This is a genomic window from Acinetobacter sp. 766875 (genome assembly GCF_000582055.1).
Taxonomy (GTDB): Bacteria; Pseudomonadota; Gammaproteobacteria; order Pseudomonadales; family Moraxellaceae; genus Acinetobacter; species Acinetobacter nosocomialis.
Window position 1 is genome coordinate 115,343 of record NZ_JEXX01000003.1, and the last position, 57,671, is coordinate 173,013.

52 protein-coding genes, 6 tRNA genes and 1 pseudogene (2 of these 59 running past the window's edge) are annotated in these 57,671 nt (G+C 38.5%); 37 read left to right on the forward strand and 22 right to left on the reverse strand.

Features of this window, described 5'->3' with window-relative positions; genetic code table 11:
• The 4 genes from J576_RS04630 to J576_RS04645 all read left to right on the forward strand — a co-directional run.
• Positions 1-53: the final stretch of an SRPBCC family protein gene (locus J576_RS04630; protein ID WP_081400977.1), read on the forward strand. Its footprint begins 400 nt before the window's first position; 53 of the gene's 453 nt are visible here — the last part of the coding sequence; its start codon lies off the left edge, out of view; it ends in the stop codon at positions 51-53.
• Between the two features lie 145 nt (positions 54-198).
• Positions 199-555, forward strand: coding sequence for a DUF488 domain-containing protein (locus J576_RS04635; protein WP_002051094.1), 357 nt, complete (start codon positions 199-201; stop codon positions 553-555).
• A 90-nt stretch (positions 556-645) separates the two neighbouring features.
• Entirely contained in the window at positions 646-990 is a 345-nt protein-coding gene (locus tag J576_RS04640; RefSeq protein ID WP_002051406.1) for a zinc ribbon domain-containing protein YjdM, read from the forward strand.
• Between the two features lie 211 nt (positions 991-1,201).
• On the forward strand, positions 1,202-1,543 hold the full coding sequence (locus J576_RS04645) for a YegP family protein (RefSeq protein WP_002051302.1): 342 nt from the start codon (positions 1,202-1,204) through the stop codon (positions 1,541-1,543).
• A gap of 54 nt (positions 1,544-1,597) precedes the next feature.
• On the opposite strand, the gene J576_RS04650 is transcribed toward J576_RS04645, so the two are convergent.
• From J576_RS04650 to J576_RS04665, 4 genes are read right to left on the reverse strand one after another with little or no spacing between them, the layout of a single operon-like run.
• Complete coding sequence (locus J576_RS04650) at positions 1,598-3,313, reverse strand: proline--tRNA ligase (protein WP_002051344.1); 1,716 nt, start codon at positions 3,311-3,313, stop codon at positions 1,598-1,600.
• A 59-nt stretch (positions 3,314-3,372) separates the two neighbouring features.
• Positions 3,373-6,471 carry an efflux RND transporter permease subunit gene (locus J576_RS04655; protein ID WP_025467917.1) on the reverse strand — a complete coding sequence of 1,033 codons (3,099 nt, stop codon included), beginning with the start codon at positions 6,469-6,471 and terminating at the stop codon, positions 3,373-3,375.
• A 15-nt stretch (positions 6,472-6,486) separates the two neighbouring features.
• The gene (locus J576_RS04660) at positions 6,487-7,605 is read right to left on the reverse strand and encodes an efflux RND transporter periplasmic adaptor subunit (protein WP_002051508.1); all 1,119 of its coding nucleotides are present in this window, start codon (positions 7,603-7,605) and stop codon (positions 6,487-6,489) included.
• Between the two features lie 59 nt (positions 7,606-7,664).
• A complete protein-coding gene (locus J576_RS04665; protein ID WP_002051486.1) occupies positions 7,665-8,303 on the reverse strand; it encodes a hypothetical protein in 639 nt (212 codons plus the stop codon).
• Positions 8,304-8,585: 282 nt separating this feature from the next.
• Between J576_RS04665 and pilG the strand changes: the two genes are divergently transcribed.
• The 6 genes from pilG (at position 8,586) to J576_RS04695 (ending at position 17,215) form a co-directional block, all read left to right on the forward strand.
• A complete protein-coding gene (pilG, locus tag J576_RS04670) occupies positions 8,586-8,969 on the forward strand; it encodes a twitching motility response regulator PilG (protein ID WP_000389061.1) in 384 nt (127 codons plus the stop codon).
• Between the two features lie 26 nt (positions 8,970-8,995).
• Positions 8,996-9,358: a response regulator gene (locus tag J576_RS04675; RefSeq protein ID WP_002051151.1), complete on the forward strand. Its 363-nt coding sequence runs from the start codon at positions 8,996-8,998 to the stop codon at positions 9,356-9,358.
• Positions 9,359-9,415: 57 nt separating this feature from the next.
• A complete protein-coding gene (locus J576_RS04680; protein ID WP_002051357.1) occupies positions 9,416-9,952 on the forward strand; it encodes a chemotaxis protein CheW in 537 nt (178 codons plus the stop codon).
• A gap of 46 nt (positions 9,953-9,998) precedes the next feature.
• Positions 9,999-12,080, forward strand: coding sequence for a methyl-accepting chemotaxis protein (locus J576_RS04685; RefSeq protein WP_002051535.1), 2,082 nt, complete (start codon positions 9,999-10,001; stop codon positions 12,078-12,080).
• Between the two features lie 147 nt (positions 12,081-12,227).
• The gene (locus J576_RS04690; protein ID WP_002051181.1) at positions 12,228-16,751 is read left to right on the forward strand and encodes a hybrid sensor histidine kinase/response regulator; all 4,524 of its coding nucleotides are present in this window, start codon (positions 12,228-12,230) and stop codon (positions 16,749-16,751) included.
• Positions 16,748-17,215, forward strand: coding sequence for a hypothetical protein (locus tag J576_RS04695; RefSeq protein WP_002051358.1), 468 nt, complete (start codon positions 16,748-16,750; stop codon positions 17,213-17,215). Before J576_RS04690 ends, J576_RS04695 begins: the two co-directional genes overlap by 4 nt.
• A 249-nt stretch (positions 17,216-17,464) precedes the next feature.
• Here J576_RS04695 and dapE read toward each other — a convergent pair whose 3' ends face one another.
• The 3 genes from dapE to J576_RS04710 form a co-directional block, all read right to left on the reverse strand.
• A complete protein-coding gene (gene dapE / locus J576_RS04700) occupies positions 17,465-18,598 on the reverse strand; it encodes a succinyl-diaminopimelate desuccinylase (protein WP_002051523.1) in 1,134 nt (377 codons plus the stop codon).
• A gap of 125 nt (positions 18,599-18,723) precedes the next feature.
• Positions 18,724-18,867, reverse strand: a complete 144-nt coding sequence (locus tag J576_RS04705; RefSeq protein WP_002051109.1) for an entericidin A/B family lipoprotein — start codon at positions 18,865-18,867, stop codon at positions 18,724-18,726.
• A 112-nt stretch (positions 18,868-18,979) separates the two neighbouring features.
• Entirely contained in the window at positions 18,980-19,873 is an 894-nt protein-coding gene (locus tag J576_RS04710; protein WP_002051249.1) for a DUF1853 family protein, read from the reverse strand.
• 104 nt (positions 19,874-19,977) lie between these two features.
• Here J576_RS04710 and J576_RS04715 point away from each other — a divergent pair, with 104 nt between their 5' ends.
• The 8 genes from J576_RS04715 to J576_RS04750 all read left to right on the forward strand — a co-directional run bounded on the left by J576_RS04715 (position 19,978) and on the right by J576_RS04750 (position 21,861).
• Positions 19,978-20,346 (forward strand): YbaN family protein, encoded by a 369-nt coding sequence (locus J576_RS04715; protein WP_002051275.1) that lies wholly within the window; start codon positions 19,978-19,980, stop codon positions 20,344-20,346.
• 149 nt (positions 20,347-20,495) lie between these two features.
• Complete coding sequence (elsL, locus tag J576_RS04720; RefSeq protein WP_002051179.1) at positions 20,496-20,999, forward strand: cell wall-recycling L,D-carboxypeptidase ElsL; 504 nt, start codon at positions 20,496-20,498, stop codon at positions 20,997-20,999.
• Between the two features lie 206 nt (positions 21,000-21,205).
• Positions 21,206-21,281: transfer RNA gene (locus tag J576_RS04725), tRNA-Val, on the forward strand.
• 24 nt (positions 21,282-21,305) lie between these two features.
• Positions 21,306-21,382 (forward strand) — tRNA-Asp (locus J576_RS04730).
• Positions 21,383-21,429: 47 nt separating this feature from the next.
• Positions 21,430-21,506, forward strand: a tRNA-Asp gene (locus J576_RS04735).
• Positions 21,507-21,527: 21 nt separating this feature from the next.
• A tRNA-Val gene (locus J576_RS04740) sits at positions 21,528-21,603 on the forward strand.
• A gap of 39 nt (positions 21,604-21,642) precedes the next feature.
• Positions 21,643-21,719 (forward strand) — tRNA-Asp (locus J576_RS04745).
• A gap of 66 nt (positions 21,720-21,785) precedes the next feature.
• Positions 21,786-21,861 (forward strand) — tRNA-Val (locus J576_RS04750).
• Between the two features lie 248 nt (positions 21,862-22,109).
• Here the strand turns inward: J576_RS04750 and J576_RS04755 are convergent.
• The 4 genes from J576_RS04755 to yccS form a co-directional block, all read right to left on the reverse strand.
• Positions 22,110-22,895: a YdcF family protein gene (locus J576_RS04755; RefSeq protein ID WP_002051425.1), complete on the reverse strand. Its 786-nt coding sequence runs from the start codon at positions 22,893-22,895 to the stop codon at positions 22,110-22,112.
• Between the two features lie 126 nt (positions 22,896-23,021).
• Positions 23,022-25,568 carry a PepSY domain-containing protein gene (locus tag J576_RS04760; RefSeq protein WP_033855518.1) on the reverse strand — a complete coding sequence of 849 codons (2,547 nt, stop codon included), beginning with the start codon at positions 25,566-25,568 and terminating at the stop codon, positions 23,022-23,024.
• A 156-nt stretch (positions 25,569-25,724) separates the two neighbouring features.
• Complete coding sequence (locus J576_RS04765; protein WP_002051565.1) at positions 25,725-26,300, reverse strand: SdpI family protein; 576 nt, start codon at positions 26,298-26,300, stop codon at positions 25,725-25,727.
• 100 nt (positions 26,301-26,400) lie between these two features.
• A complete protein-coding gene (gene yccS, locus J576_RS04770; RefSeq protein ID WP_025467919.1) occupies positions 26,401-28,575 on the reverse strand; it encodes a YccS family putative transporter in 2,175 nt (724 codons plus the stop codon).
• A 127-nt stretch (positions 28,576-28,702) separates the two neighbouring features.
• On the opposite strand from yccS, the gene J576_RS04775 reads away from it, so the two are divergent.
• On the forward strand, positions 28,703-29,917 hold the full coding sequence (locus tag J576_RS04775) for a multidrug effflux MFS transporter (RefSeq protein WP_002051324.1): 1,215 nt from the start codon (positions 28,703-28,705) through the stop codon (positions 29,915-29,917).
• 27 nt (positions 29,918-29,944) lie between these two features.
• On the opposite strand, the gene J576_RS04780 is transcribed toward J576_RS04775, so the two are convergent.
• Positions 29,945-30,649, reverse strand: coding sequence for a nitroreductase (locus J576_RS04780; protein WP_002051485.1), 705 nt, complete (start codon positions 30,647-30,649; stop codon positions 29,945-29,947).
• 508 nt (positions 30,650-31,157) lie between these two features.
• Here J576_RS04780 and J576_RS04785 point away from each other — a divergent pair.
• The 6 genes from J576_RS04785 (at position 31,158) to sbmA (ending at position 37,259) form a co-directional block, all read left to right on the forward strand.
• A complete protein-coding gene (locus J576_RS04785) occupies positions 31,158-31,361 on the forward strand; it encodes a hypothetical protein (RefSeq protein WP_002051146.1) in 204 nt (67 codons plus the stop codon).
• A 182-nt stretch (positions 31,362-31,543) separates the two neighbouring features.
• Complete coding sequence (locus J576_RS19525) at positions 31,544-31,684, forward strand: hypothetical protein (protein WP_079377098.1); 141 nt, start codon at positions 31,544-31,546, stop codon at positions 31,682-31,684.
• 98 nt (positions 31,685-31,782) lie between these two features.
• Positions 31,783-33,258 (forward strand): alanine/glycine:cation symporter family protein, encoded by a 1,476-nt coding sequence (locus tag J576_RS04790; protein WP_002051404.1) that lies wholly within the window; start codon positions 31,783-31,785, stop codon positions 33,256-33,258.
• 166 nt (positions 33,259-33,424) lie between these two features.
• A complete protein-coding gene (locus J576_RS04795; protein WP_002051248.1) occupies positions 33,425-34,396 on the forward strand; it encodes a patatin-like phospholipase family protein in 972 nt (323 codons plus the stop codon).
• Positions 34,397-34,591: 195 nt separating this feature from the next.
• Positions 34,592-35,827, forward strand: a complete 1,236-nt coding sequence (locus J576_RS04800) for a threonine ammonia-lyase (protein WP_002051393.1) — start codon at positions 34,592-34,594, stop codon at positions 35,825-35,827.
• Between the two features lie 235 nt (positions 35,828-36,062).
• Positions 36,063-37,259 (forward strand): peptide antibiotic transporter SbmA, encoded by a 1,197-nt coding sequence (sbmA, locus tag J576_RS04805; RefSeq protein WP_033855519.1) that lies wholly within the window; start codon positions 36,063-36,065, stop codon positions 37,257-37,259.
• A gap of 40 nt (positions 37,260-37,299) precedes the next feature.
• Here the strand turns inward: sbmA and J576_RS04810 are convergent, their stop codons facing one another.
• Entirely contained in the window at positions 37,300-38,049 is a 750-nt protein-coding gene (locus tag J576_RS04810; protein ID WP_002051422.1) for a DUF4850 domain-containing protein, read from the reverse strand.
• A 125-nt stretch (positions 38,050-38,174) separates the two neighbouring features.
• Between J576_RS04810 and J576_RS04815 the strand changes: the two genes are divergently transcribed.
• Both J576_RS04815 and J576_RS04820 read left to right on the forward strand, forming a co-directional pair.
• Entirely contained in the window at positions 38,175-39,242 is a 1,068-nt protein-coding gene (locus tag J576_RS04815; RefSeq protein ID WP_002051185.1) for a DUF1176 domain-containing protein, read from the forward strand.
• Between the two features lie 83 nt (positions 39,243-39,325).
• Entirely contained in the window at positions 39,326-39,844 is a 519-nt protein-coding gene (locus tag J576_RS04820) for a hypothetical protein (RefSeq protein WP_002051323.1), read from the forward strand.
• Between the two features lie 78 nt (positions 39,845-39,922).
• Here J576_RS04820 and J576_RS04825 read toward each other — a convergent pair whose 3' ends face one another.
• Positions 39,923-40,501, reverse strand: a complete 579-nt coding sequence (locus J576_RS04825; RefSeq protein ID WP_002051541.1) for a DJ-1/PfpI family protein — start codon at positions 40,499-40,501, stop codon at positions 39,923-39,925.
• A gap of 191 nt (positions 40,502-40,692) precedes the next feature.
• On the opposite strand from J576_RS04825, the pseudogene J576_RS19530 reads away from it, so the two are divergent.
• A pseudogene (locus tag J576_RS19530) lies at positions 40,693-40,877 on the forward strand (hypothetical protein); the annotation flags it as partial.
• Between the two features lie 180 nt (positions 40,878-41,057).
• Positions 41,058-41,894 (forward strand): GIY-YIG nuclease family protein, encoded by an 837-nt coding sequence (locus J576_RS04830; RefSeq protein ID WP_002051521.1) that lies wholly within the window; start codon positions 41,058-41,060, stop codon positions 41,892-41,894.
• A gap of 249 nt (positions 41,895-42,143) precedes the next feature.
• Here the strand turns inward: J576_RS04830 and J576_RS04835 are convergent, their stop codons facing one another.
• The 4 genes from J576_RS04835 to gatC all read right to left on the reverse strand — a co-directional run bounded on the left by J576_RS04835 (position 42,144) and on the right by gatC (position 46,034).
• Entirely contained in the window at positions 42,144-42,608 is a 465-nt protein-coding gene (locus J576_RS04835; protein ID WP_033855520.1) for a hypothetical protein, read from the reverse strand.
• A gap of 110 nt (positions 42,609-42,718) precedes the next feature.
• A complete protein-coding gene (gatB, locus tag J576_RS04840) occupies positions 42,719-44,188 on the reverse strand; it encodes an Asp-tRNA(Asn)/Glu-tRNA(Gln) amidotransferase subunit GatB (RefSeq protein ID WP_002051469.1) in 1,470 nt (489 codons plus the stop codon).
• Positions 44,188-45,666 carry an Asp-tRNA(Asn)/Glu-tRNA(Gln) amidotransferase subunit GatA gene (gene gatA, locus J576_RS04845; protein ID WP_002051269.1) on the reverse strand — a complete coding sequence of 493 codons (1,479 nt, stop codon included), beginning with the start codon at positions 45,664-45,666 and terminating at the stop codon, positions 44,188-44,190. The genes gatB and gatA overlap by 1 nt, the downstream gene beginning before the upstream one ends.
• 53 nt (positions 45,667-45,719) lie before the next feature.
• Positions 45,720-46,034 carry an Asp-tRNA(Asn)/Glu-tRNA(Gln) amidotransferase subunit GatC gene (gene gatC, locus J576_RS04850; protein WP_000107699.1) on the reverse strand — a complete coding sequence of 105 codons (315 nt, stop codon included), beginning with the start codon at positions 46,032-46,034 and terminating at the stop codon, positions 45,720-45,722.
• Between the two features lie 133 nt (positions 46,035-46,167).
• On the opposite strand from gatC, the gene J576_RS04855 reads away from it, so the two are divergent.
• The 6 genes from J576_RS04855 (at position 46,168) to J576_RS19535 (ending at position 50,991) form a co-directional block, all read left to right on the forward strand.
• Positions 46,168-47,208, forward strand: coding sequence for a rod shape-determining protein (locus tag J576_RS04855; RefSeq protein ID WP_000601379.1), 1,041 nt, complete (start codon positions 46,168-46,170; stop codon positions 47,206-47,208).
• Between the two features lie 16 nt (positions 47,209-47,224).
• A complete protein-coding gene (mreC, locus tag J576_RS04860) occupies positions 47,225-48,082 on the forward strand; it encodes a rod shape-determining protein MreC (protein WP_002051136.1) in 858 nt (285 codons plus the stop codon).
• Positions 48,069-48,560, forward strand: coding sequence for a rod shape-determining protein MreD (gene mreD, locus J576_RS04865; protein ID WP_002051447.1), 492 nt, complete (start codon positions 48,069-48,071; stop codon positions 48,558-48,560). Before mreC ends, mreD begins: the two co-directional genes overlap by 14 nt.
• Complete coding sequence (locus tag J576_RS04870; RefSeq protein WP_004885414.1) at positions 48,548-49,108, forward strand: Maf-like protein; 561 nt, start codon at positions 48,548-48,550, stop codon at positions 49,106-49,108. Before mreD ends, J576_RS04870 begins: the two co-directional genes overlap by 13 nt.
• A 113-nt stretch (positions 49,109-49,221) precedes the next feature.
• Entirely contained in the window at positions 49,222-50,676 is a 1,455-nt protein-coding gene (gene rng, locus J576_RS04875) for a ribonuclease G (RefSeq protein WP_004712131.1), read from the forward strand.
• 141 nt (positions 50,677-50,817) lie between these two features.
• On the forward strand, positions 50,818-50,991 hold the full coding sequence (locus J576_RS19535; RefSeq protein WP_001103036.1) for a PA1571 family protein: 174 nt from the start codon (positions 50,818-50,820) through the stop codon (positions 50,989-50,991).
• Positions 50,992-51,020: 29 nt separating this feature from the next.
• Here the strand turns inward: J576_RS19535 and J576_RS04885 are convergent, their stop codons facing one another.
• Both J576_RS04885 and J576_RS04890 read right to left on the reverse strand, forming a co-directional pair.
• Entirely contained in the window at positions 51,021-52,406 is a 1,386-nt protein-coding gene (locus J576_RS04885; RefSeq protein WP_002051325.1) for a WS/DGAT/MGAT family O-acyltransferase, read from the reverse strand.
• Positions 52,407-52,578: 172 nt separating this feature from the next.
• On the reverse strand, positions 52,579-53,313 hold the full coding sequence (locus tag J576_RS04890; RefSeq protein ID WP_002051388.1) for a phosphoadenylyl-sulfate reductase: 735 nt from the start codon (positions 53,311-53,313) through the stop codon (positions 52,579-52,581).
• A gap of 184 nt (positions 53,314-53,497) precedes the next feature.
• On the opposite strand from J576_RS04890, the gene thrH reads away from it, so the two are divergent.
• Positions 53,498-54,115 carry a bifunctional phosphoserine phosphatase/homoserine phosphotransferase ThrH gene (gene thrH, locus J576_RS04895; protein WP_002051289.1) on the forward strand — a complete coding sequence of 206 codons (618 nt, stop codon included), beginning with the start codon at positions 53,498-53,500 and terminating at the stop codon, positions 54,113-54,115.
• 58 nt (positions 54,116-54,173) lie between these two features.
• Here thrH and J576_RS04900 read toward each other — a convergent pair whose 3' ends face one another.
• Positions 54,174-55,679 (reverse strand): outer membrane protein transport protein, encoded by a 1,506-nt coding sequence (locus J576_RS04900; protein ID WP_002051542.1) that lies wholly within the window; start codon positions 55,677-55,679, stop codon positions 54,174-54,176.
• 598 nt (positions 55,680-56,277) lie between these two features.
• Positions 56,278-56,976, reverse strand: coding sequence for an NAD(P)H-dependent oxidoreductase (locus J576_RS04905; RefSeq protein WP_002051318.1), 699 nt, complete (start codon positions 56,974-56,976; stop codon positions 56,278-56,280).
• A 157-nt stretch (positions 56,977-57,133) separates the two neighbouring features.
• On the opposite strand from J576_RS04905, the gene J576_RS04910 reads away from it, so the two are divergent.
• Positions 57,134-57,671, forward strand: partial view of a helix-turn-helix domain-containing protein gene (locus tag J576_RS04910; RefSeq protein WP_025467921.1) — the 5' portion only. It continues 518 nt past the right edge of the window; 538 of the gene's 1,056 nt are visible here — the first part of the coding sequence; its start codon is at positions 57,134-57,136; its stop codon lies beyond the right edge, outside the window.

Below are 57,671 nucleotides of genomic sequence, written 5' to 3' on the forward strand. Positions count from 1 at the left end.
AGTCTTTGTCCTTATTAACACTGTTAGTAGAAGCCGAGATCCCAGATCAGTAATCGCCTTTTAAAATTTGGGCACCGTAAAGAAAAAAGTGAGTAGAGAACTACTCACTTTTTTCTTTTTAATTATGACCAAAAGAGAACAAAATATTTAATATGTTGATGAGGTCTAAACAATAAGGCTGTCTAGTGAGAAAAAGACATGGAAATACACATTAAAAGAATTTATGAACATGTAAGTGTCAATGATGGAAAGCGAATATTAGTTGATCGGCTATGGAGCCGAGGGATAAGTAAAGAAAATGCCCATTTAGATTTATGGTTAAAAGAAATAGCCCCCTCAACTGAACTGCGTAAGTGGTTTCATGCAGAGTCCGCAGAACACTGGGATGAGTTTAAACAGCGCTATTTAAAAGAACTAGAAACAAACCCAGCAGTTAAAGAGTTACAAGACATTGTGTCACATCATAAAGTCACGCTTTTATATTCGGCAAAAGATGTGGAACATAACCATGCAATTATTTTAAAAAAATACTTATTAGAAAAGAGCAAAAGTTAAATATATAAATTTTTTTTTGGTAAAAGTCTTTTATTTAAAACTTTAAAAAATGAATCATATCTCGCATAATATACTTTTTGAGATTTTTTTATGTCTTTACCAAATTGCCCAAAATGCCAATCAGAATATACCTATCAAGACGGCGACTTATTAATTTGCCCTGAATGCTCACATGAGTGGAAGGAAGGGGAAGCTTCAATTGCTGATGAACAAGAAGTGATTAAAGACGCAAATGGTAATGCCTTGGCAGATGGCGATAGTGTCACTGTGATTAAAGACTTAAAAATTAAAGGTTCATCGTCAGTTGTTAAAGTGGGAACAAAAGTAAAAACAATTCGTTTAGTACCAGATGCAAGTGATAGTCATAATATCGATTGCAAAATTGATGGTATTGGTCAGATGAAATTAAAATCTGAATTTGTAAAAAAAGCTTAATTTGTTAATTTTAATTACATTTCGGTAGAGGTACCTATCAGACCTCTACCTTTTTAAACTTTCAACATCCTTATAATTTTATTACGATAATGTATAAAAAGTAGACTATCCAAAGTTACATTGCTCATTTATATTGTCATTAATAACAAATAACTTTCGTCCAGAATAATAACGAAAGTCATACCCACACCAACAAAAAAACGAGGTTCTTATGGCAGGATGGTACGAGATTTCACAAGCGAGTGATGGACAATATCGCTTTGTACTTAAGGCTGGTAATGGCGAAATTATTTTAAATAGTGAGCTATATAAAGCGAAAGCATCGGCAGTCAATGGTATTGAGTCAGTTCAAAAAAATAGTGGTGACGATGGACGATATGATCGTTTAACTGCAAAAAATGGAAAACCTTACTTCAATTTAAAAGCTGCAAATCATCAAATTATTGGTACAAGTCAATTCTATGCGAGCGAAGCATCGCGCGATAAAGGGATTGAATCGGTGAAAACCAATGGATCTTCAGCAACCATTAAAGACTTAACGGTTCAGGCGTAAAATTAAATGTAAAAAAAGCAGCTTCTAAAAGCTGCTTTTTTATTTATGTCTTTATTAACGCGCTAACTTAGCTAAAAGTTCTTCTTTAGTTAAATTGCTCGCTTCAGCATCGCGGCGACCTTTATATTCAAACGTACCAGCATCAAGGCCTTTCTCACCAATTACGATACGGTGTGGAATGCCCATTAACTCAAGGTCAGAGAATTTAACACCTGGACGTTCATTACGGTCATCAAGTAATACATCAAAACCTTGAGCTTGTAATTCAGCATAAAGTGCTTCAGCTGCTTCAAGAGTGCGAGGTGATTTGTGTGCATTCATTGGAACAATTGCGATTTCAAAAGGAGCAATTGCTTGTGGCCAAATAATCCCTTTGTCATCGTAGTTTTGCTCAATTGCAGCTGCAACTACGCGCGTTACACCAATACCGTAACAACCCATTGTTACTGTAAATGGTTTGCCATCTTCACCTAAAACTTTACAGCCTAATGCTTCAGAGTATTTAGTACCAAGTTGGAAAATATGACCCACTTCAATACCGCGTTTAATTTGTAGTGTGCCTTTACCATCTGGAGATGGATCGCCTTCAACCACATTACGCAAATCAAAGATTTCAGTAATTTGTGCATCACGTTCCCAGTTTACGCCTACAGCGTGTTTATCAGCTTCATTTGCACCAGCAACAAAGTCAGAAAGAACAGATGCAGCACGGTCAACAATTACATTGATACCTTTTTCAACCAAACCTTGTGGACCTGTAAAGCCAGCAGTTAAGCCAAATGCTTGAAGTTGCTCTTCTGTTGCAAACGTAAGAGGAGCGGCAACTAAAGGATGTTTCTCAGCTTTAATTTCATTGAGTTCGTGATCGCCACGTAAGAATAGGGCAACCACAGGTACATTACCTTTTTCGTCTGCAATACCTTGAACCAATAACGCTTTTACTGATTGTTTAGGATCAGCATTTAAGAACTGGCATACATCAGCAATTGTTTTTTGGTTTGGTGTTTCAACCAACTTAAATTCTTGTGCAGGCGCTGCGCGTTCACCTACTAAAACAGCCTCAGCCATTTCAACGTTCGCTGCATAATCAGATTCAGTTGAAAATGCGATGTCATCTTCACCACTTGAAGCCAATACATGGAATTCATGTGAAGCTGAACCACCAATTGAACCTGTGTCAGCTTGAACTGGGCGGAAGTCTAAACCTAAGCGAGTAAAAATACGGCTATAAGTGTCGTACATTACATCATAGGTTTCTTGTAATGATTCTTGAGTTGCATGGAAAGAATATGCATCTTTCATAATGAACTCGCGTGAACGCATTACACCAAAACGTGGACGAATTTCATCACGGAATTTGGTTTGAATTTGATAGAAATTTACAGGAAGTTGTTTATAACTTTTTAGCTCGTTACGTGCTAAATCGGTAATTACTTCTTCATGTGTAGGACCAAGCACAAACGGGTTGTCGTGACGATCTTTGAAGCGTAATAATTCAGGGCCGTATTGTTCATAACGACCGGATTCTTCCCACAAGCTTGCGGGTTGAGTCACGGGCATGAACACTTCCATAGCACCTGAACGATTCATTTCTTCACGAACAATCGCATCAACTTTTTTAAGCACACGTGTTCCCATCGGCAGCCATGTATATAAACCAGATGCCAATTTACGAATCATCCCCGCACGTAACATGAGCTGATGTGAAATCACTTCAGCATCGTTTGGGGTTTCTCTCAACGTTGCAAATAAAAAGCGGCTTGCGCGCATGGAAAAAGTCCTAAAAAGTTAAGCGTTATAAAAACGCAGATTATACGATAGTTGCTGCATTATGACATGAATCGTCGAGTTTGACGCAGCATAAAGTTTTTCAAGTCATCCAGATAAGTGAAAATGACGGGTACTACTACAAGAGTCAATAAGGTAGAGGTGATTACACCACCAATAACAGCATGGGCCATCGGCGCACTTTGCTCTCCGCCTTCGCCCAAGCCTAAAGCTAATGGAACCATACCCATGACCATAGCACTAGTAGTCATTAAAATAGGGCGTAAACGGGTTTCACCCGCTTGTAAAATAGCATCATAACGACTTTCCCCATGTTCCATGGCCTTTTTAATAAAGTCGATAAGTAAAATCGCGTTTTTGGTTACTAGCCCCATGAGCATAATAATGCCAATAATTGAAAATAGGTTTAGGGTACTTCTGAACAAGAACAGTGCAAGGAACACCCCAATCAATGACAGGGGCAAAGATGCCATAATCGCAGCTGGGTGAATAAAACTATTAAACTGAGAACCCAAAACAATATAAATAAATACAATGGAAAGCGTAATAGCAGTTAATGCATAACCCGCAGACTCGGCCATGTCGGCATTAGCACCTTGAGTATTGAAGGTATAACCGGCAGGCAACTTAAATGCTTTTTGCATTTTATCGATGTCTTTACCGATATCCCCACTTGGGCGTCCTGACGTATTGGCTTGGATGAGTACTTCGCGCTCAAGATCGCGTCGATTAATTTGTGACGCACCGAATTTTTGCTCGGTTGTTGCTACTGCACTCAATGGAACTAATATCGGTTGTCCATTTGCACCAGTTTTGTTTGAGTTGAGATATAGGTTTTGCACGTCTTGCGGAAGCATACGTTTGTTTTCATTTAAACGGATATTTACATCATAAGTTTCGCCGTCACGGTCTTCCCACGTTGTGACATTATCGCCCGCAATGAGTGGTCGAATCGCATTGGCAACTTGGGAAACAGACAACCCTAAGTCACTTGCCAGTACACGATTAATATGAACACCTAAAGTTGGTTTCGGTTCTTTTAACGAGCTTTCTAAATCGACCACACCTTTAATTTTACCCATTTCAGTCATAAATCGATTTGAAATTTTTTGAAGTTCATTCAGGTCAGTTCCTTTAATCGAAATCATGATTGGCTTTTGACCACCAGAAACTGAATCTTGAGCCGCAGCAACGGAGGTAACACGAATACCCGCTACGGTTTGCAAACGATCACGGAATTCATTATTAAGCGTTGTTAAATCTGAACTACGTTGTTGTTTTGGTTTTAAAGTCACTCCTAAACCAGCGTGGTTTTTACCAGAGTCTATTGTGCTATTTACAACTCCGTAGGTAGAAACCACATCGGGAAATTGCCTAATAATTTGATCGACTTGATGTAACTTGGCTTGAGTATATTCTAAAGAAGCATCGACAGGCGTCTCGAACTGAATACGGATTTCACCTTTATCTGGAACTGGTACAAATTCGGTTCCAATCAATTTAGATAAACCTAAGGCCGCAACCAGTGAAGCAATCGCAATAATGACTGTAATAAAACGAAAGCGTAGAGCAAGTTTCAACAGCTTTTCATAAATATGGGTAAGGCCATCTAATAATCTAGAAATGTGATTAAAGAAACGTTGTAGTCGACTTTCTTTTTTCTTTACAGGGTCTTTCCAATGTGCTGAAAGCATTGGGTCGAGTGTAAAACTAATAAACATGGAAATAAGAACAGCTGTACTTACAGTTACCCCAAACTGGTAGAAGAAACGCCCAATTAACCCCCCCATGAAAGCAACAGGTAAAAATACCGCCACAATGGTAAGGGTAGTTGCGAGTACTGCTAACCCAATTTCTTTGGTGCCATCTAAAGCGGCGGTGACATGGTCTTTGCCAAGCTCTGTATGCCTAACAATGTTTTCTCGAACTACAATCGCGTCATCAATTAATAGGCCAATACTGAGTGATAGAGCTAACAGGGTCATCATGTTAATACTAAAACCAAAAGCCCAGATGAACGTTAAAGTTCCAAGCAGGGTAATGGGTAAAGTTAAACCTGTAATGACGGTAGATCGGAAAGAACCTAAAAAGAGTAAAACAATTAAAACTGCTAAACCTGCTCCTTCAAGAATGGTATGTACTACATCTTTAATTGAAGCGCGAATCCCTTTGGAGCTGTCTGCGACGACTTTATAGTTTAATCCCGCAGGCATTTGAGCTTTTAGCTTCTCTAAAGTTTGGTAAGTTTTATCGACGACTTGAATTACATTAGCATCAGAACTTTTTAAAATGTCGATAGAGACAGCCGTTCTTCCATTATAAAAAGCACTGGATTGCAGTTCAGCTTGAGTATCTTCAACAGTTGCTACTTGTTTTAGGAAAATAGGCGAGCCATTTTTATTGGCAATGACCAAATCACCAAAACCAAAAGGATGAATAACTTTTGATTGAATCTGTACCACTAGTTCAGAATTCTTTTGCTGTAAAGTTCCTGCAGGTACTTCTATATTTTCATTTTTTAGTGTGTTAATGACCTGATCAATGCCAATACCATAGCTTTGTAATTGTTCAGGATGAACTTTTATACGAATTTGGCGTTTCGCATCACCTAATAAATTGACATTACCTACACCAGAAACGGTTTTAAGCTGCGGCACAATTTTTTTGTCTACATAAGAACTTAATTGAGCCAAGCTCATCGTATTCGACTCAAACACCACCGACATAATCGGGCTAGATGAAGGATCGTAGCGTTGCACAATCGGCGTATCAATTTCATCACGAAATTGAGCGACAACAGGAGCAATTTTGTCGCGCACATCTTGTGCTGCAATTGCTGAAGAGGTATCAAGATTAAACTCGGCAATCACCATCGATGATCCTTCACTTGAACGTGAAGTAATTTGTTTAATGCCTGAAATTGTATTGATTTGATCTTCGAGTTTTTTTGTAATATCAGACTCAACCGCTTCAGGTGAAGCACCAGCATATTGCGTGGTAACCACTACAAATGGGAAATCTACATTAGGAAACTCTTCAACGGTCATGCGCTTCCAAGAGGCTAACCCGAGTACCATTAAGCACAGCATCATCATAATCGTAAAAACGGGATACTTCACACTGATTCGGGTAAACCACATAAGCTATTTGCTACCTTATTTATTTTTTTCGGCTGTAAGCGTCACTTTTTTATTGATATCGGAATCGTCAAACTGGATACGACTTACCTGATCTGTGCTTTGTAGACCTTGTACCAAAGCAATATTTTCGTTGTAACGCTGCTCAACTACCCGAATTTTGACCTTTTGAATGGTTTGATTGCGTATCACCCATACGAAAGGATCTTGTTGCAGGTTTTGAATACTATCTAAAGGAATAGTTTGTCCTTGATTGTGATCACTTTGCAAAATAATGCCATTAATAAAAGCGCCGATACTGAGTGAATCAATTGCTTCTTTAGGACTCGCAAAGAATTCAATTTGTCGACTATCTTGGTCTGCTACAGGTGAGACCCGAGTCAGTATGGCATGTAATTGTTTTGAATTACCCTGAATCTGATATTGAATAGAGCTGCCGACTTTTAGTGCAGATTGTTGCTCAATAGGCAACTTTGCCTGTATTTCTAATTGATCAGGATTAACGATTTCAAAGAGCGTTTGTCCAACCGATACAGTTTGTCCCGGTTCAACTTGTCGTTTAGTAATGACACCTGAAATCGGGCTAGTAATAATACCATCTCGATCAGCCTTTTTAGCAATATCAACATTGGCTTGCTGAGCTCTAACACTTTCAAGTTGACCCTTATAATCTACCTGACTCTGTTCAAACTCTACACGGGCAATAAAGCCTTGATTAAGTAGTCTTTGTTTTCGATTCATCAAATTACGTGCAAGCTCTGCTTGTGCCTGAGCTGAAGCAAGATTTGCTTCAGCTTGAGCTAAACGTGCAGCATTATCTTGATTGTTTAATCTGACTAAAACTTGGCCTTTTTGTACTTTTTGTCCCACATTTGCATTAACAGATGTTGCTGTCGCACTGACTTGAGCTTGAATAGAGCTTTGTTGTACCGCACGAATAGTTCCTGTAAAGGCAGTCTGAGCAGCAAGCGAACCTTCTTTTACAGTAATTAAATCTTGAGGAATAAGTTCAATTTTTTTTGGTTCAAATGTTGTGGTTTTTGGTGCTTCTTGCTGATGACATGCAGCTAAAATCAAACTCAGGCTAATTAAGCTTAATTTAAAAAAAGTAGAAGGGGTAAGATGCGTTGTGCGCATACAGCATCATCCTGTAATTCAAATTTTATTTTGCCCCTATTCTTGATAAAGCTGTGCGCTTATTCAAGCTTTTTTAAACGTTCGATAATATTTTCATAGTCTTTATTGGTGCGATTATAGTTTTTTGAAAGTATTTCAAGTGTTTGTTTAACCTTATTAATATTCATCAGATTGTTTTCAATTAGGGTTTTATGCCTTTCAGGAACCTTTTCACCTTTACGAAAATATTCCATTTCCTGACGTTTAAATAAAATTTTGTCTTGTTGTAATTGGCTCAGTTGTTCCTGTTGATAATTCATTTGTTTTTTGATTGCCAATAAAGCTTGGTCTCTTTTAATCAACGCAGTTTTACTATTGCTATATGCTTTTTTTAACTTGTTATCTTCTTCCCTATATCGAGCAGATAATGCACGTTGTGAAGATTGATTTAGATCAGCTTCAGAATTATAGGGATGATTTCTTTTAATGACCTGCATATTTTGGTCAAGTGCCTCATATCCATAGCGAATATGAGCGGGGGTTACAGATGTACTAATATTAGCAATGCCATGCTGGTCGTAATAGCGATACCAAACAGCTTTAGGAGCACCATTTGCAGCTAAAGTTGGGGATGAGAAAAACAGGGCTCCGCAAGAAGCAATGCTTATAAAAACAGACAAGCAGGTCCTATAAAAGGCATATTTCATCCGCTTATTCATAAAATTCCCCAAAAAAGAAAGCTAAACCGCTTATTTTTAAATAATTAATCTTAAATATATTAGTTATTATTTAACTGAATAAAAATATCGACATTCTAAAAAAAATGATAATTTTTTCGAAAGTGTGATGAGGTTAAAAGTTATTGTTTATAAATGAGAAAGTAGACAAAAACCTTTCATTGAAAATAGAAGTATAGATATGTTAAAAATGCGTATAAATCTGTAAAAACAAATTTAAGTTAAATTGCATTTATATTTTATGTTATGGGGATGGAAGATTAAATGGAAGATGCGTTCCAAAATCTGAAAGTAATGGTTATTGATGACTCAAAAACTATTCGCCGTACAGCAGAAACATTATTGCAACGTGAAGGTTGTGAAGTGATTACTGCTGTCGATGGATTTGAAGCTTTATCTAAAATTGCTGAAGCGAATCCGGATATTGTTTTTGTAGATATCATGATGCCTCGTTTAGACGGTTATCAAACTTGTGCTCTGATTAAGAACTCTCAAAATTATCAGAACATTCCCGTTATCATGCTCTCTAGTAAAGATGGTCTATTTGATCAGGCAAAAGGGCGTGTGGTAGGTTCAGATGAATACTTGACGAAACCATTTAGCAAAGATGAATTGTTAAATGCGATTCGTAATCATGTAAGTTCATAATTAAGTAATTTAAGGGCAAAGAAGAAATGGCACGTATTCTTATTGTTGATGACTCACCAACAGAAACTTATCGTTTTAGAGAAATTCTAACTAAGCACGGTTACGATGTAATTGAAGCATCTAATGGTGCAGATGGTGTAACTTTGGCAAAAGCAGAACAGCCTGACTTAGTGTTAATGGATGTTGTAATGCCAGGTGTAAATGGCTTTCAGGCAACACGCCAGATTACCCGTGATGAAGACACTAAGCATATTCCAGTTGTTATTGTAAGTACTAAAGATCAGGCAACTGACCGAGTATGGGGTAAACGTCAGGGTGCTCTCGATTACTTGATTAAGCCTATTGAAGAAAAGCAACTGATCGATGTAATTAAACAATTTCTAAATTAACTCATCCATCCATAAAAACATAAATGGCGGGTCTACACCCGTCTTATAGGATCGAGTATGGCCGCGAACGGATTTATTGAGTTACTTCGTTTGTCTAAACGGGGTAACAAGAATTACGCTTCAGTCCAAAATGAAGCAGAGCGATGGTCAGGAATTGCTTTTGAAATGAGAGGGCAATACTTCGTCGCACCACTTGGGGAAGTGTCAGAGGTTATCTATCCACCAAAATATACACCTGTTCCAAATACCCAAAGTTGGGTGAAGGGACTGGCAAATATTCGGGGAAGATTACTTTCAGTTTCTGACTTGGCACATTTTATTTCAGGGCAACGAAGTTCATTTTCGGCTGCCCAAAAAGTGTTATGTATTAGCCATCACGACCAATATGTGGGATTGGTTGTTGATCAGGTCTTGGGGATTCAACACTTTAATAAGAAAAGCTTTTTTTCTCAAAGTTCAAACTTGGAGGAAAATTTAAAAGAATATTGCCAAGGGTATTTTCACCAACACAATCAGCATTGGCATGTTTTTTTATTTAGTCGATTATTGCAAAACCCACATTACATGAATGCATCGACAAAATTTATAAACTAATTTTTATGCTGTTAATACACAGTGTATTTTTCTGGGGAGAAGCTGTATGGGCTTTAAACTTAAAAAGAAAAGTGGCAATCGTAGTGTAAACGAAAAATCGAGTGTCAACTTTATTGCGAAAATTCAGTCACAAATTGAGCAATACGCCAGTTTATTTGGGGAAAGTAAAAAGTCCAAGCCTATCCTTTATGTAGCGTTGTTATGTTTAGTATTAGCTTCAACTTCGCTTGCTTACTTGTTTTATAGTGTACCTCGACATAACGAATTAACACGTAGTATGGGTGAGTTACGTTTACTATCACAAACGATTTCTAGACAGGCTACAGAAGCGACAGCTTCTGGTTCACCTCAAGCCATGAAAGACTTGGTTGAATCGCGTCAAACTTTTGCCAAAAATATAAAAAATGTCGAAAATATTTATGGTACATCTTCAAAAGAATATAAAAAAGTAGCGACTCTGTGGAAATCTTTGTCTTATGACATTGACTTGATCTCATCACAACAGGACGTAATTAACCAGTTATATAATATGAATATCTCGATTAGTGATTCTATTCCTGAGATTCAAGCTGAATATAACTTGATGGTTGATAAGATGGTCCGCGAAAAAGTATCAAGTAATCAGGTCGTAATTGCTAAAAACCAAGTATTTATTGCGGAACGTATTTTACGATCTATTAACTCGGTTTTCGTTGGTACAGAGAACTCTGAAAACTCAGCGCATGACTTTAGTGTTGATATTGAGACTTTTGGTGTGTACTTAGATGCACAGCTAAATGGAAATGCGGAGTTGGGGGTAGCTAAAGTTGAATCTCCTGAAGTGCGTGAATCTTTGGAAGGTATCAAAACTGAATATGATAAAGTTTTAAAATCTGCTGCAACTTCTGTCCTCAAGCATACAAACCAGATCGTAAACGTACGTCAATCATCAAGTGAGATCTTCTCTCAATCTGATGCAATGTTAACTGCTTTAGGTGATCTTTCAGAGCAAACCCAATATGGCTGGAAGGCTTTTGCGTTAGTTGCTGTACTGACATTATCACTTCTTGGCTTAATTACTTCTGTTTTAAAGCTTTTATCACTTCGTAGTAAAGCAGATAAACAACGTGTAGCTATATTACAAGAAGAATATGATCGTAACCAGAATGCGATTTTACGTTTACTTGATGAAATTGCCGATCTTGCAGATGGTGACTTACGTTCATATGCAACGGTATCTGAAGACTTTACTGGTGCGATTGCCGACTCGATTAACTTTGCGATTGACCAGTTACGTGACTTAGTATCACGAATCCATGAAACTTCTCAGGAAGTTGCACGTTATACGCAAGATACTCAAAATATTACTAACCAGTTAGCAGAGGCATCTGAGCACCAAGCACAAGAAATTGCCGGTGCATCAACTGCAATGAACGAAATGGCATTGTCGATTGACCAAGTATCTGCCAACGCCTCTGAATCTGCTCAAGTAGCACAACGTTCGGTATATATTGCATCTAATGGCGCACAAGTTGTAAACCGTTCTATTGAGGGTATGGATACCATTCGTGAACAGATTCAGGAAACCTCGAAACGTATTAAGCGTTTGGGTGAGTCTTCACAAGAAATTGGTAACATCGTATCGCTTATTAACGATATTGCAGACCAAACAAACATTCTAGCCTTAAATGCAGCAATTCAAGCATCTATGGCCGGTGAAGCAGGTCGTGGTTTTGCCGTGGTTGCTGACGAAGTTCAACGTCTTGCAGAACGTTCAGCTTCGGCAACTAAACAGATTGAAACGCTTGTTAAAACGATTCAAACGGATACCAACGAAGCCGTTATTTCAATGGAACAAACGACAACAGAGGTTGTACGTGGTGCTAACTTAGCGAAAGATGCGGGTATTGCACTTGATGAAATTCAAAAAGTATCGGGTGACTTGGCAAACTTAATTGCGAGCATTTCTGATGCAGCAAAACTTCAATCAGCTTCTGCGAGTCACATTGCTGCAACCATGACTGTTGTACAAGAAATTACTTCACAAACAACAACGGCAACCTTCGATACTGCTCGTTCTGTATCTGAATTGGCGAATATGTCGGAGTCATTACGTGAGTCAGTAACGGACTTTAAATTACCTGACTAAATTGGGGGATGAGAATAGCTATTCTCATAATAGCTATTCTTTTAAAAGTATGAGCAGCGCCAGACAAATATTGGGGAAATAGCTATTTTTCTGGTGTTGACTCTGTAGTTTTCCCCATTCAGGGGGTAAGCAAAAGAAGCCTTTGCTATGAAAGAAATATTAAAAACTTTAACTGAAGCAATGACGCTACCTGAAGATAGCTATTCTGAACAAGATGCTGAGTTTCTTGAAATCTTCGTTGAAGAAATTGAAGAAATTTTTGTTGATTTGCAACCATTATTAAATGAATGGTTGCAGTCTGAGAATACTGCTACGCTCACTGAAATCCGCCGCCATTTCCACACTTTAAAAGGTTCTGGAAGAATGATCGGTGCTAAATCTTCAGCTGAGCTTGCTTGGACAGTTGAAGACACGCTTAATCGCGTAATCAATCAAACCCTTAAATTGACTCCAGCAATCCAGAGCTATGTTCAATTAGTATTTAAGTTCTATTTTCTTAAATTAGTAGATAACTTTAAGCAAAAAAGAGCACATGCAGTAGATTTTCGACCGCTTATTTTATTAGGCCAACAACTACAACAACAGCAAAGTTTAGAACCTGCTTTAGAAGAGCTTTTACAACTTTCAAATACGCTTACTGCCGAAACAATGACTGGGCTTGAGCTAGACTATATTGAGCAAAACTCATTGGCTGAGCCAATTGTTGAAGACGTAGATACTGAAATTGCAATAAATCTAGATGAAACTTTGACCTTGTTTATGGAAGAGGCAGAGGAGCATTTAACTACAATTCATCAGTTCTTAAATCAAGAGCTGCATCAGTATGATAGTTATAATGCCTTAATACGCGCGCTACATACTTTGCGTGGCAGTTCTGCGATGGCACAGGTCGAAACAATTTTTGAAGCCAGTACCAAAGTTGAGCACTTATTTAAAATACTGTTGCAAGAAGAACTTTCTTCTAACTCAGATGAAATTTTATTATTACAAGAATATCGTGAGTTTATTAGAGATAGCTTAGAGCTTCTATCTAAACATAGTTCAAATGAACAGCTTGAAGCTCGATTGCAGCAGTTTAATCAATCATGGGATGCTTACGTTGAGCAACATGGTGACCGAACAGATCCATTAACACCTTCTCATGGTTTGGTATCACAACTATTGTTGTTAGATGTCTCTGAATTGTTAGATGCAGAATTAGATTTTGAGAAAGGAATTCGTAATGAGTTTCCAGATTATCTTGAACGTCTAAGTGAACAAGCTGATCTACTGTTACAACATACACATTCTCAAGCAATGCTGGGTTTACATGAATATACCAGTCAATTGAAAGAAAGTTATGATGTATTACTTGATAAACCTCTATTATTGCAATCAGACTATATATTTGAAATTTATCAAAAAGCGCATCAACAGCTTATTCAATTGTTCGATGCCTTGGCTGCTGGTCAGCGAGTTGGTATTGTTAAGCAACATCAAAGTATTCTAGAAGAATTAAAACTTTATACCCTACATACTCCGAGCGTACACAATGACCTGTCTCAGCAAGATCCTGCTTCTGTTGAGCCACTACTTAATATCGAACCAGAGCCAGAAGCTGCTGTTACGGTAGAGAATTTATCAGACTCTGCAGACTGGGCAGTATTAAGCCAGAGTGTACAGCAAGATCGCCAATATATTTCCTCTACACAGGTAAATCAAAACTTTGATCCTGACCTTTTAGATATCTTTCTTGAAGAAGCTGATGAGCTACTTGAGGGAATTGATACCGATCTCAATATTTGGGTAGGTGAGCAAGAAAACTTTGCAGCCCTGAATAATCTAATGCGCTATTTGCATACCTTGAAAGGTGGAGCAAATATGGTTCAGGCGACTTATCTTGGTTCGATTACCCATGAATTAGAAAGCATATATGAGCGTTTAATTCAAAAGCAGTTAGTTGCAACTTCACCGTTAATTGATTTTATCCGTTTAGTACAAGATGACTTGGCTGACCGACTGCAAATCATGCGTGAACAACAATTAGATTATGCAGCTCCTTACACAATTAATGCGTTAAAACGAGCAGGTCAAAACTCTAACTTCCAACCTGTACCAATGGTTGAAGTATTTGATAGTGAAAGTGAGATCTTCTCTGAACAAGAGCTGATATCTGAAGTATTAATCGATGAAGTACCGGCAGAAATTGAGCCTGTTCTTACAGAATTAGAAGTTCATGATGATCAGATGGTATTTGATAACGTTGTTGCTGAGTTAGCTACGCCAGTTGAAGCAATAACATCTGTTACATCACAAGAGAATGAAGCGGTAGTTGAAGAACAGGATATTACGGCTGTTGTTGAGCAGACATTCCTAGAAGAAGCTGCTGAATTGTTAGAAATGGCTGATGGGCTATTGAAACAATGGTTTGAGCAGCGTACAAACCGAAGTATCTTGCTTCAATTACAAAGAGCTGTGCACAGTTTGAAGGGTGGTGCACGAATGGTCGGTTTAGAAGCCGTCTACGCGATTGCCTATCAACTCGAAAATACATTCGAACAATTTGCACTGCATCACTTCAACTCGAATATTTATGACCATTTGCTCGAAAGTGCAATTGCATGGCTAAAAGATGCTATTTTCAAGCATAACTATCAGCATTTCGATGGATTACAACAAAGTTTAGAAAATATTCAATTCTTTGAAACGAATATCCAAATTCCGGCTAAGTTAACGAAAACTGATTTGTTTAGTTCAGAACCTGTGATGACCTTCATACAAGGTGATGGTACAGAACCACCACCAATGATGGGCGCATGGGAGCAAACAGAACGTCTGGATCAGAACAATGAAATGATCCGTGTTTCAGCAGACTTGATCGAGAAGATGATTGACTTGTCTGGTGAGAACTCGATTAACCGTTCACGAATTGAAATGGACTTGAGCCAGTTCAGTCATACATTGGTTGAAATGGAATTGGCTATTCAACGACTGGCCGATCAGTTACGACGAATGGAAGGCGAGTTAGAAACACAAATTATTGCTAAACACGGTATTGAGCATTCTCGCTATACCGACTTTGACCCTTTAGAGATGGACCAATATTCATCTTTAAATCAGTTATCGAAATCTCTTGCTGAATCTGCTTCGGACTTAGTCGACTTTAAAAATACGTTGTCTCACAAGATCAGAGATACAGAAAGTCTGCTTTTACAACAGTCACGAATTCAGGCAGAAATTCAAGAAGGTTTGATGCGAACACGATTAGTTCCTTTTTCACGGTTACTACCGCGTTTACAGCGAATTGTTCGTCAGACCTCTACTGCGTTGAACAGACCTGCTGAGCTTTTTGTAAATAATACCGAAGGTGAACTAGATCGTAATATTTTAGAGCGTTTAGTAACACCGCTTGAGCATATGCTCAGAAATGCAATTGACCATGGCTTAGAAGACAGAACACAGCGTCAGCAAGCTAATAAACCTGAAGCTGGGCGTATTGAACTTAATATTCAACGTCAAGGTGCAGATGTGGTTGTTGTCTTTAGCGATGATGGACAAGGTATTGATGTAGAAAAAGTACGTCAAAAAGCACTGCTTGCGGGTCTGATCAAACCGGAACAGCACTTGGAACACCAAGATATTTTACAACTGATTTTCCATCCGGGTTTAAGTACCGCAGATCAGATTACTCAGATTTCTGGACGTGGTGTTGGTCTGGATGTCGTACAGAGCGATATTAAAGCTTTAGGTGGACATGTTAGCGTTGACTCTGTTTATGGTAAGGGAACAACATTTACGTTACGTGTACCGACTACTGTAGCTGTAAGTGATGCCTTGATGGTGAAAGTGGCAGATCAGCAATTTGCAATTCCACTTGCTCAAATCGATCGGATTGTTCGAGTTTCGCCAGCTTCTTTAGAGCAGTATTTTGAAAGCCCTAAAGAACTATTTGAATATGAAAATAAGCGATATCCATTACGTTATCTTTCTGAATTTGTTGGTAATCAACCAATGCCACGACTAAATGGCATGATGTATTCATTACCTGTCTTAATGATTAAAGCCAACAATGGTCAAACTGTGGCGTTACTTGTCGATCAGTTAATTGGTTCTCGAGCTCAAATTGTAGTGAAACCAATTGGTCAACAGTTCTCTAGTATTGGGGCAATTGCAGGTGCGACCATTTTAGGTGATGGACAGGTTTGTTTAATTTTAGACGGGCAAAATATTGCGCGACAAATTCAGTCTACACCGCGTCATAAACAGCTCAGTGAAGCAGTATATAGACAACGTGAATCAGACGAGCGCCGTCTCGTTATGATTGTCGATGACTCCGTAACTGTACGTAAGGTAACGTCTCGATTACTTGAACGCCAAGGCTACGATGTTGTTACGGCTAAAGATGGCGTTGATGCCATAGAACAGCTAGAAAATATTAAGCCAGATTTGATGCTGCTTGATATTGAAATGCCACGTATGGATGGTTTCGAAGTACTTAATCTTGTACGACATCATGATATGCATCAATACATGCCAATTATTATGATTACATCCAGAACAGGCGAAAAACATCGTGAACGGGCATTCTCGTTAGGTGTAAGTCAATATATGGGTAAACCGTTCCAAGAGGAAGAGTTACTAGAAAATATTGATGCTTTACTTGTAGCGTTTGAAAGCGAGGTCAAATCATGAAAGGTAGTGTAAATACATCTTTGATCGGTAATATGGACCAACAAGAGCTACAGCATCTTATTACGGTTTCAACTGGTTTTATTGATGCCTATATCATTGAATGTAATGATGAGGTACCTATGCTGTTGCCGCAAAATATTGTGTTATCCGCCATGGACGTAAAAAATGGCGTAAAACATATTGAGTGGCATGATGTAAAGCTACCTATATACTCAGTCCATAATGCAACTGATCAATATGCTGTAGCACTGGTAATTGAAGGGGAAGATATCAGCCAACGTTTTGCTTTAATGTGTAAAACTATGCCGATCTCTGTTCGTTTACGTATTTCTGAAATTGTTGATGAAATAGATGAATACCAAGAAGCTGAACAGCACCCTACAGTATTTAAATATGTGCGTATGCAAGATCAACGCTACCACATACCTAACCTAGAATATATTGAAAAAACTCTAGGTTTATAAAGAAAAAAAGGAACTCAAATGAGTTCCTTTTTTATAAAAATTAAATAAATTTTAAAATATAAAATCATATATTCCAGTATAGAGATAAGCATTCAAAAGAATGCTATATAAAGATTCTCAAAAATAAATTATCTAATTTAATAACCACGAATTATATTTCAGAATTTTCAAATACATATTCATAATTAAAAATAATAAAAAAGCACCTAAAGAGGATGCTTTTTATATAGATCAATGATCTTTAAGCTTTTAAGCAAGTAAGTTTTCTAAAATTTGCTCATAAATATCAGTTAAAGGATCAAGATCATGTACATCTACATGTTCATTAATTTGATGGATAGTTGCGTTTAGAACACCGAGTTCCAAAACTTGTGCACCTGTTGGAGCAATAAAACGTCCGTCAGATGTGCCACCACTTGTTGAAAGCTCAGTTTCAGTGCCGGTCACATTTAGAATAGCAGTCTGAGCGGCATTAACTAATTCACCTACTGGTGTCAAAAATGGCAAACCAGATAAGTTCCAGTCAATCTCATACTGCAAATCATGCTTATCTAAAATTTCATGAACACGTTGTTTAAGCTGTTCTGCTGTAACTTCTGTTGAATAACGGAAGTTAAAAGTAACTTCTAAAGTACCTGGAATGACGTTGGTTGCACCAGTACCTGAATGAATATTTGAAATTTGGAATGAAGTTGCAGGAAAGTATTCATTTCCATTGTCCCAAACAGTTTGGCATAACTCTGCTAAGGCAGCCGAAGCTTCATGAATGGGATTGCGAGCTAAGTGAGGATAAGCCACATGACCTTGCTTACCGTGAACATGTAGTACGCCATTTAAAGAACCACGACGGCCATTTTTAACAATATCACCTAATTTACTTGTACTTGATGGTTCACCGACCAAACACCATGTAATTTTTTCATTACGCTCTTCAAGTGTTTCAATAACTTTAACTGTACCGTTAACAGCAGGGCCTTCTTCATCTGAAGTAATTAAAAAAGCAATTGACCCTTTATGGTCTGGATGCTTTGCTACGAAACGTTCAGATGCAACCACCATCGCAGCCAACGCAGTTTTCATATCAGCTGAACCACGACCATAAAGTTTGCCATCACGAATTTCTGGTGCAAATGGGTCTGAATTCCATGCATCTAGACGACCTGTTGGAACAACATCGGTATGTCCAGCAAAACAAAACACAGGACCTTCAGTGCCGCGTCGAGCCCATAAATTGTCAACGTCCCCAAAACGCATTGGTTCAATATGAAAGCCAGCTTTGGCGAGACGATCAGCCATAATAGTTTGGCAAGTATGGTCAACAGGAGTAACAGAAGGCTGTTGTAAAAGTTCTAAGCTAAGCGAGAGAGTGTCTGAGTGGTTCATACCGGAAATTGCATGCTGAGTAGGGGAAATATAGTCCGATATAATAGGCGAATCTCTGAAGGTTGGGTATTTAAAAATAAAAAAACCTTATCGAAGTGATAAGGTTTTTCGAAGCTGTGCATAACTTACATTTTATTCTCAGTTTTTTGTGCGGTATTACTTACAGCATCACCAGCTTTAGAGACATCTTTACCAAAACCCTTGAACGTATTACAGCCAGTTAATACAAATGCAATCATTACAGACGCGACTAAAACTTTTTTCATCATTTTCTCCGTTTAAATTTAATAATGAAGTAAATTTAGATTAAAAAACAAACGTAAAAAGAAACATGACTATTTAATAGTAAAAACGTTATAAATTGTTTCTAGAAGTCTATACCTACTTGTAAAGTGGCATTTTTTCGTTGTTAACAAGTGCTAGGCTTAGTAGAGGAGGACGTCTAAACATATAAAACTGTGTATCTTCGTTGTTCTTACAATATAAGCCATCTGTCCACCAATAAGCAGCGTTTGAACTTGCTTGTCTATTAGGACAAAGCCATTCATGTCTTTCTAGACGATAAAATTTAGAGTCAGGAATAGTTGTGCCCCAGTATCCGAGTCGACGTGTTGAATTTACCCAATTGGGTATGGGTTGTTTTTGGCCTAAATTCAAAGGTAGGTAGAGCTGGCCTTTTAAAACAGCAAAACGCTGTTGTACCTTAAAATTTAAAGCTTCTGAAAATTGGAACTGCTTATCGGTAAAGTGATACAGCTTTTTGCTCAAAGTATCTTCTCTATTTAAGCCAATCCATTGTTCTAAATTTAACTGACCTTCACCCAAGTAATATTTTAGAGCAACTTCCCAGTGTTCAACTTGTTGTGTTTCTTTATTTAAAATTAAGAAATCAAGTTCACCTAAAGTTCTTGCACCCTCAATTTTTTGAATACTATGGCCTAACAACTGATAAGAATGGTATTGATCTTCCTGTAACCAAAACCAAAGTAAATTCTCAAAACGTAAACCTAAACGTGTACTTTTAAGGCGAGACATAAATTGGAGTAAAGGCTCAGGCATCTTATCAAGCTGGTGTAAACGTGGTAAATAATTTTGAAAATGTTGTTTCCAAGTCTGATCAGAATGTAATTGAAAACTATGCCGAATAGAGAGGCTTTGGGGAAGTTGGCAAAGTAAATTAGGACTAGCAATGGTAAATGCTAATTGTCTTACCATTGGGTGGTTGAACTGTAACCATGGTTCAAAATAGGATGTCTTAACTGAGGCAATATTCATACGTTTAGTACTCGAAATAATTCATCCCAATTTCATGGTCGATCAACAAAACAATACCAGAAAAACACTTTATACTACGATCAACAATAGCTTAAGGTTTATATATGCGAACATTGTTTTGGCGAACTCTGGTCGTGATTTTTATCACGCTTGGTATTATTGGAGCAATTTTACCAGGCATGCCGACAACAGTGTTTCTTATTCTGGCTGCTTGGGCTGCCTCAAAGGGATGGCCTCAAATGGATGCATGGTTGTTAAATCATCCAAAATATGGACCAACTCTACGTGACTGGCGAGCAAATGGTACAGTACCGCGTAAAGCGAAGTGGATTGCCAGTATTATGATGACCGCAAGCGGTATTTTAATGCTGTTTACTTCTGCACCATTTTGGGTGAAAGTTTTCACTGATACTACCATGCTCGTTGTTGCAATTTGGTTATGGCTACGTCCTGAGCCAAAATTAAAAGATTGATAATCTTTTAATTTTGGCGCAAGACAAGCAGTGAAACTGCGCGTGGATAAAAGAAAATTGATAATCTTTTACTTGCGACGTATGACAAGTTTTCCATTAATTTTTATTAAAGCTCAAAATAGTTGAGTTGATATAAGAGAAGAAATTCGATGTTCCAATTTAAACTTGAAGATGCAGATATTCTTATCGATTTAGCAAATCAAACTTTAAGCCTCCCTAAACATAATAAGTTTTATGTGGTTTCTACGGGTAAGAATGGAATTGGGGAACAGGAAAATACGGGGAAAACCCCACGCGGATGGCATCGGGTTGCCAAAAAATTTGGTATGCAATCTCCCAAAAACGCAGTTTTTATTGCACGACAGCCCACAGGTGAAGTCTATAGCAGTGAATTAGCCGCACAATTCCCTGAGCGAGATTGGATATTGTCACGCATTCTTTGGCTAGATGGTCTAGAAGAGGGCTTTAATAAAGGCGAAGGCCACGACACTATGCAACGTTATATTTATATTCATGGTACACCTGATAAAGAACCGATGGGGGTTCCAATGTCACATGGGTGCATTCGAATGCGTAATGAAGAAATTATTGAATTGTTTGATTTAGTCTCTGAAGATGCGCTTGTCTATTTGTCTGAACAATCTTTAACCTAAAATGGGATTTTAAAGATTATTGTTTAATTAGCCGAATGATCAAAATATTAAAATAAGTGCTTAAATAAAATACAAAAAATTGTTTTTTACTTAATAATGACTTATTTTTAATCATTCATTCGCATTTTTTTGAAAAGTTGTCGAAAAGCGTTTGACACCTGTTAAAGATTCTCTATAATGCACCTCACAAACGATGAAGACGTTAAGGGCGCTTAGCTCAGTTGGTAGAGCGTCTGCCTTACAAGCAGAATGTCGGCGGTTCGATCCCGTCAGCGCCCACCAAGCCTTTACGTTAAGCTCTCAAGTGCAGCGGTAGTTCAGTTGGTTAGAATACCGGCCTGTCACGCCGGGGGTCGCGGGTTCGAGCCCCGTCCGCTGCGCCACTTAAGACTTAACATCGTTTACCCCACAATTGCGATATTGTGAAAGTGCAGCGGTAGTTCAGTTGGTTAGAATACCGGCCTGTCACGCCGGGGGTCGCGGGTTCGAGCCCCGTCCGCTGCGCCACTTTTATAAAACGCTTTTGCAGGGCGCTTAGCTCAGTTGGTAGAGCGTCTGCCTTACAAGCAGAATGTCGGCGGTTCGATCCCGTCAGCGCCCACCATAATTTGTGACCATACTTTATTTTTAAAGTATTGCAAGTGCAGCGGTAGTTCAGTTGGTTAGAATACCGGCCTGTCACGCCGGGGGTCGCGGGTTCGAGCCCCGTCCGCTGCGCCATTCTCTTGATTCCCTGATCTAGAGGATGTAATGTATAAAGACTTCGGTTGTTGTCTTTTTCAATCAGGGCGCTTAGCTCAGTTGGTAGAGCGTCTGCCTTACAAGCAGAATGTCGGCGGTTCGATCCCGTCAGCGCCCACCATAATTTTTCAAGTTTAAAAAATTATATACACTAATTTATTTAGTGTTTTTTGTATTTCTGCTATTTATATTACCTATCTATTTTATCTTTGCTATTGTTGGTCAAAGCTTCTCTTTCTCTTTCTCTTTCTCTTTCTCTTTCTCTTTCTTAATTTTTTAAGTTCAGATTTATTACTTTAAATTGTGATTACTCTCTCGTTTAATGAAAGCTGCCATACCGTAAAGCAATAGCAGCTTTCTGAACCAAGATTAATACTCGTTTAGAATCCAGCCACTCGCGTACGCAAAGTATTCACGCAGCCAAGCGTTATAGCGACTGACTAAAGGAGTTTCGGCAGCAACTGTATAAATATGGGTATAGCCTTGTTTCTTTGCAATAGCTGCAGCTCTTGGGGTATGAAAGTCACTTGTAACAATTGCAATAGGTTGATCAATACTAATATGAGCTTGCTCAAGTAATGGTTTACTGTTTTTAAGGTTAAGTTCTGTACTTGTACTTTTGTCCTCAAGAATCATTCTTTCTTTGGCAATGTGAAAGTGCTGTTCAAGGTAACGAGACATAACTAATGCTTCGGATTCTTTCTCTGAAAAGTCTAAACCACCTGTTAAAACAACTTTTGCGTGAGGTTGTGAAAGGGCAACTGGAGCTGTTGTATCGAGGCGTTTTGCAAGAATGGCTGAAGGCTGTCCATTTTCGACACCACTACCTAAAACAATGATTGCTTTCACCGCGGGAATATTTTGGCCTGTATCTTTATTATCTTTAATAAAACTAAAAAAATAGCCTAAGCCAATCAACCAGATCCAGAAACATAACCATCCGAAACGCCAAACTGAATGCAGGCGATAGTGATAAAAGAAAAAACGTTCCAGATGATAATAAAATAAGGCATAGAGGCAGAAAAATGCCCCTAATATTAAAGGAACAATTGTGCCTACATGAATTTTATTTAGGAAAGCTAGAAATAAGCCGTCTAAAAATAAAATCGAACCAATGATGGCCAAGAAAATCCGAATCCACTTACTGACTTGCATTGTGTTTAGAGTTGCAATTTAAATTGCAGACAGTGTATGCAAAATCATTCCAAATTCAATGCTGATCGCAATAAAAAGCCGAGTAAAGCTTTTCGGCTATTACTCGGCTTTATTATTTATTGATGTTTAATAAACATCACGGCGATAACGACCTTGTTGTCTTAGCTCATCAACTTGTTCTTCACCTAAAATATCAATCAGTGCTTGATCTCCTCCGCTAGCCATTCCTTCAATACTTCCGCAAACATAAAGAACTGCGCCACGTTCAATCCAGTTGGCAAATTCAACTGCATTTTGTCGAATGATATCTTGAACATACACACGTTGCTCTTGATCCCGTGAGAATGCCAAATCAAGTCGTTTTAACATTCCCATTGTTTGCCAAGCTTCAATGGTTGATGCATAGAAGAAATCATGAGCGCGTTGGCGTTCACCGAAAATTAGCCAGTTTTCAGTATAGTTATGACGAGTTCGCGTATGAAGTAAACTCATTAAACCCGCGATTCCCGTTCCATTACCAATACAGATAATTGGACGATTATCATCGATCAAGTGAAAAGACTCATTGGTGCGAATACGTAATGCAATACTCTGATTAATTTCTGTGTATTGAGTCAGCCAGCCAGATCCTAATCCTAAATGGCCAGATTCATCGGTTTGCTGGCGAACAACCAAACGAAGCACTTGCTGAGAAGGGATACTAGCAATTGAATATTCTCGTGTTGGTAGAGTAGGGAGTTGTTCTAATAAGTGGTCCAGATTAGCAAACGGTTCAATCTCACCCGTTAAATTTTTATTCCAAAGCGCTTTTTCAATGGAGATTTGTAGCGAGTCTACCACTGCATTTCTAAGAATATGATGGTATTGTAAAAACTCATTAATACGTTCAGGGCTATTACCCGGTTGTATTTCAGCAATGTCTCCAGCTTGCCATATAGCTTCATGATTTGCTGTAAGTTCAATATTGTAAGCTGGTTGCCCTAGACTATTTGGGTTGAGCAAGTCACGTTGTTGTAATGTCCAATTATCAAACACTTTTTCAAGATTAACGGCATGCAGCTCTAGTTTAGTTGCTTTTACAAGAGCTTGATTCCAGTTTTGAATATCTGTTGGATTTGCATTATCTACCTCGATAGTATCGAAGTAAGCTTTTGCACCATTGTTTTTAAGCCATCCATCTACAGTGTGACCAAAACTACAATATGTATCTGGGTATTCTTTTGAACCTAAGGCTAATACGGCATATCTGAGATGCTGAAGCTCTAATTTTGTTTTTAATAGCTTTTTTGCAAAATTAGAAGCTAAGTCTGGTGCCTCTCCAGTACCATAAGTACTGATCACAAAAAGAATTTGTTCATGTTCCTGTAAATCCGCTTCAGTTAACTGCTGTATAGATTTAACCTGAACAGGCTGATGTGCTTCTTGTAAGCTGGTTGCGGTACTCCACGCAAGTTGCTCTGCAACTCCTGTTTGGGTGGCATAAGTAATTAACCAAGGTTTCGCATTTTCATCAATGTAGTGACCAGCTAAAGACTGACGAGCTGCCTGTGTCAATTTTTTCTGTTTACGGCGTTTTAGATAAAGCATCCAACCGGTAACAAAGAATAATGGCATGGCTAAAGACGCAAGCAATGCTACAAATTGATAGACTGGTCCAAAAAAGCTGCCACGATGTACAGGTAACATGCTGCTCATGATTTTTTGATTAAGCTTTTTATCTTCATAAAGCTCCATCTTTTCAATATTGGCAGTTTTATAGTTATAGACAGCTTGGTTACGTGCACGCTCGTGTTGTGGCGTTGCATCTACAAAACTTAATTCAACTTTTCCATCGTCTTTTTTCGGTAAGTTTACTGTTAAAGTTGAATAGTCACGTCCAACTTGATTATTAAAACCGCTCCAGGTTTGGTTGAGGGCAGTAATCAGCTGAGTGCTATCTAATTTAGTTTCAGAAGATTTGTCTTTATTGCGTCCAGCTCCGCCATGTCCTTGCATTTTAGGTTGTTCTACACCTAATACTTTGAACATACCGCTACGCCACCAGTCATATGACCAATATAGACCTGTACATGCAAAAAGAAGATAAAAAACAATAACCCAAGTACCTACAACAGCGTGTAAATCCCAAATAAAATTTCGACCTTTAAGTTTGGGTTTAACGGCAAGCCATTGACGTGCAGAGTGCTTCTTTGGCCAACGTAAATATAATCCGCTCAAAACAAAATAGATGAGCATTAGCGCACAAGCGCCGGTAATTTGTTTACCGAATTCACCAGCAGTTAAGTTTCGGTGAATTTGTTGTATTAATAAAAGTAACTCGCGACCTTTAACATCAGGCAATACCTGTGCTGTGTAAGGGTTGACCATCATATTGTAGCCACGTCGTTCGCCTTCTTTTTCAATATTGACAACAGAGGAGGCGGTAGGGTCTTTGGCAATCGTAATACTATTAATTTTAATTTCTGGCTGGGTTGTTGCGAAATGTTGGTAAAGTTGAGCAGGGGTAAGCTTAGGAGTGCTTTCTGCTTGAACAACATAACTATCTGTATTTACCCATTTTAAAATTTGTTGATCATAAGAATAAATTGCGCCTGTAACACCCATAATAGATAAGATGAGGCCAGCACTAATACCCAGAAACCAATGAATTTGAAATAAAAACTTTTTAAACATGGTCGAAAATGTAAATATGATGGAGATCTTGTAACGAAGTATAGCCGAAGATTGCGTAGATAATATGGATTTTGGAGATAATATTAATTTTCATTATCATTTATTTTTAGCTTAATAAAAAACCTCCTATAACGGAGGCTTTTTAATGGGGTGAAATTATAAAGTTTTCGGTTCACCTACAGTTTCTTTCAAATGCTTACGAATTGTATTGAAAGAAAAGTTTTTAGAGTCCATGCGTTTAGGCAAGATATACGCACCTTGCTGTTCTTGGCCTTTAGGATCTTTTACTTTAAAGTTAACTAAAATAAAGTCAGGGGTGTTGTACCATTCATAGATGTTTTTCCATCCAATGGTCCCAACGCCTTCTTGTAATCCCATTTGCTGGCGCATTACGATACCGTGAGGTTGTACACCTAAGCGAATACCTTTGATTTCCTGTACAGGAAACTCATTCATCTTACGCTTAACGTACCATTCCAAACCATATGTGCGGCCAAGGTAATAAAGTACTACACCAACAATGGCTACCCAGCAAATCACTGTAGAATAGTTCTTAATAAAAATAAGACCTAAAATCGCAAGGGCTAAAATTACGCCCATAATTGCCCAGATTTTTGTGCTGATTTTATTGGTGCTGCGCCAGATAAGAAGTTGTGCATTACGTTGTTCAGCTTCTGTAACCTCGTAAGGAACTGGCTGAAGCGTATAAGCATATAAAGTTTTCGCGGTCATAGTGCAAATAACAAATTGTAAACTGTTTTAAGTTTAGCATTAATTGGCATAACTCAGGAAAGGATATTATGCCAATTTCATACTAAATTCCGACTCAAATTTATAATGATGCAAGTTCGCTGGCATCATTATCTAGATCATGACTTAGGCGTTGTTTCAACATACTAAATCGATTCAAAACACTTAGCATCAGTGATAACTGCTGTAAAATAATGAGTGATTTCTGATCATCTTCATCATTTTGGCTTAAACGCTGACGTATCGTCTTAAGCATATTTTGTGCTGTCAAATCAGGCATTTCATCTCTTAACAGCGCACCTTGTATATCGTCTAATGCTTGATCTAAAACGTTAAGAACTGCTTGATCCTGAATCTTTTCTCTATGCGCTCCGAGTGCTGCGATATAACTTAAAAATGTATGATTAAGGCATAAAAATTCAAATATATCTGACTTGCGAGTAGGGTCAAAGTCAGGCTCTGTCGCTAAAGTTGAAATAAGCGAGGCGACTTCAGCATCGGTATTATGAGCAGCGCGGCGAACAATACGATAATTGAGCGCATGGTTATGACCTTCATGGTATTGCTTTACCACTTCCGCTAAATAATTACATTGTGCTTGTAAAGAGCGTCGAATGCTGCGCGGTAGGCGACGGAATTTCCAGTCAGGCCAAATAAAGGTGACACCAAACCACGCTAAAGCACATCCAATTAGGGTATCTACAAATCTAGGAATAGCCGCAGCGACTGCCGAGCCATCTAAGTTAAAGTTAATTAATGCCAAAATTGTGATGAAAGCGGTTGCTTGGGCATATTGCTTGCTGCGTAACTCGAAAAATAGTACGCCGCTTAAGATCAGCATAACTAATTGCCCTTCCACAGAAGGGACTAGAAACACCACACTAAGACCGACAATAATACCGACCAGTGTACCAACTATACGCAAACGTAAGCGGCGCTTGGTCGCGTTAAAGTTAGGTTGGCTAACAAATAGTGCAGTCAACATAATCCAGTAGCCATATTCGATTCGAGTAGTTTGAATAAATACATATCCAATAAACAGAACAATCGATACTCGAATGGCATGACGAAACAGCACAGATTCAGGTGTTAGATTTTGTTTAATTCGAACAACAATATCATTCCAACCTTTTAAATCATCATCTTTGAGTTGGTTTTCAGCCTGTTTCACTTTATCAGACTGAATATGCTGCTCTGTTTCTAAGTTGAGTAATTGTGAGTCGATAGACTTCAAATTTCGGTATAAGGCGAAAAGAGCATTTACCCACAATAAGTCATACTGTTGATCATTTCTTAACTTTACTAAAGATAAGCGCAAGTTCTCGAAACTCTGCTTAAAGCGTTTGTTATGGATATATGGTTTGCGCTGTAAAATACATTCATTTAGCTCTTGGCAAGCTTTACCCTGAATCGCCAAAATACGCTGAAATCTAAATAAAATATCACTGTGCTGAAAAATCTTCGCTAACTTTTGATAGTCGATATGGGCAGAGTCGGCACGTTCATGAATATCTTGTGCGACAAAGTAATAATGTAAACTACGACGAGTACCTTTTTGTCCACGGTCACCTTTTAAACGGGTTAAAAGGGCGGTTTTAAGATCATTAAAAATTGTTATTAATTTGCCATTTTCTAATGAAAGATCAATCATGCTTTGCTGATAGCTCGCAGGAGTCATATCAACATCAAACAGGTTGGATTTAGCAAATAGAAAGTCGCCTAGTGAAGCATAAGAGGCCGCAAGTTTGTCTTGAAGCTGACGAACCGGAAATAATAAAAAGCTAATGGTTGCAATAAGCCCGTACCATGCTGCACCCGCGACCAAAAGCGCTGGCTGTATATACCACTGGTCAAATAAATGGACTCCGAGCATGGTATAAACCGACACAACTAGACATCCATAAGAGATTGTTGCGTAACGGCGGCCTAATGAGCCAAGTAAAATCCAGCCAATGCAAGAGGCGATCAGTCCTAATGCAAAAAGCATTGGATAAGGGAAAAGTAATTGTACGGAAGCTGCGGTAATGAAGAAACCAATATAGGTATAAATCAAATTCATGATACGCACTGAAAAGCGATCATCAATATCGCTTAAACCAGCTGCGACCACACCTAAAGTAAGGGGAATTGTTGCTAATTGATGGCCTAGAAAATAAGGCACGAACGCAGTTCCTGAAAAGGCTATCAGCATCCGCACGTTATACATAAATGATGTGTTATAAGTCGCTCTTTTTAGGCGTTTAAACCAAGATTTCAAATGAAGTCCTTGCTGATCAACCTGAGTGATAAAGGATTTGCGTATTTCTACACCAATGTTGCACAAATCATACGATAGACAGTGTAAGCTTGTCTGTATGCAAATGATTGAAAAATGAAATATCGTTATGTCTGAACAAACAGCCCAGCGTCAATATTCAATTGGCTGGATTATGTTGCTCGCTTTACTCACGGCTTTAGGGCCATTATCCATTGATATGTACTTACCAGCGTTGCCTCAAATGGCCCATGATTTTGGGGTGAGTACGCAAATGGTAGCAAACACATTACCTGCTTATTTTTTTGGTTTAGCCATTGGTCAATTGGTATATGGACCTTTAAGCGACCGCATTGGAAGAAAGAAACCACTTTATTTTGGGCTTGCGCTTTATGCAGTGGCTAGTTTGTTTTGCGTGCTCGCTACAAATGAATGGAGCCTGATAGCAGCGCGTATTTTACAAGCTTTAGGTGGGTGTGTGGGTGTAGTTATGGCTCGTGCTGCTATACGTGATCGGTTAGATGTTCAAGGTTCGGCACAAGCTTTTTCTAGCATGATGATCGTGATGGGTTTAGCACCTATTTTGGCACCAATGATTGGAGCTTGGATTTTAATCTGGTTTCCGTGGCAAGCGATTTTCATTGCACTTTCAATTGTTGGAGCAATCTGCTGGTTATGCGTACATTTCTTTTTTAAAGAAACTTTGGCAATCGATAAAAGGCTCAAGTTATCTTTATATCAAGTGGCTACCTTATATGGTGCTATTTTCAAAGATGAGAGCTTCCGGTTACCTATGTTTGCAGGATGCTTAACAGGTGCAGCATTATTTTGTTATATCAGTTCAGCTCCAGCCGTTTTTATGGACCAGTATGGCCTAAATCAGCAAGAGTTTGCTTACGTATTTGGACTGAATGCTTTTGGCATTATGTTGATGTCATCTTTAAACAAGCACTTAACAACACGTGTTGAAATCACTAAACGTTTAAGAGCTGGTTCAATGGTACAAGTGACAGGGGCAAGCATTGTATTAATTGCTGGTTTAATTCCTGCGGCACCATTATGGCTTGTAATGATCGGGTTATTTTTAGCGATTTCAGGGATTGGTTTAACAGGACCAAATGCCATGGCCCTTGCCATGTCAAAGCAAGGCGCACGAGCAGGAACAGCCAGTGCAATCATGGGAAGCATGCAATTTGCTTGTGGTTTATTGGGGGGAGTGCTGCTTAACTTCCTTATTTGGTCCGCATCACTCAATATGGGAGTGATGATGGTGCTATTTACTTTAAGTGGTTTCATCGTTGTTTTAAAAGCGACGCGACAAGCAAAAAACCAAGCACTCTCTTGATTTTAAGAGAGTGGTTTGCTTGCATCTTTAATCAAGAAAAACTGCGAAGTTCTCTACAGGTTCTCTAGGTGTAATAAATGTATTTACAATGTGTGCAGGATCGGCATGACCTAATGCAACTGCACATACTAGCTCTTCATCATCTGCTGCGCCCAAAATATCTAGAACTATCGGGTGGAAATGATTCCAAGCCGCCTGTGGACATGTATCTAAACCACGTGCTTTAGCAGCGACCATGACATTTTGAATCATCATGGCGATATCCATTTTTGAACCAATTCCCATTGCCTTATTGACTGTAAAGAAAATTCCGACTGGTGCATCAAACAGTTTGAAGTTACGTAACTGCTGTGCAGCCATTTTTTCTTTTTCGCCCTTTTTAATTTCTAAGAGACCATAAAGACCCCAGCCATTTTCTCGGCGACGGTCAATAAAAGGTGAAATCCATTTTTCAGGATAATAGGCAAAAGTTTCTTTATATTGTTCTGCAAGTTCTGGATTTTTAGAAATCTCAATCTGTGCTGTACAAACACGCTCTACCATTTCATCACGTTTTTGTCCTGTCACGACATAGACTTTCCACGGTTGAGTATTGGTTCCTGAAGGTGCTCGGCTCGCAACTTTTAAGATATCCTTAATGATTTTGGACTCAATGGGTGTGTTTAAAAAAGCACGGACAGAGTGTCGAGAGGTAATGGCCTCGTCAACAAGGCGGATTTGTTCCAGATTCATGAGGACTCCTGATCTTATTCTTAATGTTTAATGTTTATAAAAGTCTAATTTTGTGCGCCAAAATTGATGCATTTATAAACAAAAAATATTAGAAAAGTGATTTCCTTATATGTATGATGACTCGATTCGTTTAGAAAAATGTCTAATCAATGATAGTTTGAAAGTGTCATTTTAGATTTAAATAGACAAAATATTGTGACTTGTTTGGTCATTAAATTAAAATGAAAATAAATTATGAGTAAAAAATATTCAATTAGAAAAAAGGTAGAATATGTTTAAAAACAGTACAAAACAGATGATTTTGTATGAAAAATAACCTTAAAGAGCATAATCTTTTAATGAAAAACATACACAAAATTTTAAATTTCTGCATAATACCGACTTTTTTACGCAGGTATGATTTCTCCATACTCACGTTAGGAAAAAGTAGTGGCTGCATAACAAGATACTTTTACAAAAAGGATTTTGTGCAGGAATGGAGAAATACACGAGGTATAAGGAGCTTTACATGAGTTTACCGCTCATCAACAAGCAGTTCATGAAACAAGGATTGGCGATTACCATTGCGACCATGAAAATGAACTTAACTCACGCAACGACTAAGCCACAAAAAATACAACAGCTTGGTACACATCTCAACGCACTCTTCTTGAATAACAAAGAAAGGGGCGCAGATAGTCGCGTCATAGCGATGGCTTGTTACAGTCTTTGAAATTTAAATCCAGTTTAGACATTCGCCCAAAAGTATATGTAAATATGCTTATTGGCTTAAATCCAGTTTTTATAACTCGATTAATTGATGGGAATCATTAAGCGAGCTGATTTAGCGGTGGTCATTTGTTAGTTTCCAAGTTTGTAGCCGAGTCGATGCATACTGTTCACCCAAATGGGAATATGTTCAGTAATGCGATGAATTCATTTTATTTGAAGGATGCTTTCTCTCATGCGACCTTCAAAGGCTTAGTGCTGGGCATCATGTTGCTTAAACTTGTGACGATAATTGCTATTCAATTGACATTAAAAGTTTTTTCTTAAATGTACTGAAAAAGTCCCTATTGCTAGGGGCTTTTTTGTTTATTGCAGATTTTGGCTTGTGCTAATAGCACTTTAGCAAGAACGTAAGCGGACCGAGTATGAATGAACAACTCAATGCCACACTGATGTCGTGGGTAAAATTTTTTAATGACCCTTTATGGGATTTTCTGGTTATTTTCTTGCTGGCTGTCGGTATTTTTTATACGGTCTTAACAGGAGCAGTGCAAATTCGCATGTTCTTGCAAAGTATTCGTGTTATGAAAAGCAGTCGTACTGAAGGCGAAGACGAGCATGGTCTTACTCCTTTTCAGGCGTTCGTAACAGGCCTTGCGAGCCGTGTTGGGGTAGGTAACATTGCTGGTGTAGCAATCGCTATCGCAATTGGTGGTCCTGGTGCAGTGTTCTGGATGTGGGTAACCGCTGTTCTTGGTATGAGCTCGGCTTTTATTGAGTCTACACTTGCTCAGCTATTTAAGGTGAGAGACAACAAGAGCAAACAGTTCCGTGGTGGACCGGCTTACTATATTACTCAAGGTTTACGTAGTAAAACCTTTGGTGTAGTTTTCGCACTGGCATTAATCTTTACCTATGGTTTCGTATTTAACTCAGTTCAAATCAATGCGATTGCAAATGCATCTTCACATGCATGGGGTTGGGACAAAGCCAATCTTATTGCTCATTTAGGTGGTGTTGATTTAGAAATTTCATGGGTTGGTCTTGCTCTTGTTGTGATGGTTGCATTGGCAATTTTTGGTGGTATTAAACGTATCGCTAAATTTGCAGAAATGTTTGTACCTTTAAAAGCGGGTCTTTACCTATCTGTTGCGTTGTATATTGCATTAAGCAACTATGCAATTTTACCTGACGTGTTAAAACTCATTGTAACTGAAGCTTTCCATTTCAATGCTGCGGCAGGGGGTTTCTTCGGTGCTGCCATATCAATGGCAATGATGCAGGGTATTAAGCGTGGTTTGTTCTCAAACGAAGCTGGTATGGGTTCTGCTCCGAATGCTGCCGCTGCTTCTGATGTAAAACATCCTGTAAACCAAGGCTTAGTGCAAATGCTTGGTGTATTCGTAGATACCTTCATTGTATGTACAAGTACAGCAATTATCATTTTGGTTTCTGGTGTTTATCATGATGCAGGCTTTGTTGGTGTTGAATTAACTCAACGCGCATTAGAAACTCAAGTTGGACACTGGGGTTCTGACTTCCTGGCAGTTCTATTATTCTTGTTCTGTTATTCTGCTGTATTAGGGAACTATGCTTATGCAGAAAGTAATGTGCAGTTCATTAATAACAACCCGAAAATTATGTTCATCTTCCGTATTTTTGTATTGGTGATGGTGTATTTCGGTGCAATTGGTAGTGTTCCATTAGTTTGGTCAATGGCTGACTTGTTTATGGGTATCATGGCTACTATTAACTTAGTCGCAATTTTACTATTAACACCTGTAGCTCGTACTTTATTGAAAGACTACCGTGAGCAATTAAAACAAGGTATTAAAGAACCAGAATTTAAAATTAATAAATATCCAGAGTTGAAGAAAAAAGTCGATTCAGATATTTGGTAATTTTCAAAAAAGCCTCTTAGAAATAAGGGGCTTTTTTTATGGAGCATAAAAACACTTGAGTATAAAATTTAAACATGACAAATTAAATAAATTCACTACAGCTTTTCACAAAACGAGCAACTAAAATTGCAATTCGGAAATTAATGTCATAGTGCAAAGATGGGCCATGAAACAGCTTAAATTGTGGGTTCTCGGACTTTCTATGGTGTTGGCTGGGTGCCAGACCACCTCACACTTATCTGCCTTAAAACCACAAACGGCAGAGGCATATTCACGTTTTGTCGACCAGCCTTTTGCACAGCTTAAGAAGCAGCATAAAAAACCAGTTGTCGCATTGGTGTTAGGTAGTGGAGGTGCTCGAGGTTATGCACATATTGGTGTTATTGAAGTTTTAGAGCAACATGGTATTCGCCCTGATTTTATTGTAGGAACTAGTGCAGGTAGTATTGTTGGGGCAATTTATGCCAGTGGAAAAACACCTGATGAACTGCGTGATACCGCATTAAAAATGAAAGCGGGTGACGTTCGTGATATCAGTATTGGTTTAAAAGGCTTTTTTGACGGCAAAAAAGTTGAAGACTATGTAAATCAGCAAGTAAATAATTTACCACTCGAAAAAATGAAAATTCCAATGTATGTGGTCGCAACAGAGCTTAAGCATGGTACCAAAACAGTATTTAACTACGGCAATACTGGGCAAGCTGTAAGAGCCTCAGCCTCAATACCAAGTATGTTTGTCCCCACTAAAATTGGTAAATCTGAATATGTAGATGGCGGTTTAGTGAGTCCGGTTCCTGTTGAAGTAGCACGAGACTTAGGTGCAGATGTCATTATTGCTGTAGATATTCTGGCTCAACCGATCTATACGGAAACTTCGAATGTATGGGGGCTGTTTAACCAGAATATTAATATTATGCAAGGACGTTTAGCTGCTGAAGAGCTTCAATATGCAGATGTCGTGATTCAACCGGATTTAAGAGAAAAAGCGCATATTTTTGATGTGAAAGGCCGTGAAGCTACTATGCGAGCTGGTGTTGAGGCAGCAAATGCAAAACTGTCCGATATTCAGTTTGCGATTGATGAAAAAATAGCTGAACAGAATCTCTCTACCGATGGATTAAGCGCTCAGTCAAAATAAATTAAAAGCAAGTATATGAAAATTAAATAAAAGCCCGAGAAGGGCTTTTTTGTTGAAAAATAAAAGATTTGTATGTACTGACAAAAATTTTTGTATAGTGGAGTTATGCTGAAAACTACTCATGACAGATATGAGAAATTCATGCTATTTTCAAAAAAATAATTGATTTGTAACATATTGAGGCCGATTAATTAGATGATTCAGCAACAGGTAAAACATGAGTTTCCAACATTAGAAGATATACATGCCGCTGCAGAGCGTTTAGATGGTTTAGTGGTTAAAACGCCTTTTGTTTTTTCAGAAACCATTTCTAAAACTTTAGGGGCAGAAATGTGGCTGAAATTTGAAAATCTACAATTTACGGCTTCTTTTAAAGAACGGGGCGCATTAAATAAGCTTTTAAGTTTATCTGAGCAAGAAAAGCAACATGGTGTAATCGCTGCTTCAGCCGGTAACCATGCACAAGGCGTTGCTTATCATGCTCAGCGTACGGGTGTAACTGCAACCATTGTCATGCCTAAATCAACACCGAATGTAAAGGTACAACGTGTACGTGAATACGGTGCACGGGTTATTTTGCATGGACAAGACTTTTCAGAAGCTGCTGCTGAAATGCACCGTGTTGCCCAAGAAGAATCATTAACTATTATTCATCCTTTTGACGATGCTGAAATTATTGCTGGTCAAGGCACCATTGCACTTGAAATGCTAGGTGCCGTACCTGACTTGGACATATTGGTGGTCCCTATTGGCGGTGGTGGTCTCATTTCAGGTATTGCGATTGCGGCAAAATCGATAAATCCTAAAATTAAGATAATCGGGGTTCAGTCGGTTGTTTACCCAAGCATGGCGAAATTGCTTTGTAACTATCAAATTGCGGTTTCATTAGGTTCAACCGTAGCTGAAGGTATTGCGGTTAAAACTCCGGGTGAGCTTACGACCCAAGTGGCTAAAGAATATGTTGATGATATTGTGGTAGTCACTGAAGACATGATTGAAGAAGCGATTGCGCTGTTGCTTAACATTGAAAAAACAGTGTGCGAGGGAGCAGGGGCGACAGGTATCGCTGCGATTATGTCTCGACCAGATCTATTTTTAGGTCATAAAGTCGGCGTGGTGTTATCTGGGGGCAATATTGATACACGTGTAATGGTTTCTGTATTACAGCGTCACTTAACGCGTACGGGGCGTATGGTTCGTATTCGTGTTGAATTACCAGATAATCCGGGGGCTTTAGCGCGTTTAACAGCAATTATTGCTGAGCAGGGAGGTAATATTTATGAACTGCGCCATGAACGCTTTGCCGCTACAAGCCGTGCTAAAGAAAGTGCGGTAAGTGTCGATGTTGAGTTAAAAAGTTCTCCAGATCTGGAACCTTTAATTCAGGCTATGCAGCTTGAAGGCTATATTGTTCGTAAAGAAGAGATTTAAACACCCATATTGCTATGATATAAAAGCTGTATATGGCTCTTAAGGGAGTCATATGCAAAGCAATTTAAAAGGATTAAATTGCAAAAAGGATGAATTTACAAAAAAACGATCAAATCCTTCAATGAAACGGGAAAAACTGACAATTCTCTAAACTTTGCCCTTCACAATTTTAAGGTTTAGGTTTTAGTATTCTCCTCATTGCAAATTTGAAGAAATATAGGGATAACAACGCTCAATGTTCAAATCTTTTTTTCCGTCACCACGGTATTTTTTTATATCGGCGGTTATTTGGATCGCACTAAATATGGTGCTCTGGTACACAGGTGGAAACACATGGGGAACTTTTATCGGCTTTGCTCAAGGCTATCATCAGGCTCAATTACCTGTTGGCGTTAGCCGTTTTTGGTCTCCAACTTTCTTATGGTTTTATGTCTGGTTTTTAGTTTCCACAGCATTGTTTGCCGGTTTTTGGAAAATTGTTTCTAATAATCCGTGGCAGCGTTGGTCTATCTGGGGATCGGCATTTATTTTATTTAATATCTGGTTTGGTGTTCAGGTCAGTGTTGCCATTAATGCATGGTATGTACCATTTTGGGACTTAATTCAAAAAATGCTTTCTGATGGAGGTGGAGACCTCTCAGCACTATACAGCGAAACTCTAGTTTTTCTTTATATTGCAATGGTTGCTGTGACCTTGGCCGTAATTAATGCTTTTTTCACCAGTCATTATGTATTCCGTTGGCGTACGGCAATGAATGAATACTATACGGAACATTGGGAAAAGCTTCGCCATATTGAAGGTGCTTCGCAGCGTGTACAAGAAGACACCATGCGTTTTGCGACTATTATGGAGGACCTAGGTGTTGAACTGGTAAAAGCTGTGATGATTTTAATCGCGTTTTTACCTATTTTATTTCAACTTTCTAAACACGTTCCCGTTTTACCAATTGTTGGTGAGTTAAACCACTCTTTGGTATGGGCTGCAATTGTATGGGCTGCTTTTGGTACAGTTCTACTCATGGTGGTTGGTATTAAATTACCAGGTCTACAATTTAACAATCAAAAAGTAGAAGCAGCTTATCGTAAAGAACTAGTTTATGGTGAAGATCATATTGAACGTGCAAAACCGGCTACTTTAAAAGAGCTTTTTAGTCGAGTCCGTACAAACTATTTCCGTCTTTATTTTCATTATGCTTACTTTAACTTGGTAGCAACTTGGTATAAGCAATTAGACATTTTATGTAGTCTAGTTGTCTTATTCCCTGCAATTGCGAGTGGGAAGATGACGTTAGGCTTAATTAACCAAATTGGTGGTGTATTTGATAAGGTTCGTGAATCATTCCAATATTTAATTAGTTCATGGAAAACTATTATTGAGTTACTTTCGATTTATAAGCGTTTAAAAGCTTTTGAGTCTATATTGCATAAATAAAAGTAAACCCGCGAAAGCGGGTTTTTTTATAAGGATTGAATTAGTGTGTTGCATTATAAAAATTAAGGATAGGGCCCACTAGAGACTGCTGAGATTTATCTAAGGTGACTTGAATCTCTTTATAGTTAAAAGTGTCCTCATCATCATATTTGGCAATACCATGCGTTTTATTGTTCACTTGTGGAATTTGATAACTAAAAAAAGCGACTTTTTTAGAGGGATAAACAATATTAATGAGTTTTTTAGGGTCTTTGAATCCGCCAAACTCATTTTCAACACTTTCTTTTAACAGTTCAGGAAAATAAAGCGTTGCATTTGGTAATCCACACCCAACGCAAAAAGAAGAGTCATAAAGCTCTATCGCTTGTTTTTGATCTGGACTCATTACTAAAGCAAAACCAGTTCCATTTGCACCTGCATTTGCTTGTACATCTTGCCAATTTCTTGGAACAAGTACTAAACCTGTTTCAGGTAATGCAAGAAGCTTGAGTTGCTTGGCATGTTGAGCATCAAGTTTAAAATTAAAGCTGCAGCTTTTAAGCGTGCATTTTTCAAAATTTTTAAGTAAACCATCTTCTATTGGGTTCTGTGCCGTTACACCATAAAAAGGGACTGCAACGCCGTTTAAAAAATTTGCTTCTCCAAGCTTATAGAGTTGATTATCTGCTTTGCGGGTTGCAGCAGAGCTATAAAATTGGGGGAAATGAGGAGTAAAGTTTTTTACTTCTGCATAAACAGTTGAATTTAGGCTGACTAATGATGCCCATAAAAAAGAATTTAATTTTTTCATTTTTAGAAAGTAATCAATTTAAAATCTTATATAAATCTAACATATTCTTTTAAACTATAAGGTAATTCAAAATTGAATACTATTTTTAACTTCATAATAAAAACAGACTTATAGAGATATGGAAAATGAAAAATATACTTTCAATTTGCTGCTTAGCGGCAATAAGTTCTTATAGTTTTGCTCAAGACATTAAAGGCATTTCATTTTCTCATCAAGAGTGGGAAATCTATTGTAGTAATACAGGTACTTGTAAGGCTGCTGGCTATCAAAATGAAGACAATGGTGATAATCCAGCTTCAATTTTAGTAACGCGTAAAGCAGGGCCAAAACAACCTGTGCAAGTTGAGTTTGCTTTGTCTGACTATGAACAAAGCATACCTGCAAAGCAGCTTAAAAATATCCATTTTTATATCAATGGCAAAGATTTAGGGCTTGTGTCTGTAGATGGCACTGAGTTGCCAATTATGGGTAAGCTAAACGGTTCGCAAGTCAATGCTCTACTACAGCAGTCCAAACAGAAGACTGAAATAGTATTTAAAAATGCGCAGCATAAATGGAAAATTTCCGATGCTGGAATGACTGCCGTATTATTAAAGATGGATGATTTTCAGAAGCGTATCGGAACGGTTGGGGCTTTAGTCAAAAAGGGCAGTACCAATGAAAATCAAGTGCTTATGCCTGAGCCAAAACTAGTTGTGAAGCGTATTCGTACTTCAACCAAACCTTACTTAACTTTACAGCCAAAAAGTAAACAGTACCAAGCAATATACCGTAGTTTGATGGCAGCTAAGCCGAATCCGAAAGAAGACGGCTTTTGTGAAGGCGTTTATGGTGGGAATAGTGATGGAGCTGAACCACAAGAAATTGAACTATATAAATTAACCAATAAGAAAGTTTTGGCGACTACCTTGTGTTGGAGAGGTGCTTATAACGAAGGGTATGGTGCTTGGGTACTAGATGAGTCTTTAAACGGTAAAGCGACTTTTGTGACTGAGACAGCTTCAGATTTTGATAGCGGTTTGATTAGTAGTGCTCAAAAGGGAAGAGGCATTGGAGATTGCTGGGCAAGTGAAGAGTGGGTATGGGATGGTAAGAGTTTTGTACACACGAAAGATATGTGGACAGGCATGTGTAAAGGCTTGGCAGCAGGTGGAGTGTGGGAGCTTGATCGAATAGAGTCTGTGGTGAAATAAGTATTTTGTGGTTACAGAGTCATAACAGGTAACGTTAGTGACTCTGTGATAAAAAGAACAGATTATTTATTGGAGCTAGACCTATGTCACGTCATCTTTACGCTATTGCTCGCCGTAAGTTTTCACACCTGAGCCGTTCAATATGTGTGGCGGCGGCTGTACTAGGCACAACACAAATTGCAATGGCTGGTCCAACGGTCGATCAGCTCAGTGATTGTTTAGTTAAAGCAACGACAGCTTCAGATAAAACCACGGTGCTTCAATGGACATTTACCGCTTTAGCGGCTCATCCAGATTTAAAAGCATTTAGTAATGTAACGCCTGAGCAAAAAGATCAGTTAGACCAAAAACTGGCTCAAGTTTTACAGCGGATAATTGTAGAGCAATGTTCTGCTCAAACAAAGGCCGTGATTAAAGCAGAAGGTGTGAAGGCAGTTGGAGAAGCTTTCCAGCAGTTAGGTCAAAGTGCTGGTGAAGATATTGTTAAAGACCCAGCCGTTAAACAGCAGTTGCAGGGCACATTACGCTATATCGACCTAAATAAATTGGTGACAACGTTTTTAACACCAGAAATTTGGAATAAATTAGGAATTACAAGATAAAAAATCTAGTTTTCTATTTTAATAATAAAGCCTGCTATCTAAGTGCAGGCTTTATTGTATTTGAGATGAAGAATCTTATTAGATACTAATCTTAGCGCCTAAAACTTTCACAAATTGTGCTAACCAAGCTGGATGTGCAGGCCAAGCTGGAGCAGTCACCAAATGCCCATCGGTAACGGCATCAGTTACAGCAATGTCTGCATATTGCCCACCTGCTAATTTTACTTCGGCTGCACATGCTGGATAAGCCGAGCAGAGACGGTCTTTTAAAATGTCTGCCGCAGCGAGTAACTGAGCACCGTGGCATACGGCTGCAATTGGTTTTTTCACTCTATCAAATTCACGTACAATTTCGACAACACGTTCATTCATACGTAAGTACTCTGGTGCTCGACCACCCGGAATAACTAGACCTACATAGTCTTTAGTATTAACGGCATCGAAATCATAGTTAATCGCGAAGTTGTGGCCACGTTTTTCACTATAAGTTTGCTCGTCTTCAAAATCATGAATAGCGGTTGCAATATGGTCACCGTTCTTTTTATTCGGACAAACAGCATGTACGGTATAACCTAAACCAGTTAAGAACTGGAAAGGAACCATAGTTTCATAGTCTTCAGCATAGTCACCAACTAACATTAAAATCTTTTTAGACATGATTTATCTCTCTTTTTAAAATATAAGTGATTTCAATTTTTAATTTAAATTAGCACAATGAAAGTATGATTTTTAGCAAAAAGCACATTCTTTAGTCGAAGGGTGCTTCATAAGGGATATAAAAAAGCCTCGATAAATCGAGGCTTTTTTGTTGACTTAGCTAAAGAAATCAACCAATCAATTTTGAATAAAGTGAAGGGATTAAAGCGGTTGGAGAGGCTTTTCAACAGCTAAGTAAACGTGCTGGTGAGATATTGTTAAAGACCCATCAGTTAAACAGCAGTTGCAGAGCACATTGCGCTATATCGACCTAAACAAATTGGTGACGATGTTTTTAACACCAGAGATTTGGAACAAGTTAGGAATCACAAGATAAAAATCTTATTAAGTTAAGAGTAGTATGCTGAATTTTATTACTAAATTTATTTAGATTTATTTAAAAGTTAACTAATTTCTAATTTTCGATGAGCGTCAAATTATGACGCTTTAAAGTGTTTTACAAATTTTATTTTTTTATAAAATATGAGACCATTTTATTTTTTACAAATTGCTTTATATGGAAACATCAAATTTATATTTTATTCATTTTCCAAAGATGTCAGCTTTAAAGATAGGGAAGGCTGATGATATTGAAGATAGGTATAATAATTTAAAGAAATATTGGGGAGAGGCAGATTTAACTAATTCCTATTATGTAAATATGCCATCACGTGAAGTTTATAAATATGAAAAAAGTCTTCATTTATTATATTCAAAGTATAGTATATCTTTGCCAGAAGGTGATGGTAAAACAGAGTTTTTTGATATTCAAGTTCTTGATAAAATTATAAGCTATTTTTCATCTTGTACTGATTTTGAACTTAAAAAAGATATAAAGTTAAAAAGTAAAGAATTTTTAAATAAAAAATCTAAATTTAAAAGAAATAAATTAAAACAAAGTAGTAATGCTGTTTTTCTTAGTATTTCTGAAATGAATATTAGGTTGAATAAGTTGAGTAAATTATTGAATTTTTTAATTAAATTTAAGAATAAGTTGTTTTTTCAGTATGACCTAATTGATGGTGAATATTATTTTAGAGTAAAGTTAGATAGTAATATTGATGAAATAAATTTTAATAAACTAATTGATAAAATTTGGAATCTGTTGTCTTTTAAGAATAATACTCATACTGGCTGGGGGTGGTTTACTATTTCTACTTGGTGTACACGATGCTTCTCAGAGAGAACTTTTCAAATTGTAATAACTGATCCGATGTCATTAGATAGTGATCATTTTTGTAAGATATTCTTCGAGGGATGGAGCGTACTAGTATATCCAGTTTTGCAAAAACTTCCTAATAAATCAAATGTACTAAATCATAATCTAGCCATAACTACTTGGAGTATTAATTAATAATTAAATTAATTTTTTTAAATATAGAATTCTAATAAATTAGAAACCGAAATATAATTTTAGAGTAATTATATTTCGGTTGTTTAATTGTGTATTTAGCCCCTTTTCTATCTCAATTCTTAATTTAAATTAGCATAGTCACTGAGTAATTTTTTAGGAAAAAAGTGCATTCTTTAGTCGAAGGGTGCTTTAGAAGGATATAAAAAAGCCTCGATAAATCGAGGCTTTTAAATTTATGGGGTCTGCTTTTTATAACTCACAAGCTTTACCTTCATATTCGTGACGGTTTACAACGTATTCCTTACCATTCCATCGATAAATAGCAGAACAGAAGCCTGGTCCCCCATTTTCAATATCAGGCCAGCCATCTTTGCCTTTAGTTTTCAAAAAGGTGGGAATGCCAGAGTTGCTAAAGAGTTTTTTCCATTGACCATCTTTTTGCTGTGAAACAATATAGTAACCAACCCCTGTATTGCCATAACACATACTGCTACTATCTTGAATAACTGCATCTTTATGACCATCACCATTTAAATCTTTATAAATAATAATTTCACCAGTATCACAGTTACCTTTCCAGCCATGTTTTGCTTTTTTGAAATTTGCAGCTTTAAAAATAGATGCTACTTCACTCTTTGGGACTTGAATCGTTTGAGCAAAAAGTGTCGAGTTTATTAACAATAAAGAGGTCGTAATAAGTAATTTATTTATCATGGATAACCTATCAGCATGGTTTTAGTTTAAAAATTATTTTGGATTGATTGCATTTTTGAAATAGATAAAACCCGCTCTAAAGCGGGTTTTCTTTTCTAGAACTGATCAGATTAACCAATCAAATTTTTCATTAATTCATTTACTTGAGCAGGATTGGCTTTACCCTTAGATGCTTTCATGACTTGACCAACAAGACCGTTAAAGGCTTTTTCTTTACCAGACTTGTACTCTTCAACCATTTTTTCATTGGCTGCAAGTACTTCTTTAATGATTGCTTCAATTGCACCAGTATCGGTTTCTTGCTTTAAGCCTTTTTCCGCAATAATGTCATCGGCAGATTTACCTTCCGATTCCCACATAAAGCCAAAGACTTGTTTAGCAATTTTACCGCTAATGGTGTTGTCAACAATACGTGCAATCATACCGCCAAGCTGTTCAGCAGAAACAGGTGAGTCTGTTAACTCTAAGCCCGCTTTGTTTAAAGCACCAGAGAATTCGCCCATTACCCAGTTTGCAGCAATTTTACCTTGCTTCGCACCGCCAGCCGCAGCAACAACAGCTTCATAGAAGTCCGCCATTTCGCGTGAGAGCGTAAGTACGTGCGCGTCGTATTCAGTTACGCCAAAGTCTGCAATAAAGCGTGCACGGCGTGCTGCTGGCAACTCAGGCATAGTTGCTTTGATGGCCTCAATTTGCTCATCTGGAATAATTACTGGTAACAAGTCTGGATCAGGGAAGTAGCGGTAGTCATTCGCTTCTTCTTTAGAACGCATAGAACGCGTTTCCATTTTATTTGGATCGAACAAACGAGTTTCTTGATCAATTTCGCCGCCCCATTCCAAAATTTCCATTTGGCGTTCAATTTCTACATTGATCGCTTGCTCAATGAAACGGAATGAGTTGAGGTTTTTAAGCTCACAGCGTGTACCAAACGGTTGGCCCGGACGTCGTAAAGACACGTTACAGTCCGCACGGAATGAACCTTCAGCCATGTTACCGTCAGAAATACCTAACCAACGTACTAGTGTGTGAATAGCTTTGATGTAGGCAACGGCTTCTTCCACCGAACGCATATCTGGTTCAGAAACGATTTCAAGCAAAGGTGTACCAGCACGGTTTAAGTCAATGCCAGACATACCTTCAAATTGGTCGTGTACAGACTTACCCGCATCTTCTTCAAGGTGAGCACGAGTTACGCCAATACGTTTAGTCGTACCATCTTCAAGTTGAATGTCGATGTGACCCAAGCCCACAATCGGGTTATCCATTTGGCTAATTTGATAGCCTTTTGGTGAGTCAGGGTAGAAGTAGTTCTTACGTGCAAACACAGATGCTTGGTCGATGTAAGCATCAATACCTAAACCAAAACGAATTGCAAGATCAACCACTTTTTCATTCAAAACTGGAAGTACACCCGGCATTGCTAAGTCTACCAGGCTCGCTTGTGTATTTGGGTCTTGTCCAAATTCAGTTGATGAGCCTGAGAAAATTTTAGAATTGGTTGCAAGCTGAGTGTGAATCTCAATACCAATAACGACTTCCCAACCGTCAATCAATTTCAACTTTTGAGCTTCAGCCATTATGCATTCTCCTCAGCAATTGCCGCACGTTTGGTGTGCCAGTCAGTGTTTTGTTGGTATTGGTGAACAATCGACAACAATTGTGATTCTGACCAGTAGTTACCAATTAATTGTAAACCTACTGGTAAGTTATCTTTGTCAAAACCAACAGGAGCATTAATCGCTGGCAAGCCTGCTAAGTTCACTGCAAGTGTATAGATATCGCCTAAATACATTTCAGTTGGACTTAAGTTCGCACCGATTTTATATGCAGTTGTTGGTGCAGCAGGGGCTGCAATCACATCTACATTTTCAAAGGCTTTTAAAAAGTCTTGTTGAATTAAACGACGTACTTTCTGTGCTTTCACATAATAAGCATCGTAATAACCCGCAGAAAGCGCGTATGTACCAATAAGGATACGGCGTTGAACTTCTGGACCGAAACCTTCTGAACGAGAACGTTTATAAAGATCCATCAAGTCTGCTGGATTTTCACAGCGGTAGCCGTAACGAACGCCATCATAACGTGACAAGTTAGAAGATGCTTCCGCTGGCGCGATGAGGTAATACGTTGGTACATAAGCTTCAGTCATGTTGAGGTCAATCTCAACAAGCGTTGCACCCATTTCTTCAAGCTTTTTCAAAGACTCTTCAACACGTGCTTTTACGTCGGCATCTAAACCTGCAACGTTAAAGTACTGTTTAGGAATACCAATACGTAAACCTTTTACGGATGTGCCATTTAAGTTTGCAACGTAGTCATCAACTTCTTTTTTAACCGAAGTTGAGTCTTTTGCATCATGACCTGCAATTACATTCATGAGGTAAGCACAGTCTTCAGCAGAGCGTGCCATTGGACCCGCTTGGTCTAATGATGATGCATAAGCAATGATACCGAAGCGAGAAACACAACCATAGGTTGGTTTTAAGCCTGTTAAGCCACAGAAAGACGCAGGTTGACGAATTGAGCCACCTGTATCGGTACCTGTAGCAAATGGTGCTAAATCAGCAGCTACAGCCGCAGCCGAGCCACCTGATGAACCACCAGGTACATGGTCAAGTGCCCAAGGGTTGCTTGTTGCGCCTACATATGAGCTTTCAGAAGTTGAACCCATCGCAAACTCATCCATGTTCACTTTACCTAAAGTGACAAGACCAGCTGCTTTAGTTTTTTCAACAACTGTTGCATCGTAAGGAGAAATAAAATTATCTAATATTTTTGAACCAGCAGTGGTTTTAATGCCTTTGGTACAAAAGATATCTTTGTGAGCAAGTGGAATACCCGTTAAAGCAGTTGCATTACCTGCTTTTAAAGCTGCATCGGCTGCGTCGGCTTCAGCAAGTGCTTGCTCAGGTGTAACCGTCACATAGCTTTTTACCAGTGGGTCAATTTTAGCAATACGTTTTAAATAGTGTTCAGTCAGTTCGCGAGACGAAAACTTCGCTTGGCTTAAGCCTTCAGCAAGTTCGCGAATTGATAAGCGATGTAAATCAGTCATGAGTAAAATTTCTTTACATTCAAAATAGGGAAGATGGGTTAATTGAGTAAAAGTTATTCAATCACGCGAGGAACAAGATACAAACCATCTTGAGTTGCAGGCGCAACTGCTTGGTATTCATCTCGATGATTGCTTTCAGTTACCACATCAGCACGTAAAGGTTGAGGATTGTCAAAAGGACTCTTTAAAGGTTCTACGCCTTCCGTATCAATGCCTTTTAAGGTTTCCATCATGCCTAAAATTTTATTTAGACTTTGAGCATATTCAGCAGATTGCGTATCATTGAGCGACAATCGAGCAAGATTGGCGATTGCTGAAACTGTTTGTGCATTTAAATCTGCTGAATGCTGTGCATCCGATGTAGACATAACATCACCTAATCAGTATTAAAAATTTTCAAAATATCGTGCGTTATAATAAGCGATTGACTTGTTCAAATCATCACATTTAGTTTAAAGTTGCCACCTTGCATCCACATGAAAGTTTAACTGAGAACGAACCGTGATTCTAAAACGACTAATTGGCTTGTTTTCGCCGGATCTAGCCATTGATTTAGGTACAGCAAATACACTTATTTATGCACCAGGCCGCGGCATTATATTAAATGAACCAACAGTTGTGGCAATTCGTCACAGTGGTTCACAAAAAATTGTTGCTGCTGTAGGGCTAGATGCTAAGCAAATGTTAGGCCGTACACCTGCGAATATTTCTGCAATTCGTCCAATGAAAGACGGTGTAATTGCAGATTTTGAAGTGACTGAAACCATGTTGAATCAGTTCATTGGTAAAGTTCACGAAAAACGTTTGTTCCCACCTGCACCTCGTGTAGTTGTATGTGTACCATGTAAATCAACTTTGGTCGAGCGTCGCGCAATTCGTGAAGCCGTATTTAATGCTGGTGCACGTGATGTACGCTTAATTGAAGAGCCAATGGCTGCAGCAATTGGTGCTGGAATGCCAGTTGAACAAGCATGTGGTTCTATGGTTGTGGATGTTGGTGGTGGTACAACTGAAATTGCAATTATTTCATTGCAAGGTTGTGTCTATGCCGATTCTTTACGTATTGGTGGTGATGTATTTGATGAGCAAATCATTAATTATGTTCGTAAAGCTCACGGTTGCGTAATTGGTGAAACCACAGCTGAAATTATTAAGAAAGAAGTAGGTATGGCTGTTTCTGATGGTACGACATTAGAAATTGAAGTACGTGGCCGTAACCTTGCAGAAGGTGTACCTCGTGCGATTACTGTAACTTCTGATGAAATTACTCAAGCGATTTCTGACCCATTACAAAGCATTGTAAGTGCGGTGAAATCTGCTCTTGAACAAACTCCTCCTGAACTTTCTTCTGATATTGCTGAGCGCGGTATTGTGTTGACAGGTGGTGGCGCGTTACTTCGTAACCTCGACAAATTGTTAGCGCAAGAAACTGGTTTACCAGTTGTTGTTGCTGAAGATCCTCTTACTTGCGTGACTCGTGGTGGTGGTAAGGTATTGGAATTCTTCGACAACCCGAACCATGACATGCTTTTCGTCGGTTAAGTTTAAGGATTAGGCGGTGCAACCGAATATTTTTTCAAGACAGCCGCCATCTTTCCGCTCGTTCATTATTGCGGTCATTACATGCTTGGTTGTGCTTTTCTTTGATTGGCGTATGCCTTATGTAATTCAGCCAGCAAGGGATGTCTTGTACGCTGCATATAACCCAATTTATGCGCTTGCAAGTTATCCGGTACTGTCGAGAGAATGGCTGAATCAACAAACTAAATCTGAAACACAACTGCGCCGTGAAAACACTGCAATGCAGGCCGAGCTGTTGCAGGCTCAGGTTCGTTTGCAGAAGCTGTCAGAACTGTCTGCTGAAAATACCCGATTACGCGGCTTACTTGATACACCATTAATTATTGATGGTCGTATGGAAATTGCTGAAGTAATTGGAACAGATGCTGATCCGCTGCGTCATATCATCATTATTAACCGTGGTTCAATGGATCACCTCAAGGTTGGTCAAACGGTTCTGGATGATAAAGGGATTATGGGGCAAATCATTAATGTGTACCCTCATAGTTCACGTGTAATGTTACTTTCTGATAAAGAACATTCACTCTCTGTTCGTTTAGAGCGTACAGGTATGCGTGCGATTGTTTCGGGAACTGGTGATTTAGGTCGCTTGAAAATGGAATATGTTCCAACTAGTGCAAATATTCAGGTTGGCGATAAAGTATTGAGTTCTGGCTTAGGTGAGCATTTCCCTGCAGGTTATGCAGTAGGTACGGTAGCTAAAATCCGTCGTCATAATTCAGGCGAGTTTGCTGAAATTGATATTACTCCAGCTGCTCAGCTTGCAACAGGACATCACGTGGTTGTGCTTTTCTCTGACTCATTAGCGAAGGAGCAACCTTATGCCGATCGCTAAACTGAAGCGTGAGAAGCGTAAAGATCCACTATGGGGAATTATTCTCTCCGTTATCGTGGGTTCTGTGCTCATGGTTTACCCACTTTCCTACGATATTTCTGGCTGGCGTCCATTGTTCATGCTTATGATCATGTTGTTTTGGGTCGTTTGCCAACCAACATGGTGTGGGGTGTGGTTTGCATTTGGCATGGGAATTTTTACAGACCTTTTGCTTGATGCACCTTTGGGCTTAAATGCCTTAAGTTTTGTTATTGTTACCTTTGTTACCCGCTTTTTAATACGTGAACGTCGGATTTTAACTTTCGTTAATTTATGGACGATTGCCATTTTAGTGATTATTGCTCACTTGGCATTTATGTGGGTAACCCAAACGATGGGGGGCATTCATTTTTCGATTGCTCGTCATTGGCAACCATTAATAACAAGCATCTTAACTTGGCCTGTTGTTTATTATTGTTTAGCAAAATGGCGCATTTAGTTTTAGCTTCCAGTTCTCCGCGTCGTAGAGAATTGTTGCAACAGTTGGGCTTAAATTTTGAAATTTATAGCCCTGATATTGATGAATCTATTCATGATGGTGAGCTGGTTCATCAATATGTTGAACGTTTAGCAAGAGAAAAAGCGCAAGCTGTATTAAATATTTTTCCAGATGCCGTGGTTATTGCTGCCGATACAAGTCTTGGGCTTGATGGTCAGATTATTGGTAAACCTGACTCAAAACAGCATGCCTTTGAAATCTGGAAACAATTATCTGGCCGTTGGCATGATGTGTTTTCCGGAATTTGTATTGCGACACAGCAGCAAATCTTGAGTCAAGTAGTGCAAACTCAAGTTGAGTTTGCATCAATGACTGCGCAAGATATGGAAGATTATTGGGCCACAGGTGAACCTGTAGGGAAGGCCGGTGCATATGCAATTCAAGGAATTGCTTCGCAATATATTCCCAAAATTCAAGGAAGTTATAGTAATGTGGTAGGGCTTCCTTTGTACGAATTTTCACAGTTATTCAAAAGAGTGAAGACATAAGGGGTTGTTGATAATTCTTGATTGAATTGCATTGTCGATGAATAGTGGACAAAGCGACATTAACAGTCCCTCTGACTCTTTAATAAAAATTTTATAATGCTTTGAGTTTATGTATGTCAGAAGAACTACTTATTAATGTCACACCTATGGAGTGTCGGGTGGCATTAATCGAAAATGGAACTGTTAATGAGCTGTATGTTGAACGTACAGTGAAGCGAGGACTTGTCGGCAATATCTACAAAGGTAAAGTTGTCCGCGTGCTTCCGGGCATGCAAGCGGCTTTTGTTGATATCGGATTATCTAGAACAGCCTTTTTGCATATTAATGATATGGTTTGGCCTCGGTCACAGCCAACTCCCAATGTTTTTGAATTACTTCATCCAGGGCAAATTCTGACCGTTCAGGTGATGAAAGACATGCTCGGTACCAAAGGTGCACGTCTAAGTACAGATCTTTCTATTCCTTCTCGCTATTTAGTTCTTATGCCGTATGGTAACCATATTGGTGTTTCACAGCGTATTGAGTCAGAAGAAGAGCGCGAACGCTTACGTAATATCATCGAAGGTATTCAGGCAGAGCATAATCTACCCGGTAGTGTGATTGTCCGTACTGCTGCTGAAGGCGTAGATGATGCTGAGATTGCACAAGATATGTGTTACCTCAGCAAGCTATGGGAATATATCCAGCGTAAACAAGTGGATGTTGCAGTTCCTTCTTTAATTTTTGAAGAACTACCACTACCACAACGAATTATTCGTGATTTGGCAAGCGAAGAAACAGCAAAGATTTATGTCGATTCGAGAGAAATTCACGGCAAACTGCGTGAGTTTGTAGATGAATTTGTGCCGAATATGCAAAGTCGCCTGATTCATTATCCGGGTGAACGTCCATTATTCGATCTCTATAACGTCGAAGAAGATATTCAAAAAGCTCTACAAACACGCGTTGCTCTAAAGTCTGGTGGTTATCTAATGATTGACCAGACTGAGGCCATGACTACCATTGATGTCAATACAGGGTCATATGTCGGTGGTCGTAGTCTCGAAGACACAGTCTTTAAGACTAATATGGAAGCGACTCAGGTGATCGCACGTCAGCTCAGACTAAGAAATCTGGGCGGTATTATCATTATTGATTTTATTGACATGCAAGAAGCCATTCATCGTGAAGAGGTGATGCGTCAATTTGAAAAAATGCTTGAACGTGATCACGCCAAAACCAAAATCACACAGGTGTCTGAACTTGGCTTAGTCGAAATGACACGTAAAAGAACTCGTGAATCATTAGAACACTTGTTATGTGAGTCTTGTCCAACGTGTCAGGGGCGTGGTTTTGTCAAAACGGCAGAGACAGTGTGTTACGAAATATTTCGAGAGATATTACGATATACGCGTGCATTTGAGTCTACGAGTGGCTTTACTGTCGTTGCTCATCCTTCTGTAATTGACCGATTATTAACGGCAGAAGCCCCTGCAGTGGCTGATTTAGAGCACTTTATCAACAGAGTTATTAAATTTCAGGTCGAAAATTTATATACGCAAGAGCAATACGATATCATTTTAAGTTAAAGTTGTAACAAGATATCGCTTAATCCTTGTTACAACTGAAATTTTACTTTCATTCATGAATTTTAAATACTACTTGCATACAGTAGCCGTAGACGTTCTCCCTGTTTAAAACGTCTTAGCAAACAATAAGAGGTATAACCCATGAATGTAAGTGAAAACCTAATTAGCAACGGTCTTAAACATGTTTTAGAAAGCACGCCAGTAAATAGCTGCTATATGTTGAATGACCAAGGTAAAGAAGTACCGATTACAACTGCGATGATCCGTTCAGTATGTCATCAGTTGCTTAACCAGTGCCGCGCAATTAAAAAATAAGGGGCCATTTCAAAGCCCCTTAATTTTTCTTAACTTGCTGAATGATGTTTCAGCTGTTTTTCCTCAATAATTTCTTCAAACCGTTGAATCTCATCTTCAAGATGGGTTAAAAGGTTTTGCATCTTAGGTAAAGCATTTCGACATGCTGTTAAACCCACTTCAAGCTTATCCAGATAGCTTGTCATCGTAATATTAAGCGCTTGCCCATCCATGACTATAGAAGCAGGGTAGAGCGCATCTAATTTCGCACCATTCCAATAAAGTGGCTCACGTGGGCCAGGTACATTAGAAATGACTAAATTGAATGCCTGACGCTTAGGGAGCATTCCAGACATAATGTTTAGACCTGCTGGGCCATAAACTACAGCGCTATAGTTTAAAATCTCATTTGCAGTCATTCGGCTAAAGCGTTGCTTTGAATTTTGCATACTACGACGAATAATTTCGAGTCGTTCTAGAGGCTGGTCTTTATGGGTCCCCAAATTCGCTAGAATCATCGTAATGCGATTACTTACGTCAGAGTCATCTGTACGCAGTGAAGCGGGCACCATCGCAATAAGAGGCTTTTTAGGCAAGCTATTATGACTAATCAGGTATTCACGTAATGCCCCAGAACATACAGCAAGTACGACGTCATTAATGGTCACACCAAGCGCTTTAGAAATCTTTCTAAGGCGACTTAATTCAAAAGATTGAGCTGCAAAGCGACGTGAAGCGCTTACGCGTTGATTCAAAATTGAAACTGGCGCCTGAAAAGTCGATACATAGTCAGGATTTTTCCCCATTTCTTTAAAGATGGTTTGTGATAACTCATGCATGACCTTCGGAGTAACTTCAAGCTGTGACTTGATGCCTCCTAAAATACTTTTGATTTTACTAGTACTTGGTTTTGGTACTTTTAAGCGTTTTGTTCTTTTACTTTCTACGCACCAAAGTGGAACCACATGTTTTTCTTCCGGTGTTTTTGATAGAGACTTTTCAATTAAGCGCATACCCGCAACGCCATCTACCATGGCATGATGTATCTTAAAGTACATCGCGAAACGATTACCTTCGATCCCTTCAATAATGTCGCAGGTCCACAGAGGTTTTGCACGGTCAATTAAAGAGCTGTGCTGCTGCGAAATATACACGAGTAATTCACGAATTCGACCAGGGTGAGGCAAGGCAATATGGCGGAAATGATGATCGATATCGAATTCTTCATCTTCATCCCAAAATAAGCCATTTAAACGGTTATTAAAGGGAGGGACAGGAATACTTTTTGATTGGCGAATTTCTTCTACTAAATCACGAACAAAAGTTTCAGGGGCATTTTCAGGAATTTCAAATAAAAACAATCCGCCAACATGCATCGGTTGTTGTCTTTTTTCTAACGATAGAAAAATAAAATCAATAGGGTGTAATGGACGCATAACTCGTTGTGCCTCATGCTTTTTTCTAAGAAGCCCTTAACTGAGCTCTTATTAGAATTATAGAACCGTAAAATTTAGTATATAGCGTTTATTACAGATTAAATATGACTTAGTGTACGAGATATAACTGTAAAAAAAACCACTGATTCATCAGTGGTTTTTTTATACCAGACTATTTTTTTAAGTTGCCTGCATGTAAGCCACATTCTTTTTGTGTTGCTTCTTCCCACCACCAACGGCCTTCACGTTCATGCTGGTTTGGAAGTACTGGACGTGTACATGGCTCACAGCCAATAGAAACAAAACCACGCTCGTGTAGAGGGTTGTATGGAATTTCCATCATGCGGATGTAACTCCACACATCGGCACTAGACCAGTTCGCAAGCGGGTTATATTTAATGAGTTGCTTACCTGGTCCTGAGAAACCAGCATCTGCTTGTACCACCGGAATTTCAGTACGTGTACCCGGACTTTGATCTTTACGCTGGCCTGTAATCCAACCATCTAAAGTCGCAAGTTTCTTACGTAAAGGCTGAACTTTTCGAATACCACAGCACTCTTGGTGTCCATCTTTAAAGAAGCTAAATAAGCCTTTTTCATTCACCATGCTTTGCACAGCTTCAGGTTCAGGGAAGCAAATCTCGATATTAATATTGTAGTGTTTACGAACAGTTTCAATAAATTGATAAGTTTCAGGATGCAGCCGCCCAGTATCAAGACTAAAAACACGGAAGGGTTTACCTAAACGTGAAGCCATATCAATTAAGACTACATCTTCTGCTCCAGAGAACGAAATTGCGATTTCACCTTGTTGGCTTAATGCAAGCTCTAAAATCTCACGTGGGCTTTTAGCTGCATATTCAGCCGCGAGAGCATCAACGATATCAATAGTCGGAATAACGGTCATGGGTGTTCCTGGCAAAAGGCTTGGGCGCATTGTGTTATGAAAAATATTCTAAAGGATAGTGAATAAATTGCTTAGCACTTTAATTTCGATCCTTATGAATAAAATTGATTTGATCAATAACAACGCAAATCTGAAAATCTTAATGGTATGATACAGCAATTTTTAACCAACGTTGGAAGCATTCATGGAAATCGTATGCCTAGATCTTGAAGGAGTTTTAGTTCCTGAAATCTGGATCAATTTCGCAAAAAAAACAGGGATTAAAGAACTAGAAGCAACAACTCGTGATATTCCGGATTATGATGTCTTAATGACTCAGCGTCTGAATATTCTAAAACAACATGGTCTAGGCCTAAATGATATTCAAGAAGTTATTGCTGAGATGGGGCCACTACCAGGTGCAAAAGAGTTTGTTGAATGGGTGAGCAATCATTTCCAACTGGTCATTTTGTCCGATACTTTCTATGAGTTTGCTCATCCTTTAATGAAGCAATTAGGCTGGCCAACAATTTTCTGTCACAAATTAGAAACTGATGAAAATGGGATGATTACAGCTTATAAACTTCGTCAACCAGACCAAAAACGCGAGTCAGTTAAAGCGCTTCACGGTTTAAATTTCCGTGTAATCGCGGCAGGAGATTCATATAATGATACAACCATGCTTGGTGAAGCTGATCATGGCTTCTTATTTGATGCACCTGCCAACGTCATTGCGGAATTCCCACAGTTCCCAGCAATTAATGGATATGATGCCCTAAAAGAAGCAATCCGTTCAGTTTCGCAGCGTAATATTCCTGCTTAAGAATGGATAATAAAAAAAGGCGCTTTAAGCGCCTTTTTTATATGAATGAGTTTGAAACTTAGAATTTATAGCCAAGTTTTAAACCATAGGCGATCGCGTTGTTATCAGAGAATTCTGCAACATATTGATCGCTACCAGCTTGTGCACCAGTTTGTGCTTTAGCATCACCCAACCAGAAGTATTTCACACCACCAGCAATAAATGTTTGTGGAGTAGGGCTATATTGAACGCCTACACCTACGTTCCAGTAACCTTCTGTTGGGCCTAAGGTAGTCACCGGGTTACCTGCGCCAGAATCCCAACCTACAGAGACATTACCTGCCCATTTTTCATTAAGCTTACGACCCACACCAGCATTCACTGTCCATTGATCGTCTGAATATTCAACTAGGTTAAAGCCATTTGGACGACTTGGATCTGCTAATGGTCCAACTACTTTTGAAAGTTGACCGAATTTATATGGTTGAATTGAGAAGTCTTTCCAGTTCACCCAGCGTACATTGGCAAACGCAACCGTATTAGCCATGATACCAGTCTGGAAATCAAAGTTTACTGATTGAGGAGTCGTGATTGTTGTATCTGCTGAACTATTAGCAATTGCCGCTGCCGCCGCATCTTGTCCTAAAAGTGATAAAGCTGAAAGTGTAGGGATTTTTTCGCGAATATTTACGTCATGATCAATTTCAGAACGATATGTTAAGGAAGCTTTAAGCGCAATTTCAGGTATTTGATAAGCAACACCAGCTAACCAACCTGCGCCACCTGTTTCTTTAATATCAGCATCGTAACCATTATAAATACTATACGCTTGTCCGCGGAGACTTACATTTCCTTTTACTGTTTGATATACACCACCCGCGTAGATATTCCAGTTTTGATTTGGTTGGAAACCAAACACAAAAGATAAGTTTTGAGTATCAACTTTAACTTTTGTATTACCAGTTCCAAGTAGACCATTAATTTGTTTTATTCCTGCATCTACTTGTGTTGCAACACCTTGTTTAACAGCGGCATCAATAACTGCTTTTTTTGTTGGATCATTATTGTAGGCATTTAGAGTTGCTATATATTGTTGCTGACCTACTTGTGATGTTAAGTCTACTCCTTGAGCTTTAAGAAGTGCGCCTACACGCTGGTCTGCAGTCAAATTATTAAAAGTTGTATTAATAGTGTTTGTGCGGATACTATCTAGGGCTGCTGGAGCTAAAATAGTATTAGATGGGTCAGAAACAAATACGTTTTGACCACTATATTCAGCGTCAGCTCCAAAAGGTTGATCGTAAAGTAAGCCAAAAGAGAACTTATCAGAAAGCTGTAGTTTTAGTGCGGCATTAGGAAAGTAGTAGTCATTTCCCATATCACTAATATTACGGCGTGTTGCACTTACCCCAGCTTCTTTACCCTCTACTGTTGGATCTAAAACAGAAATACCTGCTTCGAAGTAGTTATTTGGTTGTAAGAATGCGGACATTGACTGTCCAGAGCGATCCAAAGCTGCTGCAAAAACCCCAGTTGCAGGCAGCGTTGCTAAAATCATTGCAGTGCTCAGATGTTTTAATTTCATTTTAATCTTTCCTTGAACTTCAAGACATTTTTTTAAAAGTAACAGAGTTAAACCGCTTAAACTGTGTTGCCTTCAAAGCTTTTAATTACAAGTTTCAAAGCTTTGATAACTCCATGTAACAAAAATAGCATAATTACACTAAGAGTAAATCTGTTATATGAACTGGGGAGTACTCATTTTTTATACAAAAAATGTCAATAATGAATGAAATATGGAGAAATATTTACATTATTAAATTATTTTAAATATTTGATATTTATATTTTTTATCTATTATTAATAGATTTTAGATTTATGACATTTTTGTCATAAATCCAAAAAAAATGGCCAAAGATTTTTTTGTAAAAATATGAATTGATTGGTTATGAATTGAGTATTAGTTATCATTTTTACTGGACAAGTCTAGTTTCTCTACATGTGTATATTATTGATTAAGTTTTATATTCTTAATTAATGGGTGGAAATTAAGCAATTTTTTTTACCAATTGATCAATTTTTGGGAGGGTTTAAAGACTAGTTAAGATCTTCTATATTCCAAAGAATAACCAAAAAATGAGAAATAGGTCTGGTTAGTCTGCTTTTAGAGCTAAAACATACCATTAAAGGGGATATAACTTCTCATCAAATTCTTCAAGTTTGGGAAATTTTAAAGGTTCTAGCTGGTCGAGGTGAGTAAGGTACGTTATATAGTCTTCAAGAATGGTTTCTCGTGCCTCTTGGCTAATATAAGGTACATGGTAGGCAATGAATGGTGGAAGGACCTCAAAACCAGTATAAGCCAAGGTGCCGCGTTGAATGGGTGAGAGATAATGTTCAATTGGTCCGTGAATGGAGCTCTCGCCAAACATATGCGTTCTACCGCCCAGTGTTAAACAGAGCATCGCTTTTTTCCCCGCCATACCACCGTGGTTATAAAAACGCTTTCCGCCATAAAAAAGTCCTGAAACGAATACGCGATCAATCCATCCTTTTAAAATTGCCGGGACAGAAGTCCAGTAAAGAGGGAAGTTTAAAATGATCAAATCTGCTCGTTTTACCTTTTCAATTTCCGCTTGGATATCAGGTGCTAAAAGGTTTTGCTTGGCGGCATTACGTTGTTCTAATGCGTAATTGAAATAGTCGGGTTGATTGAGTTCTAAAAAATCCTCTTTGGAAGCTACAGGGTTGAATTGCATTGCATATAAGTCAGAAACTTCTACACGATGACCCAACTTTTTAAAAGTTTGCTGGGCTGTGGTTTTTAATGATGTTGTAAAAGACAGTGGCTCTGGATGAGCATGAACGATCAGAATATTCATAAGGTGACCTGTATTCTTTTCAGAAATTGTGTTGTCTAGTGCAATTTAGCGGGTTTCGTTTTGAACAACTATGCATCAATTTAAAAGCATGGCATAGTTCATGAACTGACAGTTTTTACCATTTGACGCCATATTTATGATTTCTAGTGGACCAAACCTGAACCCAGAATTACCCGGAACTTATATTAATTTATTAGTCGATATGGTTAAGCGTTGGAATATCTCTGCTGAGCAGTTTTTAGATGGAAGTTGCATAACATTAGAACAATTAAACAAACCGTATTGGTATGTTGAATTTAATTTCTTAAATAACTTACTTGAGCATGCGATTCAACTCACTTATGAGCCAGCATTGGCGGGTTATTTGGCTTTGGAAATGAAAGCGTCTTGTTATGGTTCAGTGGGTATGGCGGCCATGGTCAGTACAAATTTGGGAGAGGCCTTAAAAATACTTGAGCAATTTATAGGGGCCCGTTGTGATGCCTTTAAACCTGAGTTAAAACAAGAACAAGATTATATTTACTGGTCTATACACCAGCCTTTGAAAGCTTTTCAGTTGAGTCCAGATGCGACTATTTTTTTGTTATTAGGTTTCGTTCAAATCGCTAAGCATCTCACAGGATTATCTTCTTTAGGTACCGTTAAGTTAAATATGTCTGAACCCGTCGGTTTTTCAAAACTAAAAGACGAATTGT

Coding starts and splice junctions, on each gene's coding strand:
- J576_RS19525 (WP_079377098.1), top strand. CDS start 31,544: ATGTTCAGTAATGCGATGAATTCATTTTATTTGAAGGATGCTTTCTCT.
- J576_RS04785 (WP_002051146.1), top strand. CDS start 31,158: ATGAGTTTACCGCTCATCAACAAGCAGTTCATGAAACAAGGATTGGCG.
- J576_RS04650 (WP_002051344.1), bottom strand. CDS start 3,313: ATGCGCGCAAGCCGCTTTTTATTTGCAACGTTGAGAGAAACCCCAAAC.
- sbmA (WP_033855519.1), top strand. CDS start 36,063: ATGTTCAAATCTTTTTTTCCGTCACCACGGTATTTTTTTATATCGGCG.
- J576_RS04675 (WP_002051151.1), top strand. CDS start 8,996: ATGGCACGTATTCTTATTGTTGATGACTCACCAACAGAAACTTATCGT.
- dapE (WP_002051523.1), bottom strand. CDS start 18,598: ATGAACCACTCAGACACTCTCTCGCTTAGCTTAGAACTTTTACAACAG.
- J576_RS04775 (WP_002051324.1), top strand. CDS start 28,703: ATGTCTGAACAAACAGCCCAGCGTCAATATTCAATTGGCTGGATTATG.
- J576_RS04905 (WP_002051318.1), bottom strand. CDS start 56,976: ATGAATATTCTGATCGTTCATGCTCATCCAGAGCCACTGTCTTTTACA.
- J576_RS04820 (WP_002051323.1), top strand. CDS start 39,326: ATGTCACGTCATCTTTACGCTATTGCTCGCCGTAAGTTTTCACACCTG.
- J576_RS04655 (WP_025467917.1), bottom strand. CDS start 6,471: ATGTGGTTTACCCGAATCAGTGTGAAGTATCCCGTTTTTACGATTATG.
- J576_RS04645 (WP_002051302.1), top strand. CDS start 1,202: ATGGCAGGATGGTACGAGATTTCACAAGCGAGTGATGGACAATATCGC.
- mreD (WP_002051447.1), top strand. CDS start 48,069: ATGCCGATCGCTAAACTGAAGCGTGAGAAGCGTAAAGATCCACTATGG.
- J576_RS04695 (WP_002051358.1), top strand. CDS start 16,748: ATGAAAGGTAGTGTAAATACATCTTTGATCGGTAATATGGACCAACAA.
- J576_RS04835 (WP_033855520.1), bottom strand. CDS start 42,608: ATGATAAATAAATTACTTATTACGACCTCTTTATTGTTAATAAACTCG.
- J576_RS04680 (WP_002051357.1), top strand. CDS start 9,416: ATGGCCGCGAACGGATTTATTGAGTTACTTCGTTTGTCTAAACGGGGT.
- J576_RS04755 (WP_002051425.1), bottom strand. CDS start 22,895: ATGCAAGTCAGTAAGTGGATTCGGATTTTCTTGGCCATCATTGGTTCG.
- J576_RS04830 (WP_002051521.1), top strand. CDS start 41,058: ATGGAAACATCAAATTTATATTTTATTCATTTTCCAAAGATGTCAGCT.
- J576_RS04640 (WP_002051406.1), top strand. CDS start 646: ATGTCTTTACCAAATTGCCCAAAATGCCAATCAGAATATACCTATCAA.
- J576_RS04815 (WP_002051185.1), top strand. CDS start 38,175: ATGAAAAATATACTTTCAATTTGCTGCTTAGCGGCAATAAGTTCTTAT.
- J576_RS04825 (WP_002051541.1), bottom strand. CDS start 40,501: ATGTCTAAAAAGATTTTAATGTTAGTTGGTGACTATGCTGAAGACTAT.
- J576_RS04710 (WP_002051249.1), bottom strand. CDS start 19,873: ATGAATATTGCCTCAGTTAAGACATCCTATTTTGAACCATGGTTACAG.
- J576_RS04900 (WP_002051542.1), bottom strand. CDS start 55,679: ATGAAATTAAAACATCTGAGCACTGCAATGATTTTAGCAACGCTGCCT.
- thrH (WP_002051289.1), top strand. CDS start 53,498: ATGGAAATCGTATGCCTAGATCTTGAAGGAGTTTTAGTTCCTGAAATC.
- J576_RS04885 (WP_002051325.1), bottom strand. CDS start 52,406: ATGCGTCCATTACACCCTATTGATTTTATTTTTCTATCGTTAGAAAAA.
- J576_RS04800 (WP_002051393.1), top strand. CDS start 34,592: ATGATTCAGCAACAGGTAAAACATGAGTTTCCAACATTAGAAGATATA.
- elsL (WP_002051179.1), top strand. CDS start 20,496: ATGTTCCAATTTAAACTTGAAGATGCAGATATTCTTATCGATTTAGCA.
- J576_RS04765 (WP_002051565.1), bottom strand. CDS start 26,300: ATGACCGCGAAAACTTTATATGCTTATACGCTTCAGCCAGTTCCTTAC.
- gatC (WP_000107699.1), bottom strand. CDS start 46,034: ATGTCTACATCGGATGCACAGCATTCAGCAGATTTAAATGCACAAACA.
- J576_RS04665 (WP_002051486.1), bottom strand. CDS start 8,303: ATGAATAAGCGGATGAAATATGCCTTTTATAGGACCTGCTTGTCTGTT.
- rng (WP_004712131.1), top strand. CDS start 49,222: ATGTCAGAAGAACTACTTATTAATGTCACACCTATGGAGTGTCGGGTG.
- J576_RS04810 (WP_002051422.1), bottom strand. CDS start 38,049: ATGAAAAAATTAAATTCTTTTTTATGGGCATCATTAGTCAGCCTAAAT.
- J576_RS04635 (WP_002051094.1), top strand. CDS start 199: ATGGAAATACACATTAAAAGAATTTATGAACATGTAAGTGTCAATGAT.
- gatB (WP_002051469.1), bottom strand. CDS start 44,188: ATGGCTGAAGCTCAAAAGTTGAAATTGATTGACGGTTGGGAAGTCGTT.
- J576_RS04790 (WP_002051404.1), top strand. CDS start 31,783: ATGAATGAACAACTCAATGCCACACTGATGTCGTGGGTAAAATTTTTT.
- pilG (WP_000389061.1), top strand. CDS start 8,586: ATGGAAGATGCGTTCCAAAATCTGAAAGTAATGGTTATTGATGACTCA.
- J576_RS04685 (WP_002051535.1), top strand. CDS start 9,999: ATGGGCTTTAAACTTAAAAAGAAAAGTGGCAATCGTAGTGTAAACGAA.
- J576_RS04760 (WP_033855518.1), bottom strand. CDS start 25,568: ATGTTTAAAAAGTTTTTATTTCAAATTCATTGGTTTCTGGGTATTAGT.
- J576_RS04690 (WP_002051181.1), top strand. CDS start 12,228: ATGAAAGAAATATTAAAAACTTTAACTGAAGCAATGACGCTACCTGAA.
- J576_RS04890 (WP_002051388.1), bottom strand. CDS start 53,313: ATGACCGTTATTCCGACTATTGATATCGTTGATGCTCTCGCGGCTGAA.
- J576_RS19535 (WP_001103036.1), top strand. CDS start 50,818: ATGAATGTAAGTGAAAACCTAATTAGCAACGGTCTTAAACATGTTTTA.
- J576_RS04705 (WP_002051109.1), bottom strand. CDS start 18,867: ATGATGAAAAAAGTTTTAGTCGCGTCTGTAATGATTGCATTTGTATTA.
- J576_RS04795 (WP_002051248.1), top strand. CDS start 33,425: ATGAAACAGCTTAAATTGTGGGTTCTCGGACTTTCTATGGTGTTGGCT.
- J576_RS04870 (WP_004885414.1), top strand. CDS start 48,548: ATGGCGCATTTAGTTTTAGCTTCCAGTTCTCCGCGTCGTAGAGAATTG.
- J576_RS04660 (WP_002051508.1), bottom strand. CDS start 7,605: ATGCGCACAACGCATCTTACCCCTTCTACTTTTTTTAAATTAAGCTTA.
- J576_RS04780 (WP_002051485.1), bottom strand. CDS start 30,649: ATGAATCTGGAACAAATCCGCCTTGTTGACGAGGCCATTACCTCTCGA.
- J576_RS04715 (WP_002051275.1), top strand. CDS start 19,978: ATGCGAACATTGTTTTGGCGAACTCTGGTCGTGATTTTTATCACGCTT.
- gatA (WP_002051269.1), bottom strand. CDS start 45,666: ATGACTGATTTACATCGCTTATCAATTCGCGAACTTGCTGAAGGCTTA.